Below are 54,234 nucleotides of genomic sequence, written 5' to 3'. Positions count from 1 at the left end.
GTCCCCGAGGAGCCGATGCCGTGACACTCGTGACCGCCCCGCCGCGGCCGGACAGCCGCGGGCCCGGGCCAGGGCGCGGGGGAGTGGACCGCTCCCTCCCCGGCGCCTGGTTCCTGGTGCTGCCCGCGCTCATACCGATCCTGGTCCTGAGCGTCGGCCCGCTGCTCTACGGCATCGCGCTGGCCTTCACCGACGCGCAGTCCGGCCGCACCGAGCCCACCTCGTGGACGGGACTGCTCAACTTCCGGGACCTGCTCCGGGACACCCTGTTCTGGGAGTCCTTCAGGATCGGCCTGATGTGGGCGGTGGGCGTCACCGTCCCGCAGTTCCTGCTGGCCCTCGGTCTGGCGCAGTTGCTCAACCGGGAACTGCGCTTCCGCTGGCTGGTCCGCGCCCTCGCGATCGTGCCCTGGGCGATGCCGGAGGTCGTCGTCGGCATCATGTGGCGGCTCGTCTACCACCCCGACGCGGGCATCCTCAACGAGACGCTGCGCGATCTGCACCTCGGCGGCGGCACCGACTGGCTGACCGGGCTGGCGACCGCCCTCCCGGCCGTCGTCGTGGTCGGCATCTGGGCGGGCATGCCGCAGACCACCGTCGCGCTGCTCGCCGGACTCCAGAACGTCCCGCGCGAGCTGCACGAGGCCGCGGCCATGGACGGAGCCGGTGCCTGGCGCCGCTTCCGCAGCGTGACCTGGCCCGCGCTGAAGCCGGTCGCCCTTGCGATCACCGCGCTCAACTTCATCTGGAACTTCAACTCCTTCGCCCTGGTCTACGTCCTCACCAACGGCGGCCCGGGCGGCCGCACCCGGCTGCCGATGCTGTTCGCGTACGAGGAGGCCTTCCGTTACGGGCAGTACGGTTACGCCGCAGCGATGGGCTGTGTGATGGTCGCCGTGATCTCCGTCCTGCTGGCGGTGTATCTCGCCGGCAGCCTCCGCGGCGACCACGACGGCCGCCACGACCGCAGCCGCCGCCGCAGCCTCCGCGGTGACCGCGGCCGCGGCTCCGGCCGCCCCGCCCCCGACCCGGCCCGGTCCCCGGCGCGCACCGCGGACACCGGCACGGAGGCGGCGCGATGACGGCCCGTACCGCCGGGGCGGGCGCCCGCCGCTCGCCGCGCCGCACGGCCGGCAGCGCGGGCCGTCACCTCGCGCTGCTGTGCTATCTGGTCTTCCTGGGCTTCCCGCTGCTGTGGCTGCTGTCCACCGCCTTCAAGCCCCCGGGCGAGCTGGCCACGCTGCACCCCACCTGGTGGCCCGAGGACCCGACCCTGGCGAACTTCCGCCAGGCGTTCGACGAGCAGCCGCTGTTGCGCTCCGCCGGGAACAGCCTGCTCGCGGCGACCGCGGCCGCCGTCATCGCCGTCGTGATCGCGACCCCGATGGCCTACGTCATGGCGCGGCACCGGGGCCGGCTGGCGCGGGCGGCCACGGGGTGGGTGGTGGTCAGCCAGGCGTTCCCGTTCGTACTGGTGATCATCCCGTTGTTCCTGGTGCTCAAGGAGCTGCGCCTGATCAACGCCCTGCCGGGACTGATCATGGTGTACGTCGTCTGGTCGCTGCCGTTCGCGCTGTGGATGCTCACCGGCTACGTCCGCGCGGTGCCCCGCGAACTGGAGGAGGCCGCGGCCGTCGACGGCGCGGGACGGCTGCGCACCCTGGTGTCGGTCACCGCGCCGCTGCTGGCCCCGGGAGTCGTCGCCACGGCCATGTTCGCGTTCATCACCGCCTGGAACGAGTTCTTCTTCGCGCTCGTCCTGCTCAAGTCACCGGAGAAGCAGACCATGCCGGTCGTCCTCACCCACTTCATCGGGGCGGAGGGCGTCGCCGACCTCGGGCCGCTCGCCGCCGCCGCGTTCCTCGCGACGCTGCCCTCGCTGCTCGTGTTCGCCGTCATCCAGCGCCGTATCACCGGCGGAATGCTGACCGGGGCGGTGAAGAGCTGATGCGCCGGCGCGCCCTGCTGTCCGCGGCCGTGGCCGCACCCGCCGCGGCGCTGCTGCCGGGCTGCGCCGCCGGCCGCGACGACCGGCGGGGGCCGGACGGCACGATCCGGCTCCGCTTCCAGTCCCTGGCCTGGCAGCAGGAGTCCGTGGAGATCAACAAACAGCTCGTCCGGGAGTGGAACGAGGCCAATCCGCGGGTCCGGGTGGAGTATGTCCAGGGCAGCTGGGACAGCGTGCACGACCAGTTGCTGACCGCCTTCGAGGGCGGCGAGGCGCCGGACGTCATCCACGACGCCTCCGACGACCTGGCCGACTTCGCCTACGGCGGCTATCTGACCGACCTCGGCCCGCTGCTCCCGCGCGGGCTGCGGGAGTCGATCCCCGAACGGAGCTGGCGCACCGCGACGTTCGACGGCGGAATCCACGGGGTGCCGTTCCTCCAGGAGCCCCGGGTCCTGATCGCCAACCGGAAGCTGCTGGAGGCGGCCGGCGGCGTACGGATTCCGACCCCGGACGACCCGTGGAGCTGGCCGGAGTTCCGCGCGGCCGCCCGGAAGCTGACCCGGGGCGGCACGTTCGGCGTCGCCTGGCCGCTCAAGGAACCGGTCTCCTCGACGCTCAACCTCTCGCTCTCCGCCGGCGGCCGGGTCTTCCACCGCGGCACGGACGGGAAGGCGGAGATCCGTTTCGGCGCGGCCGACCGGGTGGTGCCCGGGATCGTGCACGACCAGGTCAACACGGACCGCTCGGCGTCCCGCGGCACGCTCGGCATGGGCGGCTCCGACACGCTGCCGGGCTTCTTCGCGGGGAAGTACGCGATGGTGCCGCTCGGGTTCTCGTACCGGCAGCAGGTCGAACAGCAGGCGCCGGACGGATTCGCGTGGACGGTGCTGCCGGCGCCCGCGGGGCGCGAGGGACTGCGGCAGGGCGTGAGCCCGCAGACGTTGTCGGTGGCGCGGGACTGCCCGTATCCGGAGGAGGCGGTGCGGTTCATCGCCTTCTTCCTCCGGCCCCGCAATCTGGTACGCCTCGCCCGCGGCGACTGGATGCTGCCGACCGCCACCGAGGCGCTGGCGGACCCGGCCCTGCACACCGAGCGGCACGGCTGGGCGACCGGCACCGCGCTCGCCGGGGAGCTGTATCCGGCCCCGGCCCAGTCGGTGCGCGGCTATCCGGAATGGAAGGACAAGATCGCCACGCCCGCGCTCCAGGAGTTCTACAGCGGTGCGATCGGCATGGAGGAGCTGGGCACCCGGCTGGTACGGGACGGCAATCTCGTGCTGGCCCGCTACCAGCGGTGAACGGCCGTCGGTCCCGGACACGGAATCCGGGCCCGGCGCACGGCGGCGGACGGCGGCGGACGGGGCCGGGGGAGCGGGGGGCTGTCGGGGAAGCCGAGCAGTTCCGGGGGGCGGCGCAGTTCCGGGGGGCGGCGCAATCCCGGGAGAGCGGAGGGCTTCCGGGAGAGCGGAGGGCTTCCGGGAGAGCGGATGCGGCGTGGGGCAGTGGCCGGGGCGCGGGCCGGTCGGGACGCCGGGCCGCTCCGCGGGACAAGGACGCCGGTCCCGGGACGCCGGGCCGCTCCGCCGGACAAGGTCGCCGGGCAGGCATGCCGGGCCGCTCCGCCACAGGGGCGCCGGACAGGGGTGCCGGGCGGGCGCGCCGGGGGCAGCGGGACGGTCGGCGTGGTGGCTCGCCGGGAAATCGATTGTTCGAGACGGTGCGTATCGTCTAGTCTTCCGGGCATGGCCTTCCAGATCTACGAGTGACGACGCCTCGGTCACCAGCGCCCCTGTCTGTCCTCCGTGCGGCCCGGTGCCGTACGTCATCACTCGAGGAGCGTGCGCTCATGCAGCGTGCTCGCAAGCCTGCCCACATCGCGATGTTCAGCATCGCCGCCCACGGTCACGTCAACCCCAGTCTGGAGGTCGTCCGTGAACTCGCCGCCCGCGGCCACCGCGTCACCTACGCCATCCCGCCGCAGCTGGCGGACGTCGTCGCCGGCGCCGGTGCCGAGCCCAAGGTCTACCGCAGCACCCTGCCGACGGACGACGACCCGGACGCCTGGGGGGAGGGGTTGCTGGACAACGTGGAGCCGTTCCTGAACGACGCGATCCAGGCGCTGCCGCAGCAGCTCGCCGCCTACGAGGGCGACGAGCCGGATCTCGTCCTGCACGACATCGCCGCCTATCCGGCACCCGTGCTCGCCCACCGCTGGGGCGTGCCCGCCGTCCTGCTCTCCCCGTGCATGGTCGCCTGGGAAGGGTACGAGCAGGAGGTCGCTGAGCCGATGTGGGAGCCGGTCCGGCAGACCCCGCGCGGCATCGCGTACTTCGAGCGCTATCAGGCGTGGCTCGACGAGCACGGCATGGACCACACGGACCCCGACCGGCTCATCGGCCGGCCGCGGCGGTGCGTCGCGCTGATCCCGCGGGCCATGCAGCCCAACGCCGACCGCGTCGACCCGTCCGTGTACACCTTCGTCGGCCCCTGCCAGGGCGACCGGGCTCACCAGGGCGACTGGGAACGACCGGCGGACGCGGAACGCGTGCTCCTGGTGTCGCTGGGCTCCAGCTTCACCAAGCAGCCCGGGTTCTACCGGGCCTGCATCGAGGCGTTCGGCGGTCTCGACGGCTGGCATGTGGTGCTGCAGATCGGCAAGTTCACCGACGCGGCCGAACTCGGCGAAATCCCCGCCAACTTCGAGGTGCACACCTGGGTGCCGCAGCTGGCGATCCTGAAGCAGGCCGACGCGTTCGTCACGCACGCGGGGATGGGCGGCTCCCAGGAGGGGCTGGCCTGCGGCGTTCCCATGGTGGCGGTGCCCCAGGCCGCCGACCAGTTCGCCAACGCCGACCTGCTCCAGGAGCTGGGCGTCGCCCGCCACCTGCCGATGGAGGAGGCCACGCCCGAGGCACTGCGCGAGGCGGTGCTGGCCCTGACCGGTGACCCGCGGGTGGCCGAACGGTCCGCGGAACTCCGCCGGGAGATGGCCGCCGAGGGCGGGACGTCCCGCGCGGCCGACCTGATCGAGGCGGAGCTCCGGCAGCCGTGACCCGGCCGTGCGCGCACGGCGAGGCACAGCCGTGAGAGCACGGCCGTGAGAGCACAGCCGTGAGAGCACGGTCAGGGGCTCAGCCGTCGTGAGCGCACGGCGGCGGGACTCGGCCTGAGCGCACGGCGGAGGGCTCGGCCCGGGCGTGCGGCAAAGGGCTCGGCCGTGACCGTGCGGCGGAGGGCTCGGCCGAGAGCGCGAGGCGGAGGGCTCGGCCGTGACCGCGAGGCGGCGGCCGCACCGGCCCGGTGCGGCCGCCGCCGTACGCGTCAAGGCGCGTTCCGGCTCGCCGCCCGCGCCCTCCTCTGCCCGCGCGCCCCGCGGGGAGGCCGTCCCCGGTGCGGTCTCCCCGCGGGGCAGTTCTTCGTCGTACGGGGCAGTTCTTCGCCGTGCGGCTCCGGCAGCGGCGCGGGCCGGGCCGGCGGACACCGGTCGCGCCCGCCGAGCGGATCCCGTGATGACGCCGGCGGCGCCTCACCGCTGCCCCGTCAACACCAAACTAGGGCGGGCCGGGACGCCGTTCATCCTGCGCTCCGGTGAACCGGCGGCCCGCTTTCTCCGCCTTTTGGCGTGGGCGGGACCCCTACCGGAGGCGGTCGGGGCCCCTTACACCCAACCGAGTTGAGGGATTCCGCCCCAACTGGAGCCGGTATGGCGTCATTTGAAGTTACCGACTGGTTGTGACCTGTGCCACACCGATAGCCGAACATTGATCTCCGCATTGAATTGAGCGCGTCAATCGGTCAGGCTTTCGAGCTACCCGGGGCGCACATCTTCCTGCGAACCGGGCGAGTTGCGGCAACGCTTCCATCCCCCCACACAGCACACGAGGAGATCCCTCTTCATGGCTACTCACAAGCGTTCCGGCAAGCGCCGGCTCACCATCGCCATCACCGCCGCCGCGGCGGTGACCGGCGCGACGCTCATGGCCCTTCCGGCCGGAGCCGCCCCCGCCGAGGGCAAGGTCTACGGCACCGACGCCAAGACGGCGATCAGCGGCAGCTACGTCGTCATGCTCAAGGACGACGCCGGCGCGAAGACCCTCGAGGCCACCGGCAAGAAGGACCTCGCCAAGGAGTACGGCGGCACGCTCAAGCGCAACTACGGCGCCCTGGACGGCTTCTCCGCCAGCGGTCTGACCGAGGCCGAGGCCAAGAAGCTCGCCGGCGACCCGGCCGTCGACAAGGTCGTCGCCAACAAGAAGTTCACGATCAGCGGCACCCAGTCGAACCCGCCGTCCTGGGGCCTGGACCGCATCGACCAGGCCGAGGCCGAGGGTGACGGCGCCTACAACTACCCGGACAGCGCGGGTGAGGGCGTCACCGCCTACGTCATCGACACCGGCGTCCGTGTCACCCACGAGGACTTCGAGGGCCGCGCCAGCCACGGCTTCGACGCCATCGACGGCGACGAGTCGGCCGACGACGGCAACGGCCACGGCACGCACGTCGCCGGCACCATCGCCGGTGCCGCGCACGGCGTCGCCAAGAAGGCGGACGTCGTCGCGGTCCGCGTCCTCGACGACCAGGGCTCCGGCACCACCGAGCAGGTCGTCGCCGGCATCAACTGGGTCACCGAGAACGCCTCGGGCCCGTCCGTCGCCAACATGAGCCTCGGCGGCGGCGTCGACGAGGCCCTCGACGAGGCCGTTCGCCAGGCGATCGCCGCCGGTGTCACCTTCGGTGTGGCCGCGGGCAACGAGTCCAGCGACGCGGGCTCCAGCTCCCCGGCCCGCGTGGAGGAGGCCATCACGGTCGCCTCCAGCGCCGAGGGCGACACGCAGTCGAGCTTCTCGAACTACGGAAGCGTCGTCGACCTGTACGCCCCGGGCTCGGAGATCACCTCCACCTGGAACGACAGCGACACCGGCACCAACACCATCTCCGGTACGTCGATGGCGACCCCGCACGTGGTCGGCGCCGCCGCCGTCTACCTGGGCGGCCACAACGACGCCACCCCGGCCGACGTCGCCACCGCGCTCACCGACGGCGCCACCGCGGACGCCATCTCCAACCCGACCGGTGACACCCCGAACAAGCTCCTGAAGGTCGTCGAGTAACCGGCCGCGGGGCCGACCCGCCTCACCGCACCGGCCGCCGTGCCCGCCCCACCGGGCACGGCGGCCGGTCGTGTGCGGTGGCCCGGCCTCGTACGGCGGGCGCCCCGGGCCCGCGGCCCTCGGGGTGCCCCGGGGTTCGCGGGTGCCCTCGGGCCCGCCGTACCCGCGTGGTGGCCGGCCGGGTGCCCGTACTCACCGCTTCGCCCTGCGCGGCCGGGTGCCCGTCCCCACTGCTCCCTCGTGCGCGGCTCAGAACTCCGGTGCCCCGTCCGCCGCTTCCCGCGCGCGGCCGGCCCCGCACGTCAGCAGCCGGGTGACGCTGCCGTCGTCCTCGCGGATGCCGCGCACCCGGTCGTAGCCGATCCGCTCCAGCAGGGGCAGCGACGCGGTGTTCTCCTCCGCGACGGTCGCGTGCACCGCGTCCGGCCCCCAGCTCCCCGAACCCGTATCGCGTGAGGGCGCGGGCCAGTTCGGTGCCCAGCCCCTGCCCCAGCCCTCCCGCGCCGGCGCGCAGACGATCCCGTACCGCCCGACTGCGCCGTCGGCTTGATCTCCGCGTGGCCGGTGCAGCGGCCGTCGGCCCGCCGCCGCACCGCCCGGACGTCGAACAGCCGCTGCGGACACACCTCGTCGAACACCCGCCGGAACAGCGCGCGGACCGCCGCCTCGGGCTGCGGGCCGCTGCCCATCCGGCGCGCGACGTCCTCGTCCGTGAAGAGCGCGGTGAAGTCCTCCTTGTCGTCGCGCGTGTAGGGGTGAGCAGCGGCCGCGTGGTCGCCGGATCCGGGGGTCATGACCGGACGCCAACCCCGCGCACCCCGTCCCACCACCCGTTTCCGGGCGAGGCCGGGGCCTGTTTCGCGTAGCGTCCGGACCATGACGACGACGTACGTGGCGCTGCTCCGCGGTATCAACGTGGGCGGCAACAAGAAGGTCCCGATGGCGGAACTGCGCGAGCTGCTGGGCGGGCTCGGCCTCGACGGGGTGCGCACCCTGCTGCAGAGCGGCAACGCCGTCTTCACCGGCGCCGACCGGGACCCGGCCGAACTGGCGGCCGCGATCGGGCGGGCCCTCGAGGACCGCTTCGGCTTCCCCGTCACCGTCATGGTCCGCACCGCCGCCGAGCTGCGGGCCGCCGCCGAAGCCAACCCGTTCCCGGACCCGGCCTCGGACCCGGCGAAGTACACCGTCACGTTCCTGTCCGCGCCGGCGGACCCCGAACCGCTCGACGCGATCGACCCGTCGTCCTACGCCCCGGACGAATACCGTCTCGCCGCCGGCGGCCGCGAGCTCTACGGCCGCTTTCCGAACGGCCTCGGGCGCAGCAGGCTCAGCCCGCTCCTCGACCGGCGCCGGCTGGGCGCCGAGGCGACGACCCGCAACTGGAACACGGTCACCAAGCTCCTGGCGATGACGGAGGACTGAACGGGGCCGGGGGCGGCAGCGGGCTGGAACCGGGGCCGGGGGCGGCAGCGGGCTGGAACCGGGGCCGGGGCGGAGCGGGCTGGAACCGGGCCCGGACGGGGACGGGGGCGGGATCGGGGGCCGGACCGGTGTCGGCCGGAGCCGGGGCGGAATCCGGCCGGAGCCGCGGCGGACCGATGGCGGGGGCCGTGCCGGGCGGGGGCCGGACCGGGTTCTGCCGGGGCCCTCGGGGGCGTACTCCGGGCTTCCGGCTGCCCCGGGGGTCCGCGAAGTTGCGCAGAATCCGCAAGATAACCCTTCCGAGTGCTTGTTCCGCGCATGTAGCGGGTGCATCATGGCCGGACCGATGTACCAGTGACGTGCCCGACCGGGCTTCCGGCGAGGAGGATCAGCGTGGATCTGCAACTATTGGCGGCCCTCGTGATCGGCATCGCCACGATCATCGTGATCGTGCTGCGCACCCGGCTCGACGCCTTCGTCGCGCTGCTCGTGGCGGCCCTCGTCACCGGATTCGTCGCCGGCGCACCGGTGACGGACGTGCTGGAGTCGATCACCAACGGCTTCGGTACGACGCTGGGTTCCATCGGCATCGTCATCGGCCTCGGCGTCGGACTGGGCAAGATCCTGGAGGTCTCCGGCGGCGCCGACGCGCTCGCGCGGGCCTTCGTCCGGGCGTTGGGCAGGGGCAGGGAGCCGTGGGCGATGGGCACGACGGGCGCCGTGGTGTCGATCCCGGTGTTCTGCGACTCCGGCTTCGTCATCATGAACCCGCTGGCGCGCTCCATCGCCCGGGTCAAGCGGGCCGGTTATGTCACGCTCGCGCTGTCCCTGGGCTGCGGCATGACGCTCACCCACCATCTGGTTCCGCCGACCCCGGGGCCGCTCGGAGTGGCGGGCATCCTGGAGGCCGACCTCGGCGCGCTGGTGCTGGCGGGCCTGGTGTTCGCCGTCGTCCTGCTGCCGGTCGTGATCGGCTACGCCCGCTGGATCGGGCCCAAGCTGGAGAAGGACCTCGATCCCGAGGTGCGCGAGGCGGTCTACGGCTCCGTGACCGCGGGCACCGCCGGCACGGGCGGTGCCGCCACGGGCGGCGCGGAAGCGGGCACCGCCGCGGCCGGCGAGGGCCGGGACCCGGCGTACGACCCCGCCGCCGCCCTGGGCGAGCCGCCCGCCGGGGCGAAGCCCCACCGGATCCGCGCGGGCCTCGCGAGCCTGCCGCTCCTGGTCCCCCTGCTGCTGATCGTCGCCAACACCGTGGTCACCGCCGTCGACAAGAACGCGCAGGGCGACCTCGCGGGCGAGGACTACACCCCGTCCGCGGTGGCCGGTGTGCTCGCCTTCGTCGGCAGCCCCGTGGTGGCCCTTCTGATCGGCATCGTGCTGGCGGTCTATGTGCTGCTGCCCCGCTGGACCACCCGCAGCCAGGTCGGCGGCTGGCTCTCCGAGGCCGCCGCGTCCGCAGGGCTGATCATCCTGATCACCGGCGCGGGCGGCGCCCTCGGCCAGGTGCTCCGCGACACCGGTGTCGGTGACGAACTCGCCGAGGCCATCTCCTCCTGGAGCCTCCCCGGTGTCCTGGTGCCCTTCCTCATAGCCTCCCTGGTGCGCGTCGCCCAGGGGTCCGGCACCGTCGCCATGATCACCGCGGCCTCCGTCACCGCTCCGCTGGTCGCCGGGCTCGGCATCTCCCCGCTGCTCGCGGCCCTGGCCTGCTGCGCCGGGTCCATGGTGTTCAGCTACTTCAACGACTCCTATTTCTGGGTGGTGACCCGGTTCACCGGGCTCGACGGTGTCGCCGCCCTGCGCGGCTGGTCCGGCATCACCACCGCCGTGTGGCTGGGGTCGCTGCCGCTGCTCCTGATCGCGAGCACCCTCCTGTGAGCGGCGAGACCGGGAGCGAGCCCGTGCCCGAATCCATGAGCAGCCCGGCGGCGGTCCTGGTCGTCGCCGACGACCTCACCGGAGCGAACGCCACAGCGGCGGGCTTCGCCCGTGCCGGACTGCGCTCCGTCACGGTCGGCGCCGACCAGGACCTCGGCGTGCTCCCCGACCTCACCGCTCGCTTCGACGCGGTGGTCGTCAGCACCGACTGCCGGCACTGCCCGCCCGGCGAAGCGGCACGCCGGGTCACCGCTGCCGTCCGCCGCGGCGGACCCGCCACGCTGGTCAGCAACCGCGTCGACTCCACCCTGCGGGGCAATCCGGGCGCCACCACCGAGGCCACGCTGCGCGCCGTGCGGGAGAGTTCCGGCCGGCATGCCGTCGCGCTGTGCGCCCCGGCGCACCCCGAGGCGGGCCGGCACACCGTGCAGGGCACCCAGCTCCTGGACGGCGTACGGCTGGAGGAGACCGAGCTGGCCCGCGACCCGCGCTCGCCGCTGCCCTCCTCCGACATCGCGGAACTGCTGGGCAGGCAGGCCCCGGCCCTGCGGATCGGGCATCTGCCGCTGTCCGCCGTCACGGCCGACGGGCAGCAGCTCCGCGGCCGGGTGCGGAAGCTGCTGGACGAGCGCGTGGACGTGATCGTCGTGGACGCCCTGACCACCGACCACCTGGACCGGGCCGCCGCCGCGGCGGTCGCCGCCGCGCCCGCCGGCACGAGCTGGGTCGGCGTCGACTGCGGCCCCGGCTCCGTGGCGCTGGCCCGGGCGCTCGGCCTCACCGGACGGTCCGAGGGCTTTCCGCTGCTGGCCGTGTCCGGTTCCACCACCGCCCTGACCCGCGCCCAGCTGGCCCGTCTCGCCGCCGAGGAGCAGGTCGTCACCGTCCGCCCGCGGCCGGGCCGGGCCGCGGGCGCGGGGACCCGGCGCTCCGTCCTCCCCGATGTCGCGGCGACGGCCGGCGATCTGACCCGTGCCCTGGCGGAGGCCGCCCCGGGCCAGGTCGTTCTGCTCGCCACGGTCCTCGACGACACGGATGTCGTCGACACCACGCCGGAAGAGGCCGGGCAACTGCCCTCGGCCCTGGCCCGCACGGTCCGTACCGCGCTCGAACGCCACCCCGTCGACGGGCTGTTCGCCACCGGGGGTGACGTCTCGGCGGCGGTCTTCGCCGAACTCTCCGCCGCCGGGCTCGACGTCGAGGACGAGATCGTGCCGCTCGCGGTGGCCGGCAGCTTCGTCGGCGGCCCGTGGGCCGGGCTGCCGGTCGTCACCAAGGGCGGCCTGGTCGGTGACGCCGGCACCGTGGTCGACTGCGTCGGACACCTGAGACGAGCGGCGGCGGTCAACCGCCGCCAGGCACGGGCGGCCCCGCCCGCGGGCCCCGCGAGCGAACAGCCCTGACCGGGCAAGAACGGTCCAGAACCACCGGAACCACCCAGAGGAGAAACCCGTGACCCGTCCCGTCCTCGCCCTCACACTCGGCGACCCGGTCGGCATCGGCCCCGAGATCACCGCACGCACGCTCGCCGAGGTCGCCGGGCGGCCGGACCACCACGGTGTCGCCGTCGGTGACACCGAGGCGCTGCGCCGCGGAGCCGTGGCGGCGGGCCTCGACGTCGAGGTCCGCGAGGTGAGCGGCTTCGACACCGAGCCCGCCGGCCCCGGGGTGATCGACATCGTCGACACCGGCGTGCTGGGCTCGGACGTGCCCGCGTGGGGCACGGTCGACGCCCGCGCGGGCCGCGCCGCCGTCGCCGCGATCGAGACCGCCACCAAGGCCGCCCTCGACGGCTCCGTCGCCGGGATCGTGACGGGGCCGATCAACAAGGAGGCGATCTGGCAGGCCGGTTCGGAACACCTCGGCCACACCGAGATGCTCGGCGAGCTGACCGGTGTGACCCGCCAGGACACCATGTTCGTGGTGCGCAACACCGCGGTCCCGGGCCACCATCTGCGGATCTTCTTCACCACCCGGCATGTGGCGCTGCGCAAGGCGCTGGACCAGCTCACCGAGGAGCGGATCGCGGGCTCCATCCGCGAGGCCGTCACCGCCCTGCGCGTGTTCGGCACGGAACAGCCCCGGCTCGCCGTCGCGGCCGTCAACCCGCACGGCGGCGAGAACGGCGCCTTCGGGGACGAGGAGATCCTGCACATCGCCCCCGCCTGCGAGGCGGCCCGCGCCGACGGGCTGGACGTCACCGGTCCGGTCCCCGCCGACTCGGTCTTCCACCAGGGGCTCACCGGACGGTTCGACGGCGTGCTGTCGCACTTCCACGACCAGGGCCACATCCCGGCCAAGACATACGACTTCGACGGCACCATCTCCGTCACCGTCGGCCTGCCGATCCTGCGCACCTCCGTCGACCACGGCACGGCCTTCGACATCGCGGGAACCGGCCGCGCCGACCACGGCACGATGCTGTCGGCGTATCGTGCGGCGGTCGACTACAGCCCGTTCGCACCGCTGATCCGCAAGACCTACGGCTGACACGGACCACGGCGGGCCGAGCGGCGGCTCGCGCCCGGCGGCGCGACGAGAGGAACGGAGACAGGGATGGCGCAGCGCGCCGCACGGCGGAGCACCCGGGAGCGGCACGAGCAACTGCTCCGGCTGCTGCGTGAGGGAACGACGCAGGTCGAAAAGCTCGCCGCCGTCCTGGCCGTGTCACCCTCCACGGTCCGGCGCGACCTCGGCCGGCTCACCGAGGACCGGAAGGTGGCGCGGACGTACGGCGGAGCCGTCGTGCCGGACGCCTTCCACGAGCGGCCGGTCGGCGAGAGCGCACTGGTCCGGCGCCGGGCGAAGGCCGCTGTCGCGGAGGTGGCGCTGGAGCTGGTGCCGGACACCGGCGCGGTGTTCGTCGACGCCGGAACGACCTGCGCGGCGCTGGCCCGGCGGCTGGCCGAGGCGGCGAGCGGACGCGCCCTCGTCGCCACCCGGGGGCTCGAAACCGCCGCGGTGCTCGCCGAGTCGCCGCAAATCGATGTGGTGATGCTGGGCGGGCAGGTCCGGCCGCTCAGCCACGGACTCGTCGGACCGCTGACGGATCTGGCCCTGGACCGGCTGTCGTTCTCGGTCGCCTTCCTCGGCGCCGACGCCGTCGACCCGCACCGCGGCGTGGGGGAGCCGACGCTGGAGGAGACGGCGGTCAAGGAACGGGTCGCGGCACGGGCCGACCGGGTCGTCGTGCTGGCGGACTCCACCAAGCTCGCCGTGGCCGACGTCCCCGCCTGGGCGGAACTCCCCGGCGGCTGGACGCTGGTGACGGACGGCGACGCCCCGGCGGACCTGGAGGACGACTGCGCGGCCGCGGGCGTCACCCTTCTCCGGGCGGGCGGGGCCGCATGAGCACCACCGCACGGGAACTCAACCGCGCCACGCTCGCCCGTCAGCTGCTGCTGGGCCGCGAGCCCCTCGGCGTCGAGGAAGCGGTGCGGCGCGTGGTCGCGCTCCAGGCGCAGCAGCCGGCCTCGCCGTACATCGCGCTGTGGAACAGGCTCAGCGGCTTCGACCCGGCGGACCTCGACGCCGCCGTGGCGGGTTTCCGGACCGTGAAGGCGACGCTGATGCGGATCACCCTGCACCTGGTCCACGCCGAGGACTACCGGATCTTCCGTGAGGCCATGGAGCCGACCCTGCGCGCCTCCAGACTCGGCGACTCCCGCTTCAGAGCCTCCGGGCTCACCGCCGACGACGCGGGCGTCCTGATCCCGGGTCTGCTGGCGTACGCCGACCGGCCGCGGACCGCCGCCGAGACAGCAGCCTGGCTCGGCGAGCAGCTCGGCGGGCCGGCGGATCCGGCGGCACAGCGGATGCTGCGGCAGTACGCGCCGCTGTGGCACGCGCCGACGGGCGGGCCCTGGTCGTTCGGCGCCAGACCCTCGTACGTCGCGGCCGGCGAACGGCCCGGACCGGCGGATCCCGACGTCGCCGCCCGGGGACTCCAGGCGCTGGTCCGGCGCTACCTCGCGGGCTTCGGCCCGGCGTCGGTGGCGGACATCGCGCAGTTCACGCTGGTCCGGCGGGACAGGGCCACAGCGGCCGTCCGGGCGCTCGCCGGCGAACTGGTGGAGCTGCGGGGGCCCGGCGACACGGTGCTGTACGACGTCCCCGGCGCGCCGAGGCCGCCCGGTGACATCCCCGCCCCGCCGCGGCTGATGGCGATGTGGGACAGCGTGCTGTTGGCCTACGCCGACCGCGGCCGCGTCATACCGCCCGCGTACCGCAAGCTCGTCACGCGCGTCAACGGCGATGTGCTGCCCACGCTGCTGGTCGACGGCCACGTCGCCGGCGTCTGGCGTCCCGTCGACGGGGGCGTCGAGGCCACCGCGTTCCACCCCCTCGCCGCCCCTGTCTGGGAGGGGCTGGCCGCGGAAGCCGAGTCGCTCGTCACGTTCCTCGCCGACCGCGAGCCGAGGGCGTACCAGCGCTACGACCACTGGTGGGCCAAGGGGATCCCGGGCAGCGAGACACGGCTGCTCTGCGCCGGCTGAGCCGGACGCGGACCCGAGCTGTCCCGCCCGGCGGGAACCACACCCCGCCGCCGCTGCCCCCGCCTCCGCGTCCGCCGAGCGTCCGGAGCCCGTCTTCGGACACCGGCCGGCCGGTGCCGGATCGGCGTGCCCCGCCCGTCCGGTGGACGACCGCCACCGCGGCCAGCCCGATCGCCAGCCCGATCGCCGTCTGCGGCCCGAACGGCTCCCCGAACATCAGTGCGCCCCACACCGCGGTGACCGGTGCCATCAGGAACATCAGGGTGTTCACCCGCATGACGCCGGACCGGCGCAGCACCAGCCAGTAGAGGCCGTAGCCGCCGAAGGTGGAGAGCACGACGAGCCAGCCGACCGCGAGCCAGAACGACGGCTCGGCGGGCGGGACCGCGGCACCCGTCACCACGGCGAGACCGGTGAAGACGGCCGCGCTGGTGGCGCAGTGGACGGTGAGGGCGACCCTGGGCTCGACGCGGTGGCGCGAGCGGCTCTCCAGCATGGTGGCCGCCACCAGGGACAGCATCCCGGCGAACGGCACGAGATACGCCCACCAGACCACGCCGGCGGCCGCAGACGCGTCCGCCGTGGTGACCACGGCGACCCCGGCCAGTCCGAGGCACAGGCCGAGCCACTGCCGGGCGGTGACGTACTGCCGCAGCAGAGGCCCCGCCAGTGCGCCCGCGACCAGCGGCTGGGTGCCGTCGATCAGGGCGGTCGTGCCGCTGGAGACGCCGAGCTGGATGGCGTAGTAGACGGTGAGCAGATAGCCGCTCTGCGACAGCGCGCCGATCAGGACCTGCCGCCCGCCGTCGCGGGGACGGAGACCGCGCCACGGCGCCCGGTCCAGCAGCAGGGCGACGAGTACGAGAACGAGGGCCAGCGGCAGGAACCGCCACATCAGCACGGTCACCGCGCCCGCGCTGCCGGCGCCGAGCTTGGCACCGATGAATCCGGAACTCCAGCAGAGGACGAAGGCCCCGGAGAGCAGGAGGTTCACGACTTGGCTCACTCCCGTACGACTAGACAGATCGGTTTACTGGCTCCCCACTATACAGGTCGGTATACTGAACGGCATGGCCGAGACAGCACAGCCCCGACGGATCACCATGACGCCCGGCGCCCGGCGGGCCCTCGTGGCGGCGGAACGGCTCTTCTATGAGCGGGGCATCCACGCGGTCGGCGTGGACCTGATCGCGGCCGAGGCGGGCGTCACGAAGAAGACGCTCTACGACCGGTTCGGCTCGAAGGAGCAGATCGTCGTGGAATACCTGGCGGCCCGCGACGAACGCTGGCGCGCGTACCTCGCCGAACGCCTCGACGGCGCCGGCCCTCCGGCCGACCGGATCCTGGCCGTCTTCGACGCGTCGGAGTCATGGGCGGCCGAGCACAGTTCCAAGGGGTGCAGCATGGTGAACGCCCACGCCGAGATCAGCGACCCGGCACACCCCGCCTACGGGATCATCACCGGCCAGAAGCGGTGGATGCTCGACCTCTTCACGGACCTGGCCCGCGGGCTGCCCGTGCCGGACCCGGAGCGCCTGGGCCGAACCCTGATGCTCCTGCACGAGGGGGCGCTGGTGGCTCATGGTCTGCGCGTCTTTCCCGCCCCGATCGCCGAGGCGCGGGAAGAGGCACGAACCCTGCTGCCCTGACCGGGCCGGCAAGTGTGCCGGGCCCCCCGGCCTACCGCTCGTGCTGCGCCGTTCCTGCCGACGGCGGCAGTTCGTGGCCGGGGAGGGAGAAGCGCATCGAGCACTCGTCCTCCGCCAGCACCGACACGGGCGTGCCCCAGTGCTCGCTCAGCATCTCGCCGACGCGGAGGAGTCGCCGGCGCTGCTCGGGCGTGTGGGCCGGGAAGCGGGTCCAGCCGTGTTCGGCCACCTTGGTGCCGATCTCGGCGAAGAAGACGGCCGTGGTCCGCCGTTCCTCCTCCGGGGTCAGCGGAGTGGTGCCCGGCTCCGCCGGTACGGTGCGGACGTTGTACAGATCGCGGATCACGGCGCTCCCCAGCTTCGATCGCCCGGCCGGTCGGCCGCGGCCATTCTTCCAGGGCCGGCCCGCGTGTCTTCCAGGGACCGGCCCGCGTGGCTGGAGCCGGTCCGCTCATGCCGCCATGACGAACCGGGTTCGTTGTACCAGCTCGACCCACAGCAGCTTGCCGCGTGGCCCCCGCCCGGGGCGGCCGTTGTCGTCACGTCCGCTCCCCAGCAGGCAACTGCCCCAGTTGTCCGCGCACAGCCGCACGATCTCCAGCCCGCGCCCGCCGTCGGCCTCGGTGTCCGGCGCCTCGGCCGTACTGGCTGCGGTCTCCGGTGCCCCGGCCGCGTCGGCTGCGATCGCCACTCCGGCCGAGTGCGGGGAGCGGTCGAACGGTGCCGGGACCGTCGGGTCGGTGTCCCGGACCGTCACCCGCAGCCGTCCGCCCGCCGAGCCGCGCAGGCGCATGGACGACGGTCCGTCGGTGTGCCGGTAGGCGTTGGTCACCAGCTCGGAGGCCAGCAGCTCGGCGATCTCGGCGAGTTCGCCCATGGCATGGCTGTCGAGCACGGCTCGCAAGGTTGTACGGGCGATACGCGGAGCGCGGGGATCGTGCGGGAGGTGGAGGGCGTAGGTCCAGCCCGGGGCTACGGTGAGCATGGAAGTCTCCTGCGGGGAGGGCGATTTGCGGCCCGATGGGCACGCGGCCGGTTGGCTTGTTCGCAACCGTAGCGACTTTCCATGGAATACTTTCTAGAAATTGATGGTCTACGACACACTTCCCCTCGATGGGGTGACGCCAGGGCACTGTGTGCGAGCAAGGGAGAACGATGCCGACGCCCCACCCGCCGTCAACGGTTCGGCGACGACGCCTGGGTACCGAGTTGCGGAGGCTGCGCGAACGGGCGGACCTGTCCGCGACAGGCGCAGCGGCACGGCTCGGGGTCACCCAGTCCCGGATCAGCAACATCGAGGCCGGGCGGTACGGCGTCAGCGCCGACCGGGTGCGGGCACTGGCCCGTCATTACGACTGCACTGACGCGGCGCTGGTCGACGCGCTCGCCGGAATGACCGGCGAGCGCAAGCGTGGTTGGTGGGAGGAGTACCGGGAGATCCTTCCGACCGGCTTCCTCGACCTCGCCGAAATCGAGCACCACGCGACGGCCCTCCGCGTGGCACAAATCGTCAACATCCCCGGACTTCTGCAGACGACGGACCAGGCCCGGGCACTGTTCGACGGTGCGGTTCCACGACTGCTCCCGCACGAGATCGAGCACCGTGTCTCCTACCGGATCAAACGGCAGGCAGTCCTCTACCGGGACGACCCCCCGCCGTACACGGCGATCATCCATGAAGCCGCCCTGCGCATGCAGTTCGGCGGCGCGGCGGTCGCTCGCAGCCAGCTCGAACACCTGTTGGCGATCAGCGACCGGGGGAACGTCACCATCCAGGTGATCCCCTTCGGCGCGGGGCAGTTCCCCAGTTCGGCTCGTGGGGTCGACTACGTGTACGGGCCCGTCACGCAGCTCGACACGGTACAGATCGACACGACGCACGGCGGCGACATCGTGGACTCCCCGGCACAGCTGGAGGTGTACCGACAGGTCCTTGACCGTATGGAAGAGGTGGCCCTGCCGGCGAACCGGTCGAGGGACCTCGTAAACAGCATCCTCGCTTCGACCTGAAAGGTGGACCCCCTCCATGTCAGCGCTGAACTGGCAGAAGTCCTCGTACAGTGAGCAGGCCTCGTCCTGCGTCTACGTCGCCGCAGCCGGTGACGGCACCCTCCGCATCCGTGAGAGCGACGAGCCGGACACCGTCCTTTGGACCACGCCCGACGCGCTCCGCACACTCATACGCGGCGTCAAGTCGGCTGAGTACGCACGGAGACGGTGAGGCGCCCGGGCGTCCCGGGGGCCGTACCCGGGATCCCGGCCATCGGCACGAGCCGGGCCCTGGCTAGGCGCTCAGCGCCGTCAGCGGCCGTGCCGTGCGGGCCTCTTCGTAGCGCCGGATCAGCAGCCGGGCCAGCTCCGGGCACGGGCCGAGCACGTCCGCCAGGAAGTCGGCGTCCGCCTCCCGGGCGCCGGCCACGATGCGGTCGGGCAGCCGGCCCGGGGCGATGACGTACGGCGCCACCGCCACCCGGCGGACGCCCTCCGCGCGGAGGGCGCGCACGGCGTCCGCCGTGCGGGGGAGAGATGCGGAGGCGAACGCAGGCCGCACGGCGCACCAACCGGTGTGCCGCCACTCCCGCGCGATTGCTGCGATCACTGCGATCGCCTCCGGGTCTGAGGAGCCCGCCGAGGCCAGCACGACCCCGGTCGAGGCACGGTCGCCGCGGCGCACCCCGGCTTCGTACAGCCGCTGTTCCAGGGCCGCGGTCAGCAGCGGCGAGGGGCCCAGCACCTCCGCCTGGGTGATGGCCGGCCGCGGCAGCCGGGCACCGGCCTCGCGCAGCACCCCGGGGATGTCGGACTTGGCGTGGAAGGCGTGGGTCAGCAGCAGGGGGAGCGCCACGACCTCGCGTACGCCGTCCGCCGCCAGCCGGTCCAGGACCCGCGGCACGCTCGGGGCGCAGAAGTCCAGATAGCCGGTCTCGACACGCACGTCCGGCCGCAGCGCGCGGACGCGTTCGGTGAGCGCGGTGACGGTCGCGGCGTGCCGCGGGTCGCGGCTGCCGTGGGCGACGATCAGCAGCGCGGGAGCGGCAGCGGAGCGGCACCCGGGCGCTGCACCCGAGCCGGGCGCAGGCCGGGCTCCGGCGCCGGACCCGTTCGGCGCGTACGTCATGCCGGGCCTCCCTGAAGCCCCCGGCTGCGCAGCACCCGCCGTTCGACCGGGGCGAAGATTGCGGCCTCCACGAGCACCCCGATGGCGAGGATCAGCAGCACCGCGGCGAGCACCAGGCTCATGTCGGCGCTCTCCTTGCCCTCGTTGAGGATGCGCCCCACCCCGGGCAGCGGCGTCGCGGTGATCAGCTCGGCCGTCATCAGGGCGCGCCAGCCGAACGTCCAGCCCTGCTTCAGCGCGATGACGAACCCGGGCATGGCCGCGGGTATCAGGACGTGCACGGCGCCGCGCCAGCCGGTCGCGCCGAGCGTCCGCCCGGCGCGCAGCAGCAGCGGTGACACCTGGTCGGTGGCGGCGACCAGCCCCATGGCCACGGACGGCACCGCGCCGAGCAGCACCACGGTGTAGACGGCGCCCTCGGACTCGCCGAGCGCGATCACGGCGACCGGCACCAGCGCCGCGGCGGGCAGCGACTGCACGGCGCTCAGGATCGGCCCGAAGACCGAACGGGCAGGCCCGTACCGGGCGACGAACAGCCCCAGCGGGGCGCCGATCGCGACCGCGAGCAGAAAACCGAGCAGGCAGCGCTGGATGCTGTGCAGCAGGCTCGGCAGCAGCGTGCCGTCGCTCCAGGCGGCGGCGAGGTCCCCGCCGACCTCGGCGGGGGCGGGCAGCGCCGCCGACCAGCTCAGGGTGTGGGCGAGCTGCCACAGCCCGAGGACGACGACGACGGCCAGCACCGGGCCGAGGGCCTTGTCCGCCAGCCGGTGCCGCGCGGACCGGGCCTGCGGCGCCTCCAGGGCGTCGAGGCCGGAGGCGAAGTCGGTGCAGTCCCCGGAGGCGGAGGCGGAGGCGGAGGCGGTGGGTCCGGCCGCGCCGCCGGACGGCGGGCCGTCGGACAGCGCGGCGCCGGACTCCGTACCGCGCGGGTCGCCGCCGCGCCGGGGCCCGGTGTCAGTGGCGGGCATGGCGGCGGATCTCCTCCCGCAGATGGCCGGTGATCTCCAGCGCCAGTTCGGCCACCGCCGCGTCCTCGATCCGGCGCGGATGCGGCACCTCCACCTCCCAGGTGCGCGCGACCCGGCCCGGACGCGAGGACAGCAGGACCACGCGCTGCCCGAGCCGTACCGCCTCGCGCACGTTGTGCGTGACGAACAGCACCGACAGCTTCTGCTGCTCCCACACGTCGGCCAGCACCTCGTGCAGCACGTCGCGGGTGATGGCGTCGAGCGCCGCGAACGGCTCGTCCATCAGCAGCACCCGGCTGTCCTGCGCCAGCGCCCGGGCCATGGCGACCCGCTGCCGCATGCCGCCGGACATCTCGTGCGGGCGCTTGCCGTGCGCGCCGCCGAGCCGTACCAGCTCCAGCAGCCGCAGGGCCTCCGGCCGCCGCTCCGCGCGCGGCACGCCGCGCATCTTGAGGGCCAGCTCGACGTTCTTGCCCGCGGTCAGCCACGGGAACAGCGCGTGCTCCTGGAACATCAGGGTGGGCCGGTGTGCCCCGGCCTCGATCTCCAGGCTGCCCGAGGTGGGCCGGTCCAGACCGGCGACGAGGTTCAGCAGCGTCGACTTGCCGCAGCCCGAGGCGCCCAGCAGGCACACGAACTCACCGGGCGCGACATGCAGGCTGATGTCGTCCAGCACCTGGTGCCGCTCCCGGCCGTCGCCCGGGAAGGACTTCGAGACGTGCTCGAGCCGGACCGCGTACGGAGCGTGGCCGAGCTGCGGTGCGGACGGGCTGGGAGCCAGGGCTGTGGCCATCGTCTTCTCCTCGTCGGGGGCGTCGGAACGTCGGACCGGGTCGGGCGCGCGGCTCGGCGGCGTGGTGCGGCCGCCGGGCCGCGCGGTTGCGGTGGGTCAGAAGTCCCAGTCGCCGTCGGCGCCGGCCGCCGGGGCCTCGGAGACCTCGGCGTCGGAGTCGGCGAACGCGGCGCCCGCCATGCCGGCCGTCAGCGTCGTGCCGTCGGCCGGGTCGATCAGCAGGAAGGACCCGGTGCGCCGGGAGTCGGCGTAGGCGTCCACGGGGAGCGGCTCGGAGGTGCGGAGCACCACCCGGCCGATGTCGTTGGCCGCCAGCTCCTCCGGCGCGGGGTGCTGCGAGATGCCGCGCTGCTCGGCGGACACGGCCAGGTTGAGCCGGGACGGGATGTCCTTGACGATCGCCTTGACGGTGCGGGTGGTGTGCTTCAGCAGCACCCGGTCACCGGTGCGCAGCGGCCGGTCGTGCAGGTGGCAGACCGTGGCCTCGAGGTCCTGGGTGACGGCGGGCGCGGTCGCCGTGGTCGCGATGACGTCGCCGCGGGAGACGTCCAGGTCGTCGGCGAGCAGCACGGTCACCGACTGCGGTGCCCACGCGACGTCCACGGACACGCCCAGCGCGTCGATGGCCTCGACGGTGCTGGTGCGGCCCGACGGCAGCACGGTGACCCGGTCGCCCGCGCGCAGCACCCCGGACGCCATCTGGCCCGCGTAGCCGCGGTAGTCGGGGTGCTCGGGGGACTGCGGACGGATGACGTACTGGACCGGGAAGCGGACCGGGTCGTCGCCGGGGTCGTCGGTGACCGGGACGGTCTCCAGGTGCTCCAGGACGGTGGGGCCGCCGTACCAGTCCATGTTGGCCGACGGGGTGACCACGTTGTCCCCGGCGAGCGCGGAGATCGGGATGGTGGTGATCTCGGGGACGCCGAGGGAGGCGGCGTACGCGGTGAACTCCTCGGCTATGGCCGCGAAGACGGACTCCTCGTAGCCGACGAGATCCATCTTGTTGACCGCGAGGACGACGTGCGGGACGCGCAGCAGCGCGGCCACGGCGGCGTGCCGGCGGGTCTGCTCGACGACGCCGTTGCGCGCGTCGACGAGGACGACGGCCAGTTCGGCGGTGGAGGCGCCGGTGACCATGTTCCGGGTGTACTGCACGTGCCCGGGGGTGTCGGCCAGGATGAACCGGCGGCGCGGGGTGGCGAAGTAGCGGTAGGCGACGTCGATGGTGATGCCCTGCTCGCGCTCGGCGCGCAGGCCGTCGGTCAGCAGCGCCAGGTCCGGCGCCTCCTGGCCGCGGCTGCGTGAGGCGTGCTCCACGGCCTCCAGCTGGTCCGCGAGGACCGACTTCGAGTCGTGCAGCAGCCGGCCGACGAGGGTGGACTTGCCGTCGTCGACGGAGCCGGCGGTGGCGAACCGCAGCAGCGAGGTGGCGGTGAGGCCGTCGGTGAGGCCGTCACCGAGGCCGCTGCCCGTGCTGTTCGTGTCGATGCTGGTCATGGTTAGAAGTACCCCTCGCGCTTCCGGTCCTCCATGGCGGCTTCGGACAGCTTGTCGTCGGCGCGGGTGGCGCCCCGCTCCGTCAGCCGGGAGGCGGCGATCTCGGCGATGACGGCCTCGATGGTGTCGGCGTCGGAGTCGACCGCGCCGGTGCAGGACATGTCGCCCACGGTGCGGTAGCGCACCCGGCGGGTCTCGGTCCGCTCGCCGTCGCGCGGGCCGCCCCACTCGCCGGGGGCCAGCCACATGCCGCTGCGGGCGAAGACCTCGCGCTCGTGGGCGTAGTAGATGGCGGGCAGTTCGATCTTCTCTCGGGCGATGTACTGCCACACGTCCAGCTCGGTCCAGTTGGAGAGCGGGAAGACCCGGACGTGCTCGCCGGGGGAGTGCCGGCCGTTGTAGAGCTGCCACAGCTCGGGGCGCTGGCGGCGCGGGTCCCAGCCGCCGAACTCGTCACGCAGGGAGAAGACGCGCTCCTTGGCGCGTGCCTTCTCCTCGTCGCGGCGGCCGCCGCCGAAGACCGCGTCGAAGCGGTTCTTCACGATCGCGTCCAGCAGCGGCACGGTCTGCAGTGGGTTCCGGGTGCCGTCCGGGCGCTCCCGCAGCTCGCCGGAGTCGATGAACTCCTGTACCGACGCCACGTGCAGCCGCAGCCCGTGCTCGGCGACGGTGCGGTCCCGGAAGTCCAGCACCTCCGGGAAGTTGTGCCCGGTGTCGACGTGCAGCAGGGAGAACGGCACCGGCGCCGGCGCGAAGGCCTTGAGCGCCAGGTGCAGCATGACGATGGAGTCCTTGCCGCCGGAGAAGAGGATCACCGGCCGCTCGAACTCCCCCGCCACCTCGCGGAAGATGTGCACCGCCTCGGACTCCAGCGCGTCCAGGTGGCTCAGGGCGTACGGGTTGTCGGTGCCTTCGTCCACTGTGGCTGCCGTCGTCATGCCAGTCCCTTCTCGGTGAGCAGCGTCCGGAGTGCGTCCGCGGACTGCGCGACGCTCAGCGCCTGCGTCTCGATCCGCAGCTCCGGGGCGGCCGGCGCCTCGTACGGGTCGTCGACGCCGGTCAGGCCGGTGAGCTCGCCCGCCGCCTGCTTGGCGTACAGGCCTTTCACGTCCCGGTCGGAGCAGATCTCGACCGGAGTGGCGACATGCACCTCCAGATAGGTGGTGCCGGCCGCCTCGTGGCGCTTGCGCACCGCGTCGCGGCTGTCCGCGTACGGGGCGATGACGGGGACGAGGACCTTGACCCCGTTGGAGGCGAGCAGTTCGGCGACGAAGCCGATCCGCTGCACGTTGGTGTGCCGGTCCTCGCGGGAGAAACCGAGCCCCGCGGTGAGGAACTCGCGGATCTCGTCGCCGTCGAGCACCTCCACCCGGTGCCCGTCGCGGCGCAGGTCCTCCGCCAGCGCGCGGGCGATCGTCGTCTTGCCGGCGCTGGGCAGGCCGGTGAGCCATACGGTCGCGCCGCGCTGCCCCGCGTCGCCGGTGCCCTGCCGGCCGGGATGCTGGTCGGTCATCTCCCGCTCTTTCTCCGTCCCGGCCGGCCCGGCCGTCGTGGTGGTCGTGGTCTGGGGGAACATCAGGCGTGCAGTCCGCATTCGGTCTTGCCGGTGCCCGCCCAGCGGCCGGCCCGGGCGTCCTCGCCCTCCAGCACCCGGCGGGTGCAGGGCGCGCAGCCGACGGAGGCGTAACCGTCCGACAGCAGCGGGTTGGTGAGGACGCCGTGCCGGGCGACGTACGCGTCGACGTCGTCCTGCGTCCAGCGCGCGATGGGGGAGATCTTGACCTTCTGCCGCTTCTCGTCCCAGCCGACGACCGGGGTGCCCGCCCGGGTCGGGGACTCGTCCCGGCGCAGCCCGGTCGCCCAGGCGTCGTACGCGGTCAGGCCCTCCTCCAGCGGCTTGACCTTGCGGAGCGCGCAGCACAGGTCGGGGTCGCGGTCGTGCAGCCGCGGCCCGTGCTCGGCGTCCTGCTCGGCGACGGTCTGCCGGGGGGTGAGCGTGATGACGTTGACGTCCATCACGGCGTCCACGGCGTCGCGGGTGCCGATGGTCTCCGGGAAGTGGTAGCCGGTGTCCAGGAACACCACGTCCACGCCCGGCATGGCGCGGGACGCGAGGTGGGCGACGACCGCGTCCTCCATCGAGGAGGTGACGCAGAAGCGGCTGCCGAACGTCTCGGCGGCCCAGCGCAGGATGTCCTGCGCCGACGCGTCCTCCAGGTCGCGGCCCGCCTGCTCGGCGAGTGCGCGGAGTTCGTCGGCGGTGCGCTGCGGAGACGGTGCGGTGGTCATGAGGTGGTGCCCCCTTCGCCGTGGTCGCCCCCGGCGCGCTGCGGCCGGGGCCGCTCCCCGCCCAGGCCCTTGGCGAGCAGACCGAGGAACGACAGCCGGAACGCCCGGTTGCAGGACGCGCATTCCCATGCGCCGTGTCCCTCCTCGGACGGCCGCAGGTCCTCGTCGCCGCAGTAGGGGCAGTGGAACGGCACCGCTCGCTCGCTCATGACAGGTCCTCGGGCGTCGCGCGTGCGGCCCAGGTGGCGAACCGCTCGCCGTCCTCGCGCTGCTTCTCGAAGCGGCGCAGCACCCGCTCGACGTAGTCGGGGAGTTCGGCTGAGGTGACCTTCAGGCCGCGGACCTTGCGGCCGAAGCCGGCGTCGAAGCCCAGGGAGCCGCCCAGGTGCACCTGGTAGCCCTCGACCTGGTTGCCGTCGGCGTCCAGCATGAGCTGGCCCTTGAGACCGATGTCCGCGGTCTGGATGCGGGCGCAGGCGTTGGGGCAGCCGTTGAGGTTGATGCTGACGGGCTCCTCGAAGTCCGGCATGCGGGCCTCGAGTTCGTCGATGAGACGGGCGGCGCGCGCCTTGGTCTCGACGATGGCCAGCTTGCAGAACTCGATGCCGGTGCAGGCCATGGTGCCGCGCCGGAACGGCGACGGGTCGACCTGGAAGCCCAGCGCCTCCAAGCCCTCGGTGAGCGACGCGATCCGGTCCCGCTCCACATCGAGGATGATCATCTTCTGCTCGACGGTGGTGTTGAGCCGGTCCGAGCCGTGCGCCGCCGCCAGGTCCGCGATCTTGCCCAGGGTGGCGCCGTCGACCCGGCCGACGCGCGGGGCGAAGCCGACGTAATAGCGGCCGTCCTGCTGCTCGTGCACGCCGATGTGGTCGCGCCACTTCGACACCGGCTCGTCGGGCGCCGGGCCGTCGGCCAGCTTGCGCCCCAGGTACTCGTCCTCCAGCACCTGGCGGAACTTCTCGGTGCCCCAGTCAGCGACCAGGAACTTCAGCCGGGCGCGGTTGCGCAGCCGCCGGTAGCCGTAGTCCCGGAAGACTGCGGTCACGCCGGCCCAGACCTCGGGGACCTCGTCCAGCGGCACCCAGGCGCCCAGCCGCTGGGCGAGCTTGGGGTTGGTGGAGAGGCCGCCGCCGACCCAGAGGTCGAAGCCGGGACCGTGCTCGGGGTGCACGACGCCGACGAACGAGATGTCGTTGATCTCGTGCACCACGTCCTGCACCGGGGAGCCGGAGATCGCGGTCTTGAACTTGCGCGGCAGGTTGGAGAATTCCTTGCTGCCGATGTAGCGGTCGTGGATGATCTCGACCGCCGGGGAACCGTCGATGATCTCGTCCGCGGCGATCCCCGCCACCGGCGAGCCGATGACGACGCGGGGCACGTCGCCGCAGGCCTCGGTCGTGGACAGGCCCACCGACTCCAGCTTCTCCCAGATGGCGGGCACGTCCTCGATGCGTACCCAGTGCAGCTGGATGTTCTGCCGGTCGGTGATGTCCGCGGTGCCGCGGGCGTACTGCTCGGACACCTCGCCGATGGCGCGCAGCTGCGCCACGGTGAGCCGGCCGCCGTCGATGCGGACCCGCATCATGAAGTAGCGGTCGTCCAGCTCCTCCGGCTCCAGCACGGCGGTCTTGCCGCCGTCGATCCCGGGGCGGCGCTGGGTGTACAGCCCCCACCAGCGCATCCGGCCGCGCAGGTCGGCGGGGTCGATCGAGTCGAAGCCGGCCTTGGAGTAAATCGTCTCAACGCGTGTCCGCACATTGAGACCGTCGTCGTCCTTCTTGGACTGCTCGTTGGCGTTGAGCGGGGTGAAGTGTCCGGCGGCCCACTGGCCCTCTCCGCGGTGTCGTCCGGCCTTGCGGCGGGTCGTGGCGGCGCTCGCGCGCTCCGGTGTGGCGGCCATGGCGGTGATGTCCTTCTCGGGCGGGGCTCAAGGTGGATCGGGCAGGCTGCACTCTCCCGGCCTGCCCTCCGACCTGCTGCGGAGGGGCGGGACGGCGCGCCGGGGCGCGCTGAGGTGCGGCTGCTCGGCCGGTGGGAGTGGTCACGGTCCGCGACGGTGGGGACCGGTGACGGGTGCGGCGGTGCTGGGACTGTCAGCCCGCCGGACAGATGGCGCTGGACATGCGGCCGAGATCGACGTGGCGCCGACTCACCAAGGCAATTCCAGCTCGAGACATGACGAGAGCGTGGCACGGAGCTCTCTGGAGCGTCCACTGACGTCCGTTATTTGGACGAGTCTGTCTCGTTCTGCGAGATCGTGTGCTCCGGGTCACGGTGGGCGCCGCGGCCGGCGTGGCGGCTTGGCCGGGGGCGGAGCCGGGACCGGGCGGGGCCGAGCGGACGGTGGCCCGGGGCACGGGCAGGGGGTGCGGGCCGGGGGCGGCGGCGCGGGTCGGGGTCGCGGGGGCGCGGTCGGCGGCCGCCGTCGTTCCCCGGCCGTCCCGCCGTCCCGCCGTCCCGCCGTCCCGCAGCCGTCCTGCCGTCCGGCGACCGTCCTGCCGTCCGGCGACCGTCCTGCCGTCCGGCGACCGTCCTGCCGTCCGGCGACCGTCCTGCCGTCCCGTGACCGTCGGGGCCGTCCTGCCGTCCAGATTACGCGCGTGTGCCCGGCCCTTGGCCCGGAACCGGTCCGGGCCCGGCCCGGGCACACGGTTCCTGCCGGGCCCGGGCCTCGTCACCCGCCCGTGCCGGCGCGGGCGCGTGACGAGGCCCCGGCCGTCACGCGGTAGAGCGCGGGGACCGGCGCCCGCCTTCCGCGGTCACGCGCAAGGACCTCCGCCGCCTCCCGCGGTCACGGCGCGCGGGCGGGCCGACGCCCGTCTTCCGCGGTCACGCACGGGGGCCGGCGCCCGGCCACGGTCCCGGCGGCGGGACGTCCGGTTCCTTCTCCGTCCTGGTGTCGAAGAGCCGGAAGCCGCGCCTTCGGTAGTTCTCCAGCGCGTACGGCCCGTCCTGGTCGCACGTGTGCACCCACACCCGCCGCGTCACCTCCCGCCCGGGCCACCGCTCGGCCAGGTCCCAGGCCCGCGCGGTGCCGGCGGCCAGCAGCCGGCCGCCGATGCCGCGCCCCCGGAACGCGGGCAGCAGCCCGAAGTAGGAGATCTCCACCACGCCGTCGGCCTGGGGGTCCAGCTCGATGAACCCGGCCGGGGTGCCGCGGTCGTACGCCACCCAGGTCTCGACGCCGGGCCGTTCCAGGAACTCCTGCCAGCGCGCGTACGGCCAGTCCAGCCGGTCGGTCCAGGTGACGTCCCCGCCGACCGCCGTGTAGAGGAAGCGGCTGAACTCGGGGGAGGGCACCTCGGCCCGCACGATCCGGACCCCGGCACCGCCCTCCGGCGGCGTGTCCCGCGGCTGTGCCCGCGACGGCCGCGCGTCCCTCGACCGCGCGTCCGGCAGCCGTGCCGCGTGGCTCCGGACGTCCTGTCGGCGCGCTTCACCGCCCCGTGCTTCGCAGCGCTGTGCGCCCTGGCGCGGCGCTTCCGTGCGGTGGCCGGAACCGCCCGGCGGTGTGAGATCGGCGGGCGAGGTCTGTTCGAGGTACCAGGTGGTCACGGGGACGGTGCTCATGCCGTCATCCCATCACGGGCGCACCTCGGTCATCCGGGCGAACACCACCACCTCGCCGGTGTAGCCGGTGTGCTCGCCGTAGCGGCCGCCGCAGGTGAGAACCCGCAGCTCGGGGAAGCCCGTGCTGCCGTAGACCCGGCGCGCCGGAAAGGAGCCGCCGGTGAACACCTCGACGCCGTACACCTCGAACACCGCCGTGCGGCCGTCCCGCCGGACGACATGGACGCGCAGCCCCTTCTCCAGCGCTCCCAGGCCGTGGAAGACGGCCGGCCCGGAGGCGGCGTCCACCTGCCCGACCAGCACGGCGGTGCCCCGCTCCCCGGGGGTGACCGCGCCCTCGTACCAGCCGGCGAGGTTCGGCTCGTCCGGCGGCGGCGTCTCGATCCGGCCACCCCCGGCGAGCCCCAGCGGCACCAGCGGCGCGGCCACGCCGACGGCCGGGATCCGTACGCCCTCGGGAGGTGACGGCGGAAGCGGCTCGGCGGCCCGTACCCGTGGTGCCCCGTCCATCACCGACTGGGCGGCGACCGGCTGCGGCGGGCCGAACGCGGCGTGCGTGCCGTCGCGGAGCAGCGCCACCGCGACGAGCAGCAGCAGCGCGAGCAGTCCCCACCGGCCGGTGCCGTGCCGCCGCTCCGGGCGGAACGCGCCTCGGCGGCGCCGGTCGCTCGCGGCCATCGCCGGCCCTTCTGTCAGTGCGCGCACGCGGCGCCCCTCGCGGGGACGCTGCGGCAGTCCCTCACCGGGGACGTTAGGGCGGCCCGGCGGTCACGGCGACAGCAGCGGCGCGATCGGGTGGGCCGCCCGCCGGCGAACGGCCGTCCGGCGGCGCACCACCACCGCCCGCCGGCGAACGGCGGTCCGCCGGTGAGCGTCCGCCCGCCGCCGGCCGTTCGTCGGCCTCCGAGCGGGCGCCCGCGACCAGCGGCGCCGTGGACCGGGGCAGCAGGTGGGCCGGGTCCTCCGGGACGAGCAGCCGCACCTCCAGGTCGTCCGCGAAGCGGTACGGGCGGTGGTCCAGCACACCGCCGAGCGTCCGCCGCAACCGGGACATCTCCGCCCGCACCGTCACCGTCCTCGACGGGTCGCCGAACAGGTCCTGCGCGAGCTGCGCGGCCGTCCGCCCGTCCCGCCGGCGGGCCAGCGCGTACAGCAGCTCCGCGTGGCGCGGGCTCAGCTCCTGCGTCCAGCCGCCGGCCTGGCCGGACACCGTCAGCAGCACCCGCCGCCCCTGGCGGACGTCCAGCTCCACCAGGGCGGGCCGCGCCTCGTCACCGTCCGGGGCAGAGTCGTCCATCCGTACGAGCCAGCCGTCCGGCAGCGGCTCCACGGTGCACGGGCCCAGCGAGGGGATCCGGTGGCGGCCCGCGCCGAACCGCTCGGGAAGCACCAGCCGGTCGGGCGGCGGCATGCCGGTGACGGCGGCGGGCCAGCCGTCGCGGTCCACCGCCAGCGCCCGTTCGCCCGCCAGCCGGCACAGGATCGGTGCCGCGACCGAGCGCAGCCGCTCCACCGTCTCCAGATGACGCTCCCGCAGCTCGCTCTCGGCGAGCCGCGCCACCGACGTCACCAGCGCCAGCGTCGCCGGGTGCACGGACGCGGCCGGGCCGCTGACGTCGACCACGCCCAGCAGCCGCCCGTTCCGCGGGTCGTGCAGCGGCGCCGCGGCGCACGACCAGGGGTGGTGGGTGCGGACGAAGTGCTCGGCGGAGTGCACCTGGAGCGGCCGGCCGGTCACCAGCGCTGTACCGACCGCGTTGGTGCCGACGACGTCCTCGGACCAGCTGGCGCCCGGGGTGAACCCGAGCGCGTCCGCCCGCCGGCGGCCCAGCGGGCTGCCGTCCCGCCACAGCACGCGCCCCTCGGCGTCGGTGATCACCATGATCTGCTGGGTGGCGTGCGCGACCGACACCAGCCCGTCGCGCAGCAGGGGCAGCACCTCGGAGATCGGTGAGGCGCGACGGCGCTGCTCCATCTCCTCCAGCGACAGCAGCCCGGAGTGGCCGCCGCGGTCGGGATCGACGCCGAGGCGCAGCACCCGCTTCCAGGACTCGCCGATCAGGGACCGGGCGGCGGGCGGCGGCGTGCGCCGGGCGATCGCGGCGTCCCGCAGGCGGCTGAGGCGCCGGGTGGCCTCGCGCGTGCCCAGGGCAGCGGCCCGGGCCGGGTCCAACGATGTGTCGTTCACGGGGATCGACGTCTCCCAGAGGGCCGGTGGGGCGGCGCCGGCGGAACGCCGGACTCTTCTCATGGTGCCGCCGACGGCGGGGAGCATGGGGGAACTTGGCGTATTTTCTGCAACCTGGCGCAACCTTTGTGCCCGCCGCGCCCCCCGCAGGAGAGTGGGGGCACGCCGCTCGATGCGCACCGGGGTGCCGCAGCGGCGGCGTCCCGCGGCGGGGGTGGTGCCGTGACGGCGCAGCACCACCCACCGCTCCGCGGTTCAGGCCAGTGACCCGGCACCTTCCGCACGTGCCTCCCGCAACCGCGCGAACGGGTCACCGGTCCTGGGCCGCGTCCGCCGCGGCGGCAGCCGGCCCTCCGCTCTCAGCCGCCCCTCGGCCGCTCGCCCCCCAGGCCGCTCGCCCTCCGCGCTCGGCCGCCCGCTCTCAGCCCGTCCCTCCTCAGCTCTCCGGCCGCGCCCGCCGCACCACCGACGCCAGGTCCAGCGTGTGCGGCAGCGTCCCGAACGCGCCGCCCCAGTCGCCGCCCAGCCGTGACGCGCAGAAGGCGTCCGCCGTCTGCGCGGGCGCGTACCGGACGAGCAGCGAGCCCTGGAGGACGAGCGCCATCCGCTCGACCAGCCTGCGCGCCCGCGCCTCGATGCCGTCCAGGTCGGCCAGCTCGGTCAGCAGGTCCTTGATGGCACCGTCCAGCCGGTGGTCGGCCCCGCGCGACCGGCCGACCTCGGTGAGGAAGGCGTCCAGGGCGGCCGGCTCGCGCTGGAGGGCCCGCAGCACGTCGAGCGCCTGGACGTTGCCGGAGCCCTCCCACACCGAGTTGACCGGTGCCTCGCGCAGCAGCCGGGGCATCCCGGACTCCTCGACGTAACCGTTGCCGCCCAGGCACTCCAGCGCCTCGGCCGCGAGCACCGGGGCCCGCTTCGTCACCCAGTACTTCGCGGCGGGCACGGCCAGCCGCAGCAGCTGCCGCTCCTGCTCGTCCCCGGAGTCCTGGGCGGCCGCCAGCCGCAGCCCGAGCGTGGTGGCAGCCTCCGACTCCAGCGCCAGGTCGGCCAGTACGTTCTCCATCAGCGGCTTGTCGATCAGCGGCCCGCCGAAGGCGCTGCGGTGCGCCGCGTGGTGCACCGCCTGCGCGACGGCCTGCCGCATCAGGGCCGCCGAGCCCAGCACGCAGTCCAGCCGGGTCGCCGCGACCATGCCGATGATCGTGGCGACCCCGCGGCCCTCCTCACCGACCCGGCGGGCCCAGGTCGTGCCGTCGAACTCGACCTCGGCGCTGGCGTTGGAGCGGTTGCCGAGCTTGTCCTTGAGCCGCTGGATGCGGAAGGTGTTGCGGGTGCCGTCGGGCAGCACCCGGGGCACCAGGAAACAGGTCGGCCCGGTCTCCTCGCCGGGCTCCCCGCCGTCGGCCGGCACGGCCTTCGCCAGCACCAGGAATCCGTCCGACATCGGAGCCGAGCAGAACCACTTGTGCCCGGTCAGGGCGTAGGCGCCGTCCTGGGCGAGCGGCACGGCGCGGGTCGTGTTGGCCCGTACGTCCGAACCGCCCTGTTTCTCCGTCATGCCCATCCCGAACAGCGCGCCGGGCTTGTCGGCGGCGGGCAGCAGCGCGGGCTCGTAACCGTGCGAGGTCAGCCGCGGCTCCCACTCGGCCGCCAGCTCCGGGTCGGTGCGCAGCGCCGGCACCGCCGCATGGGTCATCGACACCGGGCAGCCGTGCCCCGCGTCGGTCTGCGACCAGACCATGAAGCCCGCGGCCCGCCGCAGATGCCCGGCCGGACGGCCCCAGGCGTCGGTGAGCCCGGCGGACACGGCGTGCCCGAGCAGCCGGTGGTAGGCGGGGTGGAACTCGACCTCGTCCAGCCGGTGCCCGTACCGGTCGTGGGTGCGGAGCACCGGCCGGTTCTCATTGGCCTGCGTCCCCCATTCCTGCGCCTGCGCGGAGCCCGCCGCGCGGCCCAGCTCGCCGAGTTCCGCCCGCAGTTCGTTCAGGAGATCCGCCGGCGCGTGGCGCGCGACGCCCTCGGCGAGAGCCGCGTCCGCGGCGAAGACGTCGTACCCGACCAGGGGCGGAGCCTGGTTGGTCACAGTGTGTGTGGTGGCTGCCATGCCAGATACGTTAAGGAGGTGCAAGCAGCAGAGTCACCCCCGGAGCGGCCCCAGAGCCGTTTGCGCCGAGCCCGCGCCCTCTACCCCCACGTCTCCAAGCGCAGAGTCGCGTGGCTGCTGCTCAAGGACACGGTGAACTCCTGCATCGAGTACCGCATCCTCGGTCTGGCCGCCGAGGCCGCGTTCTTCACCCTGCTCTCGCTGCCGCCGCTGCTCCTCGGCCTGATCGGCCTGCTCGGCTATCTGGACGCGTGGATCGGCACGGAGACGATCGAGGGCATCCGGCAGAACATCCTCACCGCGTCCGAGACGGTGCTCTCCCAGCGCGGCGTCAACCAGATCGTCCGGCCGCTGCTGGACGACGTCACGGGCGGCGGCCGTCCGGACGTCATCTCGCTCGGCTTCGCGCTCGCCCTGTGGTCCGGCTCCCGCGCCGTGAACGTCTTCATCGACACGATCACGGTCATGTACGGGCTCGACGGCCACCGGGGCATCGTCAAGACCCGGCTGCTGGCCTTCCTGCTCTACATGGTCGCGCTGGTGATCGGGGCGGTGGCGCTGCCGCTGATGGTCGCCGGGCCGGACGCGGTCATCCAGATCGTGCCGTGGAGCACCGCGGTCGTCCGGGTGCTGTACTGGCCGGTCGTCATACTCCTGTCGATCGTCTTCCTGACCACGCTCTACCACGTGTCGGTGCCTGTGCGGTCGCCCTGGGTGGAGGACGTCCCGGGCGCGCTCGTCGCCCTCGCCATGTGGGTGCTGGGCAGCTTCCTGCTGCGGATCTATCTCACCAGCACGGTCGAAGGACCGACGATCTACGGCTCGCTGGCCGCGCCGGTGGCCGTCCTGCTGTGGATCGGGGTCTCCGCGTTCGCGGTGCTCGTCGGCGCGGCCGTGAACGCGGCGATCGACCGGGTGTGGCCGTCCGTCGCGACGTCCGCGGCCCGGGAGGCGAACATGCGGCTCCGCGAGGAGGCGGCCGCCCAGGTCATCGCGGCGGCGGCCGAGCGGGCCGCCCGGGCGAAGGCCGCCGGCGGGGACGACGCGGACGACGACCTGGAGGACTGGGACGAGGCGGTGGACGGCCCCGACGAGGAACCTCCGCCGGAGTTCCCCGAGCGCTGGGCGCGATTCCTGCCGCCGGAGGACATACGCTCCCGGCTGCACTCGCACCGCGACAAGGGCGAGGAGTGAGCGGAGGGCGCGCGGGGGTGACGCCGCGGGGGATCCGTATGCGGCCGTGGGAGTCCGCGGGGCGGGGTACCGCGCCGCGGTCACGGAACGGGGGTCACGGAACGGGGGTCACGGAACGGGGGTCACGGGACGGGGGTCACGGGACGGGAGTCATGGGACGGAGACCCGGGACGGGGGCCGCGGGACGGGGCGCGCGGGCCGTCCGTGGCACCGCCCGTGGGATCCCCCGTGGCACTGTCCGCGGGAACTGTCCGCTGAGCACCGTCCGCGGAACTGGTCCGCGGAGCCGTCCCGAAAATGCATGGCGGCCCGGGAAGCGGCCCTCTAGGCTGGCCGCCGGCCCGTACGGCGTTCGACGACCGCCGGCGGTGGAACGGAACCGGGAGGTGAGGACCGTGATGACGGACTCGACGACGGGCGCTGCCCGCATCCGGACTTTCCCTCACTCATCCCCAGCGGTCACCGGCTGACGCCAACTCGCCTTTCCCGCGCACCGACCCGACGCTCCCGCGTGCCACCGCGCCCGCGGGCCGCGCCGCCTCGCCGTGCGCGCTGCCGGGACCGCCCTTCGAAGGGTCATCCCGTTGTTCCACGACAACACCCCGCACCACCCCCTCGCCCGCTACGGCTGGGACACCGGCCTCGAGTCCGACTTCGCCCCGTACGCCGCGGAAGGGCAGCTGCCCGGCCGGATCGTACGGGTCGAGCGCGGCCGCTGTGACGTCGTCACGGTCACCGCCCCCTCCGGCCCGGCCCCGGCGGAGGCGCACACGCTCACGGCGGACATCGCCCCGGTGTCCACCTCCGACCCCACCCGTTACGCCTGCACCGGGGACTGGGTCGCCCTGGACGCGGACGCGTCGGCGGTGACGGCCCTGCTGCCGCGCCGTACCCAGATCCTCCGCTCCACCTCCTCCAAACGGTCCGAGGGCCAGGTGCTCGCGGCCAACGTCGACCACGCCGTCATCGCCGTCTCGCTCGCGGCCGAACTCGACCTCGGCCGCGTCGAACGGTTCCTCGCGCTCGCCTGGGAGAGCGGCGCACAGCCGGTCGTCCTGCTCACCAAGGCCGACCTGGTGCCCGACCCGGCGACCCTCGCGCATCTCGTCGCCGACACCGAGACGGCCGCGCCGGGTGTGCCGGTGCTGACGGTGAGCGCGGAGACGGGTGAGGGCATCGACGCGCTGTCCGCCCTCGTCGGCGGTGGCACCACCGTCCTGCTCGGCCAGTCCGGAGCGGGAAAGTCCACGCTGGCCAACGCCCTTCTGGGAGCCGAGGTGCAGCAGGTGAACGCCACCCGAGACAGCGACGGCAAGGGCCGGCACACCACCACCAGCCGTGACCTGCTGCCGTTGCCGCTGCCGGGCGGCGGCGTCCTCATCGACACCCCCGGGCTGCGGGGCGTCGGGCTCTGGGACGCCGAGAGCGGGGTCGCGCAGGTCTTCGCGGAGATCGAGGAACTGGCCGGGGACTGCCGCTTCCAGGACTGCGCGCACGTCGCGGAGCCCGGGTGCGCCGTCCTCGCCGCGGTGGACGCCGGGGCCCTCCCGCCCCGGCGCCTGGACAGCTACCGGAAGCTGCTCCGGGAGAACGAGCGCCTGGCCGCTCGTACGGACGCCCGGCTCCGGGCGGAACTGCGGCGCAGCTGGAAGCAGAAGCAGGCCTTGGGACGGCACATGGTCGAACGCAAGCGCGGGCCCCGGCCGCGCGACTGACCGGCCGGGCGGTCGCCCGGAACGGTTGTCCGGGGTGGTCGTGCGGAACGGTTGTCCGGGACGGTCGTGCGGAACGGCTGTCCGGGGTGGTCGTGCGGAACGGCTGTCCGGGACGGTCGTGCGGAACGGCTGTCCGGGGTGGTCGTGCGGAACGGCAGGAGCCCGCGGGCTGCCGGGTCGTGGTCCCGGTCCGGGCACTCGTGCCCGCCGATGGGGACGGCACCGCAGTGCGGTGCTCAGGGGCACGGGGACGCGTGGGCCGGGTCGGACCGGCCCGGGTCGAGTGGGCCGGGTCGGGTTGGGGCGGAGCGGCCGGGCCGGTCCCGACCCGGAACGGCCGGGCCGGAATGGCCGACCCGGAACGGCCGGGCCGGAATGGCCGACCCGGAACGGCCGGGTGGGGGAGGACGTCTTCGCCTCGGCGCCGGCCTTCACCCGGCTGGGCTGAAGTGGTGACCGGTCCGGGTCGGGGCGCGGCCGGAGCACGGCTTCGGTCCGAGCCCGGGCGTGCCGACCGGTCCGGACGGCGCGGACGGCGCGGTCCCGCCCGACCGGTCCGTGGCGCGTCAGTCCGCGCGCTCCTCGTGCTCCGGGGCCGGGCCGGTTCCGGTGGTTGCCGCGCCGCCCTGCTGCCGGGATCCGGCAGCAGGCGACCGGGCCGGCCAGCCGCGGTCCCGGGCGTGCCAGCCCAGTTGCATCCGGGTCGAGACACCGGCCAGCTCCATCAGCCGCCGCACCCGCCGCTGCACGGTGCGCAGCCCCAGGTCGAGTTGCTTGGCGACACTGGCGTCGGTCAGGCCGTCCAGCAGGAGTGACAGCATCCGCAGATCGGTGGCGTCGGGACCGTCCGGGCCGGCGGGAACACCGGGGGAGCCACCGTCCGCCGTGCCGGCGGGAGCGGCGCCGTCGTCCGAGCGCCCCGCGCCGGACCTGCCTCCGGGCCCGGAAGCCGTACCGTGCGCCGCCGGGCCGGGAGTTCGCGCGGTGGCCGTGCCGTACGCCTCGGCGAGCCGGGCGGCGGCCCGTTCCGCCCGCTCCAGTTCCTCCCGCCGCCGGGCGAGCAGCGAGTTCAGGGCGGCCGCGGGCGGCACCGCCAGCCAGTGGCCGGGACGATCCGGCACCTCTTCCGCGAGCCCGTGCTTCTCCAACGCCCGCAAGGTCTCCAGGGACTCGGCGTCCGGCAGGTCCAGCCGGTGCGCCAGCTCCGGCAGCGCGGCGGAACCCAGGCCGGCCAGCGCGCGGTACGCCGCCTCCTGGGCCGCGTCCAGCCCGATGGCACCCAGCATGCTTCCCTCTCCCCGCCCGGACCCCCAAACCCTCGTCGCCGGACATCATGACCGGGACTCCGGCCACGGCGCCACCACGGGTGCGCCGTCGTGGCCGAGTTGACGGGTCTTCGGCGTGCGGCCTTCCCCGAGCGGCCGCGAAGTGGACAATGAGGGCATGAGTCAGCAGGGTGAGCGGCCCGGCGAAGAGGACGACTGGTGGCGCCAGTTGTACGACGAGACGGCACCGGACACCGGGCCGCCCGCCCGCGCGGGCGACTCCCTGGACGACCGGTTCGACTCGGCCGCCCGCACGGTCGGCCAACCCCCGGCGGCGAACCGCCCCGCACCGGCGTCGGCCGGGCAGCCTCCGGCGGCCGGGCGGCCTTCTGCGGAGGGGCAGCCTCCGGCGGCCGGGCGGCCTTCTGCCGAGGGACTGGGTCCGGCGGCCGGGCGGCCTCCAGCCGTGGCATGGCCTTCCGCGGAGGGGCAGCCTCCGGCGGAGAGCCGCCCCTCGGCGGAGGAGCGGGCCCCGGCGGAGGACCGGGCCCGGGCAGCAGGGCAAGCTCCGCCGGACCGTGCCCCGGCGGCGGGTCGGTCTCCGGCGGCCGACCGTTCCCCGGTGGTGGGGCAGGTCCAGCCTCACCGGCAGCCGCCACCCCCACGGGCGTCCGAACGCATCTGGCCCGCCGAACCCCCGGGCCCGGAGCGGGCACCGGTCACCTCCCGCGGCCCGGTCACCTCCCGGGCGCCGCGGCAGCTGGGCCCCGAGGTGCCCCGGCCCGCCTCGCCGTCGTCCATGACTCCGCCCCGGGCTCCGTGGGAACCCCCGCTGGACGCCGACGACGGCCTCGTACCGCCGAGCCGTACCGAGCCGCCGGCGCCGCCGGCTCCGAGGACTCCGGCGGCCCCGGCCTCACCCGGTCTCGCCGCCGCCCCCGAACCCACAACCCCGCCCCCCGAACCTTCGATCCCCGAACCCCCGGCCCCCGGATTCCGTGCCCTCACGCCGGAGCCACCACCCGCACCGGAGCCCTCACCCCCGCCCGCATCCGCCTCGGCCGGCGCCTTCGAACCCACCGCCTTCGCACCGGAACCCTCATCCGCACCGGAACCCCCACCCCCACCGGCATCCGCGTCCGCGTCCGCGTCCGGAATCGACCCCGCATCCCAATCCCAGTCCCCACCCGGACCCGAATCCTCACCCGAATCCCAATCCTCACCCGAACCGCAGTCCCCACCTCGACCCGAATCCGCACCCGACCGCCCCCTCGCCGTCCACGTCGGTGACGGACCTCCCACCTACGACCCCGAGCCCACCGCGCTGCCCGCCGCCGACCCCGAGCACCTCGACGACCTGGTGCCGGACACCGCTCTCGACGGCGCGCGGTACGGCAGCGCCACCCTCCGGGCCGCCTCCGTCCGCGGTGACTCCCCGCGCTACCGGGGCGAGCCACGGCGCGACGTGCTGCTCACGGCGCGGTTCGGCAGCGGCGACCGGGCCCTGCTGCTGATCGGAGTCGCCACCGGTTCACGGGCGGCCGACGGGACGCACCGCGCCGCCGCGGACCTCTGCCACTGGGTCGGCCGCGCCGTCGGCGACAGCCATGCCCGGCTGTCCGAGGACATCGGCGCAGGCCGGCGCGGCGAACTCAAGTCCGGGCTGCACCGGCTGACGGGCCGCGCCTACGGCAGGCTGCGCGGCCGCGCCGTCGACCAGGGCCTCGACCCCGCCTCGTACACCGCGCGGCTGCGCTGCCTGCTGCTGCCCGCCGATCCCGCGTGCCGCACCCGGGTGTTCTTCGGCGTCGGCGAGGGCGGGCTGTTCCGGCTGCGCGACGGGGTGTGGCAGGACATCGAGCCCTCGCCGCCGGACCCCGGCACGGCCACCGGGGGCCCGGTCGTCGGTTTCGGCGGGCTTCCCGGGCCGCGGAGCCCGGGGAACGCGCCCGCACCGCCCGGCCCGTGGCCGCCGGGCGACCCGGCCGCCCCGCACCGGCCGGACGGCTCCGGTGACCCGGCGGCCCGGCAGCGCCGGGACGAAGCCGGCGACCCGGCCGCCCCGTACCGGCCGGACGGCGGTTCCGGTGCCCCGGCCGCCGGGCCCGGACCGGGAACCCCGGCCGATCCGCGCGTTTCCGTGGCCCGTCCGGCACCCGGTGGGCCGGCCGGAGGGGAAGGGTCCGTGGACCCGTTCCTGTTCCGGGCCTCGGTGGCCCGTCCGGGGGATGTCCTGCTGCTGTGCAGCCCGGGGCTGGCCGAGCCGTTCCGGGATGAACCGGAGCTGGCCGCTCTGCTCGCCGGCCGCTGGTCCCGGCCCGCGCCGCCGGGCCTGGCGGCGTTCCTGGCGGATGTCCAGGTCCGGGTCAAGGGGTACGCCGACGACCGTACGGCCGCCGCCGTCTGGGAGGCGTAACCGCGCCGTCCATGGGTTGATGGAGCCGGGGTAGCCGTATACCCCGAACCTCTCCCGCTGCGAAGGACAGGCGCGATGGCGAAGCAGAACGTGGCCGAGCAGTTCGTGGACATCCTGGTGCGCGCCGGGGTGCAGCGGCTGTACGGGGTCGTCGGTGACAGCCTCAACCCGGTCGTGGACGCCGTTCGGCGCAACCCGGCCATCGATTGGGTGCACGTACGGCACGAGGAGACGGCGGCGTTCGCCGCGGGAGCCGAGGCACAGATCACCGGGCGGCTCGGGGCCTGCGCCGGTTCGTGCGGCCCGGGCAACGTCCACCTGATCAACGGCCTGTACGACGCGCACCGTTCGATGGCCCCCGTGCTGGCCCTCGCCTCGCAGATCCCGAGCGCCGAGATCGGCTCGGGCTTCTTCCAGGAGACGCATCCGGACCGGCTGTTCCAGGAGTGCAGCCACTACAGCGAACTGATCTCGACGCCGAAGCAGATGCCGCGGGTCGTGCAGACCGCCGTGCAGCACGCGGTCGGCCGGGGCGGTGTCGGCGTCGTGTCGCTGCCGGGCGACATCGCCGCCGAACCGGCGCCCGAGCGCGCGTTCGAGCACGCCATCGTCACCAGCCGGCCGACGGTGCGGCCGGGCGACGAGGAGGTCGAGCGGCTCGCCCGGATGGTGGACGAGGCCCGGACGGTCACCCTCTTCTGCGGCAGCGGCGCGTCCGGCGCGCACGCGGAGGTGATGCAGTTCGCGGAGCGGGTGAAGGCACCCGTGGGGCACGCCCTGCGGGGCAAGGAGTGGATCCAGTTCGACAACCCGTACGACGTCGGCATGAGCGGTCTGCTCGGCTACGGCGCCGCGTACGAGGCCACCAACGAGTGCGATCTGCTGCTCCTGCTCGGCACCGACTTCCCGTACCAGGCGTTCCTGCCGAGCGACAAGAAGATCGTCCAGGTGGACGTACGGCCCGAGCATCTGGGCCGGCGTTCCAAGCTGGACCTCGCCGTCTGGGGCGACGTCCGCGAGACGCTGCGCTGCCTGATCCCCGAGGTGCGCGTCAAGAACGACCGCAAGTTCCTCGACCGGATGCTGAAGAAGCACGCCGACGCCCTGGAGGGCGTGGTCAAGGCCTACACCCGCAAGGTCGACAAGCACATCCCAATCCATCCGGAGTACGTCGCCTCGGTGCTGGACGACGAGGCGACGGACGACGCGGTCTTCACGGTCGACACGGGCATGAACAACGTGTGGGCCGCCCGCTACATCACCCCGAACGGCCGCCGCCGCATCATCGGCTCGTTCACCCATGGATCCATGGCCAACGCCTTGCCGCAGGCGATCGGTGCCCAGTTCACCGACCGCGGCCGCCAGGTGATCTCGATGTCCGGCGACGGCGGCTTCTCCATGCTGATGGGGGACTTCCTCACCCTGGTGAAGTACGACCTGCCGGTGAAGGTGGTGGTCTTCAACAACTCCTCGCTCAGCATGGTCGAGCTGGAGATGCTGGTCGCGGGCATGCCGTCGTACGGGACGGCGAACAACGAGACCGACTACGCGGCGATCGCGCGCGCCGCCGGGGCACACGGCGTGCGGGTGGAGAAGCCCAAGCAACTGCGCGGGGCGCTGCGGGACGCGTTCAAGCACGACGGGCCGGCGCTGGTGGACGTGGTGACCGACGCGAACGCCCTGTCGATGCCGCCGAAGATCAGCGCGGAGATGGTGACGGGCTTCGCCACCTCCGCGAGCAAGATCGTGCTGGACGGCGGGGTCGGCCGCATGGTGCAGATGGCGCGCTCCAACCTGCGGAACATCCCGAGGCCCTGACGCGGCATCCGCCACCGGCGCACACCGTGTCCGGCACGCGGGCCGTGTACGCCATGCAGGCCGCGCACACCACGCAGGCCGTGTTCGGCACGCAGGCGGCATACGCCACGCACACCGCGCACGGCGGGTGCGCGGTGTGCGTGGGCGGTGGGTCGGGGCTGCGCCGTTCGAGTGGTACCCGGCCCACGGGGATATCGAATGACATTCGCCCGGGAAGGCAGTGTGCAGTGACGGTTGCGCCGCGGTGTCCACCGCCCGCACGTCCTCCCCTGAATGCCCGGCACCGTACTCCCGGCGGTGCCGGGCATCGACTTGCCCGGCCGGCGGACGCCCGCCGGTGCCGCCGGCAGCACCGTGTCACCGGCCCGTCACCGTCACCGGCCCGTCACCGTCACCGGTCCGTCACCGTCGCCGTCACTGGCCGTGTCACGGACGGTGTCACGGACGGTGTCACGGACGGTGTCACGGGCAGTGTCACGAGCGGCTGACCGGTCAGCCGAACTGCTGCTCCATCTCCTTGAGCTTGCGTTCCAGCGAGTCCAGCCGCGGGACCGTCAGGGTGTCGTCCTCGGCGGTGAGGTCGACGGTGCGCGGCGCCGCCTCCCGGCGGCCCCGGTCCGTTCCCCGGCCCGGGGGTACGGCCTGGAGCACCGGCCCGGCGGTCTCACCCGGGGCCGTGCCCGCCGGTTCCGCGGGGGAGGGCGGGAGTGCCGCAGCCGGCCGTTGCTCCGCTATGGCCGACTCCGCGCCGGCCTGCCCGGCCGCCGAACCCTGCGGCAGCCCCGGCAGCTGGACCTGACGGCCGCCGCGGGAGCGGCGCAGAATGCTGTGCTGCCGGTTGAAGGCCTTGATCCGGGCCCGCTCGCGCTTTTCCTCGTCCCGCCGGGTCTGCCGCGCCCGGAGCTTCTCCCGCCGGTCCTCGCGGACCTCCTCGACGGCCTCGTCCAGCGTCCGTACGCCCTCCAGCAGCATCAGCGACCAGGCGCCGAAGGTCTCGCGGGGCGCCCGCAGCCACCGGACGATACGGATCTGCGGCAGCGGGCGCGGCACCAGCCCCTGCTCGCGCAGCGCCGCCCGGCGGGTCTGCTTGAGCGCCCGGTCGAAGAGCACCGCGGCCGACAGGGACATCCCGGCGAAGAACTGCGGGGCGCCCGCGTGTTCGAGCCCGCGCGGGGCGTGCACCCAGTTGAACCAGGCGGCCGCCCCCGCGAACGTCCAGACGAGCAGCCGGGAGCCGAGGGCCGCGTCACCGTGGCTGGCCTCGCGCACCGCCAGGACCGAGCAGAACATCGCCGCGCCGTCGAGCCCGAACGGGACCAGATACTCCCAGCCGCCGGAGAGATTGAGGTTCTGGCGTCCGAAACCGACCAGACCGTGGAAGGAGAGCGCGGCGGCGACCGCGGCGCAGCAGAACAGCAGCACGTACGAAGCGGTGCCGTAGACGGCTTCCTTGCGCCGGCGGCGCTCCTCCATCCGCTCCCAGGAATCGCCGAGTCCGCCCTCGTCCCCGGACCGGTCCTTCCGGCCGCGGGCGTGGACCACCGCCGCCACCGCGATGCCGGCGAGCAGTACCGCACCCGGCAGCACCCAGTTCAGCGCTATGTCCGTCAGTCTCATCCGGTTGTCCCTCGACTCGCTTCCGTCGAGCCCGTGCCGTTCCGCGGGCCGTCCTGCCCGCGACATCTTGGCCGAACGGCCTGTGGCGCCAGGAGGTTTCGCGGCAAGAGGGCCGCAATGGACGCGAGGTGCACGCGAATAGGTGCTTGAGGAGTCGAACTTGATCGCGGAACGGTCGAGTTGTGTTCGGGCCGAGTCCGGACCGGGATCGGGCGCGGTCTGCCGAAGAGGTGTGGGCGGGGCCGGGACGGTCAGGCGTTCGCGAGCCGTTCGACGCGCTCCGCGTCGCAGGTCCGGGGGCAGGTCACGCAGGTGTCCTCGGGGCGCAGCGTGTAGAAGAGGCAGCAGCTGGCCCGGTCGCGGGTCGGCAGCGGCTCGCCCTTCGGCCCGGTCAGCTCCCGGAACGAGGGGCCGCCGACGTACGGCTTCGTGGTCCCCGGAAGCAGCGCCTCCAGCTCGGTCACGGCCCGCTTCTCCTCGCCGAGGAGATGGCCGACGTACCAGAGGCTCTCGACGATCTCGTCGGTCGCCATGCCCCACATCGCGCGCGGCCCGCGGCGCATCTTCGGCCGGAAGCCGTCCAGCACCGGCCCGAGGTGTTCGGCGACGGCGTCCCGCACCTCGCCCCGCAGGGCCTCCTCGTCCGGGACGACGCGCGCTTCGGGCAGACCGGCGGCCGGGTCGTCGGGGAGGCAGGCGAAGTCGCCGGGCAGTGCCGTCATCCGGCCGAGGGTGCGCTGGAACGAGACGGCCTCCACCGGCATCCGGGGCACCCGGCGCAGCAGGAACCAGGGGAGGGTGATCAGCAGGCAGGCCGGCCAGGCGTAGCGGTGCAGCGCGAAGCTGGCGACGACGTCGGGGCGGGCCCGCTGCCCGTAGTCCCGCAGGACCTGGGCGTCGTCCCAGGAGATGAATTCCTCCAGCGCGGGACCGCCGGCCGCCAGCTCGCTCGCGGTCACCCAGCCACCGCCGGAGCGGGGGGCCTCCTCCAGGATCTGGAGGCTGGGGAACACACTGGTCAGGCGGTTGTACGCCCCGGCGAGCGGGGAGAGCGCAGGGGCCGGGGCGGCCGGTGCCAGGGACATGCAGGGACCACCGATTCGCGCGATCATTTGCAGGTAAGCCTTACCTTACCCCGTCCCTCCGGTGTTTGCACGGCGACCCCGTCCGCCTATCGTGCAGCAGGACGAAACAGGAGGAACGGACTATGGACCGGACGCGGCAGGCGAGGAGCGCGGAGCGGGACCCGGCGCTGCCCGGGCCCGGGATCTCCGCCGGGCCCTCCGCCGGGACCGTCACGGGAGAGGGCTCCGCCCGTGCTTCCACCGCCGGGCTTTCCCCCGGCGGGCCCTCCGCCGCCGGGCTTCCCACTGCCGGACTTCGCGCTGCCGGGCTCACCGCCGCGGGACTTCCCACCGAGGGGGCCCGGAGCGGCACCGGCTCCACGGCCGGGCCCGTGACCGGGCACACGGGGGAGGCCGGGCCGGACGGGGCGCGGCCCTGGCCCGGCGTGCCCCGGCAGGGTGTCCCGGCCGCCGAGTCCTTCCCCGCCGGGCGGCCGCATCCCGAGCCGGGACCGTACGACGGGCCCGGCCCGGCGGCGCCCCGCCGGATGCCGCGCCGCCACTCCGTACGGGCCCAGATCCTCGACGCGCTGCGGACCGCGCTGGCGGACGGCGAGCTGGCGCCCGGCGAGGTCTATTCCGCGCCCGCGCTCGCCGAGCGCTTCGGGGTGTCCCCGACGCCCGTACGGGAGGCGATGCAGCAACTGGCGTCCGAGGGTGCCGTCGAGACGGTGCCGAACCGGGGCTTCCGGGTCGCCCGGCGCAGCGCGCGCGACCTCGCCGAACTGGCCGAGGTCAGGGCGCTGCTGGAGATCCCCGTGCTGCTCCGGCTGGCGCAGGGCGGGCAGCCCGAGCAGTGGGACGAGCTGCGCCCGTACGCCGCGGCCACGGTCGCGGCGGCGGCCCGGGGCGACCGGGCGGGTTACGCCGAGGCGGACCGGGCGTTCCACCAGGCGCTGCTGACGCTGTCCGGCAACCGGCAGCTGGCGCTGGTGGGGGACGCGCTGCACCGGCGGATGCAGGGGCCGTGCGGGGGCGGGGCGGGCGAGATCCCGGCGGGCGGGCGGACCAGGGACCTGCTCGCGGAGGCCGCCGAGCACAACCAACTGCTGGACGCGCTGGCCGCGCGGGACACCGCGGCGGTCGAACGCCTGGCACGCCGGCACCTGTCGGGAGGCGGCGGCCGCTGACGCGGGTGACCGCGGCCGCGCGGCGTCACCGGGGCGCGACACGTTCTTCGGCAGCTCCCGCCCTCGGGGGCCGTACGTCTTCGGAGGCCGTACGGGCTCGGAGGCTGTACGGGTTCGGACGCGGGCCGGACTCCGGTGCCGTACGGGTTCGGATGCCGACCGGGTCCGGTGCCGTAGGGGCGTCGGTGCCGTACGGGTTCAGTGCCGTACGGGCATCGGTGCCGTACGGGCCGGCTCGGCTCCCGGAAGGCCGCAGACGCCGGACAGGTGCAGACGCCGGTCGGGCGCGGATGCCGGTCGGAGGCGGATGCCGGAGGGGTGCAGCCGCCGGACGGTCTCGGACGCCGACCGAAGCGGCGACGCTGCTGCGGTCCGCCGGACGGATTCGGACGACGGCGGACCGACGCGGGGACTCCGAAGCGGGGCGGGTCGAAGCGGGGCCGGACAGAAATGCGACCGGACCGAAGCCGGGCCGGACCGAAGCCGGGCCGGACAGAAGCGAGAACGGGCCGCCGCTGGGGCGGGCCGCCCGCGGGGACCGGCCCTCGCCGACAGGCCGACGCGGTGACGGCCCGCGCCGGGGCAGGTCCGCAGCGCCGCCCCGTCGCGGGAGGGCTCGTCCCGCGAGAGGGGCGGCGCTGCGGAGACCTGTCGCCGGACGGTCAGGTGAGGTCCGTGGGCGCCGGGATGTGCGGGGCGGGGGCGGCGGCCGGGTGCAGTTTGTCGGCCAGCCAGGACGGGACACCGCCCAGCAGGCGCACCAGCCGGCCCGCCTCGGCGCGGAGCCGTGAGGCGTCCGGTTCCGGTTCGACGTCCGCCAGGGCCGAGAGCGCCGGGGCGATCCCGATCAGATAGCCGAGTTCCTCGCGGAGCCGCAGCGACTCGGCGAACCCGTGCCGGGCCTCTGCCGGGTTGCCCTCCTGCTCCGCCATGGAGGCGAGGTGCCGCCAGGTGAAGGAGAGCAGCAGCTGGTCGCCGTTCGCGGTCGCCCCCGCGTGCGCACGGGTGAACGCCGCCTGCGCGCCCTGCGCGTCATGGGCGAGGTGCTGGGCGACGAGCCCGCGCCGGAAGTCGAGCAGGGCCCGGTTCGGGGAGCCGGGCGGCAGCAGCGCGGCGGAGCGGCCGAGCGCGGAGCGGGCCTCGTCCACCCGGTCCCGTACCCGGAAAAGGGTGGAGGCGTAGGCGAGATGACCGCGTTCGCAGGCCGCGGCGCCACGCTCCTCGTCGTCCGTGACCAAGGCCTCCGCGGAGCGCAGGGCGTCCTCCGCGTCCTCCCAGCCCGAGGCGGTGAACACGCACCGCTCGACCAGCACCGCGGTGCGCGCCAGCGCCGCCGACGGCTCGGTGACGGCGGCTGGGGCGAGCAGGGCGGCGGCGTCCTCCCAGCAGCCGCGGGACCGCAGCCGCCAGACCGCCCTCCGAACCGGATCGTCCTGCCGGTCCGGGCCGGGCCCCGGCAATACCGAACGAGACGATTCAGAACGTGACATGGCGGTATCCGCCACATTCCCTCCCCATGCGCGCCGTCGAGCCGGAAGCAGTGGGCGAATCTCAGCATGAATCATGGCCGTCGGCCAAGAGGATCCGTGAATGTTTTCACAATCTTGGTGTACGGAGCGGACCGGGCCGTCGGACGCGGCCGCCGGACGAGGGGGTCGCGGGCCGGGACCGTTCAGCTCATGCGGAGGGCAAGGAAGAAGTCGAGCTTGTCCTCCAGACGGGCGAGATCACGCCCCGTCAGCTGTTCGATCCGGCCCATCCGGTAGCGCAGGGTGTTGACGTGCAGGTGCAGCCGGGCCGCACAGCGGGTCCAGGAGCCGTCGCTGTCGAGGAACGCCTCCAGCGTCGGGACGAGTTCGGCGCGGTGCCGGGCGTCGTAGTCGCGCAGCGGTTCGAGCAGCCGGGCGGTGAACGCGCGCCGCACGTCGTCCGGGACGAAGGGCAGCAGCAGTACGTGCGAGGCGAGTTCGTGGTGCCCGGCGGCAGTCACCCGGCCGGGCCGGGCGGCGGCGACACGGCGGGCGTGCCGGGCCTCCTCCAGCGCGCCGCGCAGCGCCTCGGGGGAGTGGACGACGGCGCTGACGCCGAGCGTGAACCTCCCGCCGCCGTCGAGGCCCCTCGTCAGGGGCTCCCGGACGACGTCGAGCAGGCGTTCGGCCCGGACGCCGTGGTCCGCGCCGCCGGGTTCCGCGCCGGCCGGGCTGTCCGCACGTTCTCCGGCTTCCGCGGCGTGTCCGGAGTCCGGGGCGTCCCCGGCGCCGGACCCGCCCGCCGTGCCCGCCGCACCGGCCCGGGCCGTGCCCGCACCCGCGCCGGACGCTCCCGCACCCGCGCCGCTCGCCTCCGCGCCGTCGCCGGGCCGGGCGGGGACCGGACCGGTGTCCGCGGCGAAAGCCGGAACCTCGCGGGCGGCGAAGGGCGTGGGGGCCGGTACGGGCCCGGCCGTCAGCGGCACCAGCGCGACCGCCTCGTCACCGGTGTGCGCGACGGCGACCCGCTCCGCACCGTCCGCCCCGACCGGGCCTCCCGTGACGCGGGGGTCGGTGAGGATCTCCTCCAGCAGGGCCTGCGCGGTCCGGCCGTCGGCCCGCGGAGCCGCGGACGGCGGCCCGGCCTCGCCGCGGCCGGCGGACGGCGCACCGCTCCGGTCGGCCGCGCGGTCGGGGGACCACTCCGTACTGGCGACCACGATCTGCCAGTGCGGCGCGCCGCCGGTGCCCGGCAGCAGCACGGGGGCGGCCATCCGGAGCCGGGCCGCGACCTCGGAGGGCGGCGCGCCCGACTGGACGAGTTCCAGCACCTCCTGGGCCAGCCGGCGCCGTACGGCACGCGCCGCCCGGCGCCGCTCGCGCTCGACCGCGATCAGCTGGGTGACACCGTGCAGCAGGTCCAGCCGCTCGGCGGGCCAGTCCGCCGTGTCGGCCTCGACGGCGAGCAGCCAGCCGGACAGCAGCGAGCCGCGCGCGCCCGGCGCCCCGTCCGTCTCGCCGGAGCCCGGGGCGGTGGTGTCGCGCACCGGGAAGAGGGTGTGCACCCGGCCCGCTGCGGCGAAGCGGTGCGGGCCGCGCCGGCCGGCGCGCTCAGCCGCCAGGTGCTCGCCCGCCAGGGCCGAGCACAGCTCGGGGGACGGAGCGCCGCCCGGGTCCGTACCGGTGCGGCCGGAGCTGCCGTCGTGGCCGGCCGCCCCGGGGCCCGCGACGAGCCGGCCGGTGGAGGAGAGCACCCAGGCGCGCAGGTCGAGGTCGCTGCCGAGGAGGTCCAGCACGGCGTCCGGGCCGCCCCCGGCCGGGCCGGCCGTCATCAGCCGCCGGTGCCGCTCGACGACCGCGGCCAGGTCCCCGGCCCGCTCGCCGGACACCTGGCGTACGACATGCTCGGTGATGGCGGCGAACGCGACGTCCTCGCTGACCGCGAACAGCGGCAGCCGGTGCCGCCCGCAGGCCGCCACCAGGTCCTCCGGCACGGCCCCCAGCTCGGCCTCGCCCGCCGCCAGCCCGGTGACGCCCGCCCGGACGAGGATCCGTACGAACCGCTCGGAGTCCGCGGGCTCCCGCCGCCATGCCAGCCCGCTCAGCACCAGCTCGCCGCCGGAGAGATAGCGGCTCGGGTCGCGCAGGTCGGTGGTCATCACCCCGCGCACGGTGCGGTCGAGTTCGTCCTCGCCGCTCAGCAGCCGCAACCCCAGGCTGCCGTTCTCCAGCAGTGCGCGCAGCCGCATGTCGCCCGCCGATCCTCGTCCGTCGCTGTTCGGGTGGCACCGGTTCGGTGCCCCGGTGCCGCCGCACGGCACCGGTGGTCGCGGGCCGGATGCCGCCGGTGCGATACCGCGAGGTTTCGGTTCCCCGCCTTTCGTTCGAATCTACAAGACCGGCCCGCCGGCCAGCCAACCGCTTCATGGTTTCCGTGACTGCACCCACCGGGGAACGACTCGGTGTACTGAAGGCTCGGTGTACTGAAGGAAGGGCGGCACCGCGGCACCGCGCCCCCGGCACCACTCCGGCACCGGGCCCCCTTCAGGCGCGGGCCGCCCGCTTCACCGTGCGGACAGCCCCCGCGCACCGGCACCACCTGTCCCGCAGCACCCGGTCCCGTACCACCCGTCCCGCAGCACCCACAGCGAAAGAGAGCCACCGATGGACTTCCTTCGCCCCGCCGGCTGGGAGGAGGCGCTCGCGGCCAAGGCCGAGCATCCCGACGCCGTGCCCATCGCCGGTGGCACCGACCTCATGGTCGAGATCAACTTCGGGCACCGGCGGCCGGAACGGCTGCTCGACCTCACCCGGATCGGTGAACTCGGGGAGTGGGGGACCGACGGGGACACGGTCCTGCTGGGCGCCTCCGTCCCGTACACCCGGATCATGGAGCGGCTGCGGGCCGAGCTGCCCGGGCTGGCCCTCGCCGCGCACACCGTGGCGTCCCCGCAGATCCGCAACCGGGGCGGTGTCGGCGGCAACCTCGGCACGGCCTCCCCGGCCGGTGACGCGCACCCGGCTCTGCTGGCCGCGGGCGCCGAGGTGGAGGCCGAGTCGGTGCGCGGCAGCCGGCTGATTCCCGTGGACGCCTTCTACACCGGGGTGAAGCGGAACGCGCTGGAGCCGGACGAGCTGATCAAACGGGTGCACATCAAGAAGGCCGCCGGGCCGCAGCAGTTCTCCAAGGTCGGCACCCGCAACGCCATGGTGATCGCCGTGTGCGCCTTCGGCCTGGCCCTGCACCCGGACACCCGCACCGTGCGGACCGGCATCGGCTCGGCCGCGCCGACCCCCGTCCGGGCCCGCGCGGCGGAGGACTTCCTGGCCGGGGTGCTGGAGGAGGACGGCCTGTGGGAGAGCGGCGCGGTCCTGCCGCCCGCAGCGGCCCGCCGGTTCGCCGAGCTGGCCGCGGGGGCCTGTAACCCGATCGACGACGTACGGGGCAGCGCGGACTACCGGCGCCACGCCGTCACCGTCATGGCCCGCCGCACCCTGGGCTGGGCCTGGGAGGACTACCGGGGGACGACCCGCCGCAGCGCCGAAGGAGGCACACCGTGCGCCTGAACGTCACCGTCAACGGCCGTCCGCTGCGGGCGGACGACGTCTGGGAGGGCGAGAGCCTGCTCTACGTACTGCGCGAGCGGCTCGGCCTGCCCGGCTCGAAGAACGCCTGCGAACAGGGCGAATGCGGTTCCTGCACGGTCCGCCTCGACGGCGTGCCGGTGTGCTCCTGCCTGGTCGCCGCCGGCCAGGCGGAGGGCCGCGACGTGGTCACCGTGGAAGGGCTCGCGGAACACGCCCGGCGGCGCACGGCGGGCCGTACGGGTGAAACCGGCCCGGGCAGCGGCTCGGGCGGCTCGGACACCGGCTCGGCCAGCGGTCCGGGCGGCTCGGACACCGGCTCGGACACCGGCTCGGAGGCGGGCACCGGCTCGGACACCGGCCCGGCAGGTGACACGGGCCGGGCGGGTGGCACCGGCGGCACCGGCGGTCCGGACGGCCGGCAGCCCGTCGCCGCCGCGTCCTCGCAGCTCGCGCCCGTGCAGCAGGCGTTCGTCGACGCCGGGGCCGTGCAGTGCGGGTTCTGCACGCCCGGGCTGCTCGTCGCCGCCGACGCGCTGCTGGAGCAGAATCCGGAACCGACCGACGCCGACATCCGCGAGGCGCTCTCCGGGAACCTCTGCCGCTGCACGGGCTACGAGAAGATCCTCGACGCCGTACGCCTCGCCGCGGCCCGCGGCGGCCCGCAGTCCGCCGGCGCGACCGGACCTGCCGGACCCGCCGGACCTGCCGGACCTGCCGGAAAGGACGGTGCCTGACATGGGCGCGACCCGCATCCCCACCGCCCTCACCCAGGAGGGCCGCACCGGCACCGGGACCGGTGGCATCGGCGAGTCCACGCTCCGGCCCGACGGCACGCTCAAGGTGACCGGCGAGTTCGCGTACTCCTCCGACCTCTGGCACGAGGACATGCTGTGGGGCCACACGCTCCGCAGCCCGCACGCGCACGCCGAGATCCGCTCCCTGGACGTCTCCGCGGCCCTCGCCGTGCCCGGCGTGTACGCCGTGCTGACGCACGACGACCTTCCCGCCGGGACCCACTACGGACTGGAGCGTGCCGACCAGCCCGTCCTCGCCGAGGACGTCGTCCGCTTCCACGGCGAACCGGTCGCGATTGTCGCCGCCGACCATCCCGAGACCGCGCGGCGCGCCGCGGAGCGCATCCGGGTCGACTACGCCGTGCTGCCCGTCGTCACCGACGAGGCCTCCGCGACCGCCCCCGGCGCCCCGCTGCTCCACCCCGGCCGCGGCGACGGCACCCCGCACCCCAACATCGTGCACCGCCAGCCGGTCCGGCGCGGCGACGTGGCGGCCGCCCGCGCCCGCGCCGACGTGGTGGTCCGCGGCGAGTACGAGGTCGGCATGCAGGACCAGGCGTTCCTCGGCCCCGAATCGGGTCTCGCCGTGCCCGCCGAGGACGGCGGGATCGACCTCTACATCGCCACCCAGTGGCTGCACGTCGACCGCAGGCAGCTCGCCCCCGTCCTCGGCCTCCCCGAGGAGAAGGTGCGGCTCACCCTGTCCGGTGTCGGCGGCGCGTTCGGCGCCCGCGAGGACTTGTCCATGCAGGCCCACGCCTGTCTGCTGGCGCTGCACACCGGACGCCCGGTCAAGATCGTCTACAACCGGTACGAGTCCTTCTTCGGGCACGTCCACCGCCACCCCGCCAAGCTCTCCTACGAGCACGGCGCGACGAGCGACGGCAAGCTCACCCATGTCACCGCGCGCATCGTCCTCGACGGCGGCGCCTACGCCTCCTCCTCCCCGGCCGTCGTCGGCAACGCCGCCTCCCTCGGGGCGGGCCCGTACGAGATCGGGCACGTCGACATCGAGGCACTCGCGCTCTACACCAACAACCCGCCCTGCGGCGCGATGCGCGGCTTCGGCGCCGTCCAGGCCTGCTTCGCGTACGAGGCCCAGATGGACAAGCTCGCCCGGGAACTCGGCCTGGACCCGGTCGACTTCCGGCAGCGCAACGCCATGTCGCAGGGCAGCCTTATGCCCACCGGCCAGCGGGTCGACTCACCGGCGCCCGTCGCCGAACTGCTGCGCCGGGTCCGGGACATGCCGATGCCGCCCGCCGAACAGTGGGTGACCGCCGGGGAGCGGGCCGACGTGCGGGCGCTGCCCGGCGGGCTGTCGAACACCACGCACGGCGAGGGCGTCGTCCGCGGGGTCGGCTACGCCGTCGGCATCAAGAACGTCGGTTTCTCCGAGGGCTTCGACGACTACTCCACCGCCCGGGTCCGGCTGGAGGCGGTGAACGGGGAGCCGGTGGCCGTCGTGCACACCGCCATGGCGGAGGTCGGCCAGGGCGGTGTCACCGTGCACGCCCAGATCGCCCGGACCGAGCTGGGCGTCACCCGGGTCGTCATCGACCCGGCGGACACCCGTGTCGGCTCGGCCGGTTCCACCTCGGCGTCCCGGCAGACGTACATGACCGGCGGAGCGGTACGGAACACCTGCCGGGCCGTGGCGGCGGAGGTGCTGCGCCGCGGCCGTGAGCGGTTCGGCGACCGGCACCCGGCCTGGTCGGCGGCCGGGGACGGTGCGGGGGGCGCCCCGGGCGGTGCGGGCGGTACGCCGGACGGTGCAGGCGGGGGCGGGCCGCGGCTGGAGGGCGGGAAGATCGTCACGGCGGACGGCGAAGTCCTCGCCGGGCTGGCCGAGGTGCTCGGCGACGAGGCGGTGGACATCGAGCTGGAGTTCCGGCACCGGCCCACCCAGCCGTTCCACCCGCAGACCGGGCAGGGCTTCGGGCACGTGCAGTACTCCTTCTGCGCGCACCGCGCGGTCGTCGAGGTCGACACCGAGCTGGGCCTGGTCAAGGTGGTCGAGCTGGCTGCCGCCCAGGACGTCGGCAGGGCGATCAACCCGCTTTCCGTGGTCGGCCAGATCCACGGCGGTTCCACCCAGGGACTCGGGCTCGCGGTCATGGAGGAGATCGTCGTGTCCCCGGACGGGCTGGTGCGCAATCCGTCCTTCACCGACTATCTGATCCCCACCGTCCTCGACACCCCGGCCATGCCGGTCGACGTGCTCGAACTCGCCGACGACCACGCCCCGTACGGTCTGCGCGGCGTCGGCGAGGCGCCCACCCTGTCGTCCACGCCGGCCGTCGTCGCGGCGATCCGCGCGGCGACCGGACTGCCGCTGCGGCGGGTGCCGGTGCGCCCGGAGCACATCACCGGCTGCTGAGCCGCCGACGCCGCGGGGGCCGACCCGCCCTCGCGGGACGGGACCCCGCCACGGAGCCGGTCCCTCATGGACGGGAGCCGACACGGAACCGGGCCCGTCACGGAGCGGGACCCGTCACGGGACAGGATTTCGTCACGGAGCGGGACCCGCCGCCGGACGGGACCCGCTGCCGGACGGGGCCCCTCATGGCACGGGACCCCTTGTGGCACGGGACCCGCCGCGGAAGGGGTCCGTCGTGGCCGGAAGGGATGGCGGACAATGGGGCGCCGGGGCCGCCACGTACGCGCAAGGGATGTGACCACCAATGCTGGACCTGGCCGAGGAGCTGCACCGATGGTGCGAGGAGCGGCGCGACTTCGCCGTCGCCACCGTCGTGCGGACCACCGGCAGCGCGCCCCGGCGGCCGGGCGCGGCGCTCGCGGTCGATGCCGAGGGCACGGCGATCGGATCGGTCTCCGGCGGTTGCGTCGAAGGAGCGGTCTACACCCTCTGCGAGGAGGCGCTGAAGAGCGGTGAGAGCCGCACCGAGAGCTTCGGCTACTCCGACGAGGACGCCTTCGCGGTCGGGCTGACCTGCGGCGGCGTCATCGATGTGCTGGTCACCCCGGTCACCGGGCGGGACGAGCGGGCCCGGTCCGTCCGGGCCACCCTCGCCGCCGCGCTGGCGGCGGCGAACGCCCG

Annotated in this window: 46 protein-coding genes; 23 read left to right on the top strand and 23 right to left on the bottom strand. The window is 74.4% G+C overall.

What is annotated here, in order from left to right; translation table 11 throughout:
- Nucleotides 1-29: 29 nt before the first annotated feature.
- The 5 genes from GCU69_RS11355 (at nt 30) to GCU69_RS11335 (ending at nt 7,062) form a co-directional block, all read left to right on the top strand.
- A complete protein-coding gene (locus GCU69_RS11355; RefSeq protein WP_408055791.1) occupies nt 30-1,082 on the top strand; it encodes a carbohydrate ABC transporter permease in 1,053 nt (350 codons plus the stop codon).
- Nucleotides 1,079-1,948, top strand: coding sequence for a carbohydrate ABC transporter permease (locus GCU69_RS11350; RefSeq protein ID WP_156205853.1), 870 nt, complete (start codon nt 1,079-1,081; stop codon nt 1,946-1,948). The genes GCU69_RS11355 and GCU69_RS11350 overlap by 4 nt, the downstream gene beginning before the upstream one ends.
- Nucleotides 1,948-3,249, top strand: a complete 1,302-nt coding sequence (locus GCU69_RS11345; RefSeq protein WP_156205851.1) for an ABC transporter substrate-binding protein — start codon at nt 1,948-1,950, stop codon at nt 3,247-3,249. The genes GCU69_RS11350 and GCU69_RS11345 overlap by 1 nt, the downstream gene beginning before the upstream one ends.
- Before the next feature lie 548 nt (nt 3,250-3,797).
- Entirely contained in the window at nt 3,798-5,003 is a 1,206-nt protein-coding gene (mgt, locus tag GCU69_RS11340; protein ID WP_156205849.1) for a macrolide-inactivating glycosyltransferase, read from the top strand.
- Between the two features lie 844 nt (nt 5,004-5,847).
- On the top strand, nt 5,848-7,062 hold the full coding sequence (locus tag GCU69_RS11335; protein ID WP_156205847.1) for a S8 family peptidase: 1,215 nt from the start codon (nt 5,848-5,850) through the stop codon (nt 7,060-7,062).
- Nucleotides 7,063-7,311: 249 nt separating this feature from the next.
- Here GCU69_RS11335 and GCU69_RS33595 read toward each other — a convergent pair whose 3' ends face one another.
- The gene (locus GCU69_RS33595; protein ID WP_235978405.1) at nt 7,312-7,479 is read right to left on the bottom strand and encodes a hypothetical protein; all 168 of its coding nucleotides are present in this window, start codon (nt 7,477-7,479) and stop codon (nt 7,312-7,314) included.
- A 459-nt stretch (nt 7,480-7,938) separates the two neighbouring features.
- Here GCU69_RS33595 and GCU69_RS11325 point away from each other — a divergent pair, with 459 nt between their 5' ends.
- The 6 genes from GCU69_RS11325 (at nt 7,939) to GCU69_RS11300 (ending at nt 14,864) form a co-directional block, all read left to right on the top strand.
- Nucleotides 7,939-8,487, top strand: a complete 549-nt coding sequence (locus GCU69_RS11325; protein WP_156205846.1) for a DUF1697 domain-containing protein — start codon at nt 7,939-7,941, stop codon at nt 8,485-8,487.
- Nucleotides 8,488-8,880: 393 nt separating this feature from the next.
- Nucleotides 8,881-10,368 carry a GntP family permease gene (locus GCU69_RS11320; RefSeq protein WP_176604564.1) on the top strand — a complete coding sequence of 496 codons (1,488 nt, stop codon included), beginning with the start codon at nt 8,881-8,883 and terminating at the stop codon, nt 10,366-10,368.
- A gap of 23 nt (nt 10,369-10,391) precedes the next feature.
- Nucleotides 10,392-11,771, top strand: a complete 1,380-nt coding sequence (locus tag GCU69_RS11315; RefSeq protein WP_235978404.1) for a four-carbon acid sugar kinase family protein — start codon at nt 10,392-10,394, stop codon at nt 11,769-11,771.
- A gap of 49 nt (nt 11,772-11,820) precedes the next feature.
- A complete protein-coding gene (pdxA, locus tag GCU69_RS11310; protein WP_098754200.1) occupies nt 11,821-12,858 on the top strand; it encodes a 4-hydroxythreonine-4-phosphate dehydrogenase PdxA in 1,038 nt (345 codons plus the stop codon).
- A 66-nt stretch (nt 12,859-12,924) separates the two neighbouring features.
- Nucleotides 12,925-13,719: a DeoR/GlpR family DNA-binding transcription regulator gene (locus GCU69_RS11305; RefSeq protein WP_156205844.1), complete on the top strand. Its 795-nt coding sequence runs from the start codon at nt 12,925-12,927 to the stop codon at nt 13,717-13,719.
- Nucleotides 13,716-14,864: a winged helix DNA-binding domain-containing protein gene (locus tag GCU69_RS11300; protein WP_098754202.1), complete on the top strand. Its 1,149-nt coding sequence runs from the start codon at nt 13,716-13,718 to the stop codon at nt 14,862-14,864. Before GCU69_RS11305 ends, GCU69_RS11300 begins: the two co-directional genes overlap by 4 nt.
- Here the strand turns inward: GCU69_RS11300 and GCU69_RS11295 are convergent.
- The gene (locus GCU69_RS11295; RefSeq protein ID WP_098754203.1) at nt 14,761-15,858 is read right to left on the bottom strand and encodes a DMT family transporter; all 1,098 of its coding nucleotides are present in this window, start codon (nt 15,856-15,858) and stop codon (nt 14,761-14,763) included. The genes GCU69_RS11300 and GCU69_RS11295 overlap by 104 nt on opposite strands.
- A 76-nt stretch (nt 15,859-15,934) precedes the next feature.
- On the opposite strand from GCU69_RS11295, the gene GCU69_RS11290 reads away from it, so the two are divergent.
- Nucleotides 15,935-16,513 carry a TetR/AcrR family transcriptional regulator gene (locus GCU69_RS11290; RefSeq protein ID WP_156205842.1) on the top strand — a complete coding sequence of 193 codons (579 nt, stop codon included), beginning with the start codon at nt 15,935-15,937 and terminating at the stop codon, nt 16,511-16,513.
- Between the two features lie 31 nt (nt 16,514-16,544).
- Here the strand turns inward: GCU69_RS11290 and GCU69_RS11285 are convergent, their stop codons facing one another.
- Both GCU69_RS11285 and GCU69_RS11280 read right to left on the bottom strand, forming a co-directional pair.
- Nucleotides 16,545-16,859, bottom strand: coding sequence for a hypothetical protein (locus GCU69_RS11285; RefSeq protein WP_156205840.1), 315 nt, complete (start codon nt 16,857-16,859; stop codon nt 16,545-16,547).
- Between the two features lie 105 nt (nt 16,860-16,964).
- Nucleotides 16,965-17,498: an ATP-binding protein gene (locus GCU69_RS11280; RefSeq protein WP_156205838.1), complete on the bottom strand. Its 534-nt coding sequence runs from the start codon at nt 17,496-17,498 to the stop codon at nt 16,965-16,967.
- Between the two features lie 170 nt (nt 17,499-17,668).
- Between GCU69_RS11280 and GCU69_RS11275 the strand changes: the two genes are divergently transcribed.
- A complete protein-coding gene (locus GCU69_RS11275; RefSeq protein WP_156205836.1) occupies nt 17,669-18,523 on the top strand; it encodes a helix-turn-helix domain-containing protein in 855 nt (284 codons plus the stop codon).
- Between the two features lie 16 nt (nt 18,524-18,539).
- On the top strand, nt 18,540-18,734 hold the full coding sequence (locus GCU69_RS11270) for a DUF397 domain-containing protein (protein WP_098754208.1): 195 nt from the start codon (nt 18,540-18,542) through the stop codon (nt 18,732-18,734).
- Between the two features lie 63 nt (nt 18,735-18,797).
- On the opposite strand, the gene GCU69_RS11265 is transcribed toward GCU69_RS11270, so the two are convergent.
- The 14 genes from GCU69_RS11265 to GCU69_RS11205 all read right to left on the bottom strand — a co-directional run bounded on the left by GCU69_RS11265 (nt 18,798) and on the right by GCU69_RS11205 (nt 33,043).
- Nucleotides 18,798-19,631, bottom strand: coding sequence for a sirohydrochlorin chelatase (locus GCU69_RS11265; protein WP_156205835.1), 834 nt, complete (start codon nt 19,629-19,631; stop codon nt 18,798-18,800).
- On the bottom strand, nt 19,628-20,599 hold the full coding sequence (locus GCU69_RS11260; RefSeq protein ID WP_156205834.1) for an ABC transporter permease: 972 nt from the start codon (nt 20,597-20,599) through the stop codon (nt 19,628-19,630). The genes GCU69_RS11265 and GCU69_RS11260 overlap by 4 nt, the downstream gene beginning before the upstream one ends.
- On the bottom strand, nt 20,586-21,392 hold the full coding sequence (locus GCU69_RS11255; protein WP_098754211.1) for an ABC transporter ATP-binding protein: 807 nt from the start codon (nt 21,390-21,392) through the stop codon (nt 20,586-20,588). Before GCU69_RS11255 ends, GCU69_RS11260 begins: the two co-directional genes overlap by 14 nt.
- A 96-nt stretch (nt 21,393-21,488) precedes the next feature.
- Nucleotides 21,489-22,889: a sulfate adenylyltransferase subunit 1 gene (locus tag GCU69_RS11250; RefSeq protein WP_098754212.1), complete on the bottom strand. Its 1,401-nt coding sequence runs from the start codon at nt 22,887-22,889 to the stop codon at nt 21,489-21,491.
- A gap of 2 nt (nt 22,890-22,891) precedes the next feature.
- Nucleotides 22,892-23,827, bottom strand: coding sequence for a sulfate adenylyltransferase subunit CysD (gene cysD / locus GCU69_RS11245; RefSeq protein ID WP_098754213.1), 936 nt, complete (start codon nt 23,825-23,827; stop codon nt 22,892-22,894).
- Complete coding sequence (gene cysC, locus GCU69_RS11240) at nt 23,824-24,402, bottom strand: adenylyl-sulfate kinase (protein ID WP_098754218.1); 579 nt, start codon at nt 24,400-24,402, stop codon at nt 23,824-23,826. Before cysC ends, cysD begins: the two co-directional genes overlap by 4 nt.
- A gap of 62 nt (nt 24,403-24,464) precedes the next feature.
- On the bottom strand, nt 24,465-25,178 hold the full coding sequence (locus tag GCU69_RS11235; protein ID WP_156205833.1) for a phosphoadenylyl-sulfate reductase: 714 nt from the start codon (nt 25,176-25,178) through the stop codon (nt 24,465-24,467).
- Nucleotides 25,175-25,387 (bottom strand): hypothetical protein, encoded by a 213-nt coding sequence (locus tag GCU69_RS11230; protein ID WP_098754215.1) that lies wholly within the window; start codon nt 25,385-25,387, stop codon nt 25,175-25,177. The genes GCU69_RS11235 and GCU69_RS11230 overlap by 4 nt, the downstream gene beginning before the upstream one ends.
- A complete protein-coding gene (locus GCU69_RS11225) occupies nt 25,384-27,081 on the bottom strand; it encodes a nitrite/sulfite reductase (protein ID WP_098754216.1) in 1,698 nt (565 codons plus the stop codon). The genes GCU69_RS11230 and GCU69_RS11225 overlap by 4 nt, the downstream gene beginning before the upstream one ends.
- Nucleotides 27,082-27,274: 193 nt before the next feature.
- Complete coding sequence (locus tag GCU69_RS34715) at nt 27,275-27,358, bottom strand: putative leader peptide (protein ID WP_309471194.1); 84 nt, start codon at nt 27,356-27,358, stop codon at nt 27,275-27,277.
- A gap of 652 nt (nt 27,359-28,010) precedes the next feature.
- The gene (locus tag GCU69_RS11220) at nt 28,011-28,580 is read right to left on the bottom strand and encodes a GNAT family N-acetyltransferase (RefSeq protein ID WP_235978406.1); all 570 of its coding nucleotides are present in this window, start codon (nt 28,578-28,580) and stop codon (nt 28,011-28,013) included.
- A gap of 183 nt (nt 28,581-28,763) precedes the next feature.
- Nucleotides 28,764-29,429, bottom strand: coding sequence for a class F sortase (locus GCU69_RS11215; protein WP_156205855.1), 666 nt, complete (start codon nt 29,427-29,429; stop codon nt 28,764-28,766).
- 73 nt (nt 29,430-29,502) lie between these two features.
- Nucleotides 29,503-30,939, bottom strand: a complete 1,437-nt coding sequence (locus GCU69_RS11210) for a helix-turn-helix domain-containing protein (protein ID WP_235978403.1) — start codon at nt 30,937-30,939, stop codon at nt 29,503-29,505.
- Between the two features lie 436 nt (nt 30,940-31,375).
- On the bottom strand, nt 31,376-33,043 hold the full coding sequence (locus tag GCU69_RS11205) for an acyl-CoA dehydrogenase family protein (protein WP_156205831.1): 1,668 nt from the start codon (nt 33,041-33,043) through the stop codon (nt 31,376-31,378).
- Nucleotides 33,044-33,061: 18 nt separating this feature from the next.
- On the opposite strand from GCU69_RS11205, the gene GCU69_RS11200 reads away from it, so the two are divergent.
- Both GCU69_RS11200 and rsgA read left to right on the top strand, forming a co-directional pair.
- Nucleotides 33,062-34,237, top strand: a complete 1,176-nt coding sequence (locus GCU69_RS11200; protein ID WP_098754222.1) for a YihY/virulence factor BrkB family protein — start codon at nt 33,062-33,064, stop codon at nt 34,235-34,237.
- A gap of 584 nt (nt 34,238-34,821) precedes the next feature.
- Nucleotides 34,822-35,952 (top strand): ribosome small subunit-dependent GTPase A, encoded by a 1,131-nt coding sequence (gene rsgA, locus GCU69_RS11195; protein ID WP_235978402.1) that lies wholly within the window; start codon nt 34,822-34,824, stop codon nt 35,950-35,952.
- Between the two features lie 566 nt (nt 35,953-36,518).
- Here the strand turns inward: rsgA and GCU69_RS11190 are convergent.
- A complete protein-coding gene (locus GCU69_RS11190) occupies nt 36,519-37,238 on the bottom strand; it encodes a helix-turn-helix transcriptional regulator (protein ID WP_235978400.1) in 720 nt (239 codons plus the stop codon).
- A 157-nt stretch (nt 37,239-37,395) separates the two neighbouring features.
- Here GCU69_RS11190 and GCU69_RS11185 point away from each other — a divergent pair, with 157 nt between their 5' ends.
- Together GCU69_RS11185 and GCU69_RS11180 are read left to right on the top strand one after the other, a co-directional pair.
- Entirely contained in the window at nt 37,396-39,633 is a 2,238-nt protein-coding gene (locus GCU69_RS11185; RefSeq protein WP_156205830.1) for a protein phosphatase 2C domain-containing protein, read from the top strand.
- A gap of 75 nt (nt 39,634-39,708) precedes the next feature.
- Nucleotides 39,709-41,451, top strand: a complete 1,743-nt coding sequence (locus GCU69_RS11180; RefSeq protein WP_098754244.1) for a pyruvate dehydrogenase — start codon at nt 39,709-39,711, stop codon at nt 41,449-41,451.
- A 492-nt stretch (nt 41,452-41,943) separates the two neighbouring features.
- Here the strand turns inward: GCU69_RS11180 and GCU69_RS11175 are convergent, their stop codons facing one another.
- Complete coding sequence (locus tag GCU69_RS11175) at nt 41,944-43,068, bottom strand: DUF2637 domain-containing protein (RefSeq protein WP_098754245.1); 1,125 nt, start codon at nt 43,066-43,068, stop codon at nt 41,944-41,946.
- Between the two features lie 251 nt (nt 43,069-43,319).
- Nucleotides 43,320-44,153, bottom strand: coding sequence for a (2Fe-2S)-binding protein (locus GCU69_RS11170; RefSeq protein ID WP_098754246.1), 834 nt, complete (start codon nt 44,151-44,153; stop codon nt 43,320-43,322).
- A gap of 371 nt (nt 44,154-44,524) precedes the next feature.
- Here GCU69_RS11170 and GCU69_RS11165 point away from each other — a divergent pair, with 371 nt between their 5' ends.
- Entirely contained in the window at nt 44,525-45,322 is a 798-nt protein-coding gene (locus tag GCU69_RS11165; RefSeq protein WP_235978399.1) for a GntR family transcriptional regulator, read from the top strand.
- Between the two features lie 662 nt (nt 45,323-45,984).
- On the opposite strand, the gene GCU69_RS11160 is transcribed toward GCU69_RS11165, so the two are convergent.
- On the bottom strand, nt 45,985-46,812 hold the full coding sequence (locus GCU69_RS11160; protein ID WP_098754248.1) for a hypothetical protein: 828 nt from the start codon (nt 46,810-46,812) through the stop codon (nt 45,985-45,987).
- Nucleotides 46,813-46,994: 182 nt separating this feature from the next.
- The gene (locus GCU69_RS11155; protein ID WP_156205828.1) at nt 46,995-49,040 is read right to left on the bottom strand and encodes a PucR family transcriptional regulator ligand-binding domain-containing protein; all 2,046 of its coding nucleotides are present in this window, start codon (nt 49,038-49,040) and stop codon (nt 46,995-46,997) included.
- 415 nt (nt 49,041-49,455) lie between these two features.
- On the opposite strand from GCU69_RS11155, the gene GCU69_RS11150 reads away from it, so the two are divergent.
- The 4 genes from GCU69_RS11150 to GCU69_RS11135 form a co-directional block, all read left to right on the top strand.
- Nucleotides 49,456-50,358, top strand: coding sequence for an FAD binding domain-containing protein (locus tag GCU69_RS11150; protein ID WP_156205827.1), 903 nt, complete (start codon nt 49,456-49,458; stop codon nt 50,356-50,358).
- Nucleotides 50,349-51,113 carry a (2Fe-2S)-binding protein gene (locus GCU69_RS11145; protein ID WP_235978397.1) on the top strand — a complete coding sequence of 255 codons (765 nt, stop codon included), beginning with the start codon at nt 50,349-50,351 and terminating at the stop codon, nt 51,111-51,113. The genes GCU69_RS11150 and GCU69_RS11145 overlap by 10 nt, the downstream gene beginning before the upstream one ends.
- Before the next feature lies 1 nt (nt 51,114).
- A complete protein-coding gene (gene pucD, locus GCU69_RS11140) occupies nt 51,115-53,553 on the top strand; it encodes a xanthine dehydrogenase subunit D (protein WP_156205826.1) in 2,439 nt (812 codons plus the stop codon).
- 304 nt (nt 53,554-53,857) lie between these two features.
- The coding region (locus GCU69_RS11135; protein WP_170315825.1) for an XdhC family protein at nt 53,858-54,234 on the top strand (377 nt) is incomplete at its 3' end.

It is taken from the genome of Streptomyces lycii, from assembly GCF_009735685.1.
GTDB classification, from domain to species: Bacteria; Actinomycetota; Actinomycetes; order Streptomycetales; family Streptomycetaceae; genus Streptomyces; species Streptomyces lycii.
Note: the sequence above shows the minus strand (reverse complement) of the source record. Positions and strands in the feature narration are given on the sequence as shown.

Coding starts and splice junctions, on each gene's coding strand:
- GCU69_RS11350 (WP_156205853.1), top strand. CDS start 1,079: ATGACGGCCCGTACCGCCGGGGCGGGCGCCCGCCGCTCGCCGCGCCGC.
- GCU69_RS11345 (WP_156205851.1), top strand. CDS start 1,948: ATGCGCCGGCGCGCCCTGCTGTCCGCGGCCGTGGCCGCACCCGCCGCG.
- mgt (WP_156205849.1), top strand. CDS start 3,798: ATGCAGCGTGCTCGCAAGCCTGCCCACATCGCGATGTTCAGCATCGCC.
- GCU69_RS11335 (WP_156205847.1), top strand. CDS start 5,848: ATGGCTACTCACAAGCGTTCCGGCAAGCGCCGGCTCACCATCGCCATC.
- GCU69_RS11325 (WP_156205846.1), top strand. CDS start 7,939: ATGACGACGACGTACGTGGCGCTGCTCCGCGGTATCAACGTGGGCGGC.
- GCU69_RS11305 (WP_156205844.1), top strand. CDS start 12,925: ATGGCGCAGCGCGCCGCACGGCGGAGCACCCGGGAGCGGCACGAGCAA.
- GCU69_RS11300 (WP_098754202.1), top strand. CDS start 13,716: ATGAGCACCACCGCACGGGAACTCAACCGCGCCACGCTCGCCCGTCAG.
- GCU69_RS11290 (WP_156205842.1), top strand. CDS start 15,935: ATGGCCGAGACAGCACAGCCCCGACGGATCACCATGACGCCCGGCGCC.
- GCU69_RS11280 (WP_156205838.1), bottom strand. CDS start 17,498: ATGCTCACCGTAGCCCCGGGCTGGACCTACGCCCTCCACCTCCCGCAC.
- GCU69_RS11275 (WP_156205836.1), top strand. CDS start 17,669: ATGCCGACGCCCCACCCGCCGTCAACGGTTCGGCGACGACGCCTGGGT.
- GCU69_RS11270 (WP_098754208.1), top strand. CDS start 18,540: ATGTCAGCGCTGAACTGGCAGAAGTCCTCGTACAGTGAGCAGGCCTCG.
- GCU69_RS11265 (WP_156205835.1), bottom strand. CDS start 19,631: ATGACGTACGCGCCGAACGGGTCCGGCGCCGGAGCCCGGCCTGCGCCC.
- GCU69_RS11260 (WP_156205834.1), bottom strand. CDS start 20,599: ATGCCCGCCACTGACACCGGGCCCCGGCGCGGCGGCGACCCGCGCGGT.
- GCU69_RS11255 (WP_098754211.1), bottom strand. CDS start 21,392: ATGGCCACAGCCCTGGCTCCCAGCCCGTCCGCACCGCAGCTCGGCCAC.
- GCU69_RS11250 (WP_098754212.1), bottom strand. CDS start 22,889: ATGACCAGCATCGACACGAACAGCACGGGCAGCGGCCTCGGTGACGGC.
- cysD (WP_098754213.1), bottom strand. CDS start 23,827: ATGACGACGGCAGCCACAGTGGACGAAGGCACCGACAACCCGTACGCC.
- cysC (WP_098754218.1), bottom strand. CDS start 24,402: ATGACCGACCAGCATCCCGGCCGGCAGGGCACCGGCGACGCGGGGCAG.
- GCU69_RS11235 (WP_156205833.1), bottom strand. CDS start 25,178: ATGACCACCGCACCGTCTCCGCAGCGCACCGCCGACGAACTCCGCGCA.
- GCU69_RS11230 (WP_098754215.1), bottom strand. CDS start 25,387: ATGAGCGAGCGAGCGGTGCCGTTCCACTGCCCCTACTGCGGCGACGAG.
- GCU69_RS11225 (WP_098754216.1), bottom strand. CDS start 27,081: ATGGCCGCCACACCGGAGCGCGCGAGCGCCGCCACGACCCGCCGCAAG.
- GCU69_RS34715 (WP_309471194.1), bottom strand. CDS start 27,358: ATGTCTCGAGCTGGAATTGCCTTGGTGAGTCGGCGCCACGTCGATCTC.
- GCU69_RS11215 (WP_156205855.1), bottom strand. CDS start 29,429: ATGGCCGCGAGCGACCGGCGCCGCCGAGGCGCGTTCCGCCCGGAGCGG.
- GCU69_RS11205 (WP_156205831.1), bottom strand. CDS start 33,043: ATGGCAGCCACCACACACACTGTGACCAACCAGGCTCCGCCCCTGGTC.
- GCU69_RS11190 (WP_235978400.1), bottom strand. CDS start 37,238: ATGCTGGGTGCCATCGGGCTGGACGCGGCCCAGGAGGCGGCGTACCGC.
- GCU69_RS11185 (WP_156205830.1), top strand. CDS start 37,396: ATGAGTCAGCAGGGTGAGCGGCCCGGCGAAGAGGACGACTGGTGGCGC.
- GCU69_RS11180 (WP_098754244.1), top strand. CDS start 39,709: ATGGCGAAGCAGAACGTGGCCGAGCAGTTCGTGGACATCCTGGTGCGC.
- GCU69_RS11175 (WP_098754245.1), bottom strand. CDS start 43,068: ATGAGACTGACGGACATAGCGCTGAACTGGGTGCTGCCGGGTGCGGTA.
- GCU69_RS11170 (WP_098754246.1), bottom strand. CDS start 44,153: ATGTCCCTGGCACCGGCCGCCCCGGCCCCTGCGCTCTCCCCGCTCGCC.
- GCU69_RS11160 (WP_098754248.1), bottom strand. CDS start 46,812: ATGTCACGTTCTGAATCGTCTCGTTCGGTATTGCCGGGGCCCGGCCCG.
- GCU69_RS11155 (WP_156205828.1), bottom strand. CDS start 49,040: ATGCGGCTGCGCGCACTGCTGGAGAACGGCAGCCTGGGGTTGCGGCTG.
- GCU69_RS11150 (WP_156205827.1), top strand. CDS start 49,456: ATGGACTTCCTTCGCCCCGCCGGCTGGGAGGAGGCGCTCGCGGCCAAG.
- pucD (WP_156205826.1), top strand. CDS start 51,115: ATGGGCGCGACCCGCATCCCCACCGCCCTCACCCAGGAGGGCCGCACC.